Genomic DNA, 55,066 nt, shown 5'->3' with positions numbered 1-55,066 from the left:
CGGCCAAACGGTTCGCCGACCTCGGCAACGCCGTCCTCCCGCAGCTGGTGCTCGCGCATCTGATGGAGTCCGGCGAGATGGAGCGGCAGCTGCGGTTCGTGCGCAAACGGCATCGCCGCCGCCGGGACGCGATGATCGACGCGCTCCGGACGCATCTCCCGGACGCCGTGGTGCACGGCGCCGCCGCGGGGCTGCACCTGACGATCACCTTCGACGCGGAGTTCTCCGACCTCGACTTCGCCGCCGCCGCGCTGGAGCAGGGGGTGAAGGTGCAGCCGCTGTCGTGGCACTGTCAGCGGCCGATGAATCCGGGTCTCGTCCTCGGCTACGGGGCGAGCCCGGCGAGCGACATCGCCGAGGGCATCGCCGTCCTGGGCAAGATCAGGCGCTAGCCGCCGAATTGCCCGAGGAAGGCCAGGAGCACGGCCGGGTCTTCGACGTGGGCGTTGTGGCCGAGCCCGGGAAGTTCGACAGAAGCCTCGCTGAGCGCGCGAAGCTGTTCGGGACGGCTCATGGGGTCGTGCTCACCGGCGGCCAGGGCGACCGGGCAGCGCGCCGCCCCGAGGAGTCCGGGCATGTCGGGAGCGCCGACAGCGAAGGCCCGCGGGTCCAGCGCGAGCCGCCAGCCGCCCTCGGTTTCGACGATGCCGTCGGGGTCCGCTTCGGCCAGACCGGTCAACCCGGCGATCTTGAGGAAGGCTCGTTCGGCGTCCTCGCGGGCCGTGAACACCCTGGGCGGTTTCGCCGCCATGTCGGCGGCCTTCGCGAGTTCGGACTCGCTCCATTCGACCTTGACCCCCACCGCGAGCAACCCGTCGACCCGGAGCCCGAACCACCCGCTGGCCAGCGCGAGCCCGACCACACCGCCCAGGGAATGGCCGATCACCAGCAGCGGACCGCGTTCCGGGAGCACGTCGGCGACCGCCGCGGCCAAGCCGCCGAAGGAGTAATGCGTCGAGTGCGGTGAAGCCCCGTGACCGGGGAGGTCGGGCGCCAGCCAGCGGTAGCCGGGTTGCAGCATCAGGCCGTCCCAGACCGCGCCCGTCGCGCCGAGGCCGTGCAGCAGGAGCACGGCGGGGCCTTCGGTTCCGGCGGTGCGCATCTTCAGCTTGTCCACCGGACGGATCTTTCCGCAGTCCCCCGCTCGCGGGCTAGTCTCGGGCCGTGATCACCGATCCGGACGTATACACCCGAGGCGTGCCGTACGAGCACCTCGCGGCGCTGCGCCGGGAGTCGCCGGTCGTACGCGTGGACGATTTCTGGGCCGTGCTGCGGCATTCGGACGTCAAGCACGTGCTGAAGAACCCGAAGCTGTTCTCGTCGCACCTCGGCGGGACGCAGATCCGTGATCCGGCGACCGAGCGGGACCTCGGTTACGTCCGCCGGATGATGCTCAACATGGATCCGCCCGAGCACAACCGGCTGCGGGGCCTGCTCACCAAGGCGTTCACGCCGCGCGCGGTCGCCAAGCTGACCGAGCGGATCCAGGGCTGGGCGAGGGAGCTGATCGCCGGTGTCCGCGCGGACGGCGAGTGCGATTTCGCCGCGGTCGCCGCCGATCTCCCGCTGCTGACGCTCGCCGAGGTCTTCGGGATCCCCGAGCGGGACCGGCGGCTGATGTACGACTGGAGCAATCGCGTGATCGGCTATCAGGACGCCGACTACGCGGTGAGCGCGACCGTCGACGCGGACGAGGTCACCGATCTCGCGCGGGCGGCGCTGGCGGTCCGGCCGGTTCCGGGGCCGGACGGGTCGATGCCCGATCCGCGCACTCGCGAGGGGATGCCGGATCTCTACGCGTATGCCACCGCGCTCGGCGAGTACAAACGCCGGAACCCCGGTGACGACGTGATGAGCAACCTGATGGGTCACGTCGAAGAGGGCGGCCGGGTGTCCATCGAGGAGTTCGAAAACCTGTTCTGGCTGTTTTCCGTGGCGGGTAACGAAACGCTGCGCAACGGCATCCCCGGCGGGATGCAGGCGCTGCTGGCGCATCCGGATCAGTACCGGCGGCTGCTCGCCGACCGCTCCCTGCTTCCCGGTGCGGTGGAAGAGATGCTGCGCTGGTGGACGCCGGTCATGCATTTCCGCCGGACCGCGACCGAGGACGTCGTCCTGTCCGATGTGGACATCCGCGCCGGTGAGAAGGTGGTCGTCTGGTTCTCCGCCGCGAACCGCGACGAAACCGTGTTCGAGGATCCGGACCGCTTCGACATCGGCCGCGCTCCCAACGATCACCTGACCTTCGGGCACGGCCCGCACTTCTGCCTCGGCGCCCAGCTCGCCAGGGTGCAGCTGCGCGCGATGTTCGAAGCGGTACTGGACCAGCTCGGCGAGGTCGAACCCGCCGGTGCTCCGGTGCGGTTGCGGTCGAACTTCCAGAACGGGCTGAAATCGCTGCCGATCCGCTGGTAGCGACGAGCCCCTTCCCGCCCCCGAGCGCGGGAAGGGGCCCATCACCCCCTGGTCATTCGGCCGCGGCGAACTCCGGTTCGGCGACGGTGGAACGGGCTTCGGCCTTGCGCAGGCCGACGATTCCGGACAGGGCCACCAGGACACTGATCACGGCGATACCGGTGACCACGGTGAGCGCGGGCGCCAGTCCGTTCAGCAGCGCGGCCGAGCCGGTGGCGCCGCCGGAGTTCCCGGTCAGGACCGCGGTCACGATGGCGAGGCCGATCGCGCCGCCGACCTGGATCGACGTGTTCAGCAGCCCGCCGGCGAGCCCCTGCTCGTCGTCGGAGATGCCGTTGGTCGCCTGGATGTTCAGCGAGGAGAACGCCAGCATGAAGCCGATGCCCAGCAGGATCATGCTCGGCAGCACCGAGCCGGCGTAGCTGGAGCTCTCGTCGATCCGCAGGAACAGCGCGTACCCGATGACGTGGGCGACGACACCGGCGAGGATCGTGCGCGGGGTGCCGAGCCGGTCGATCAGCGGCTCGATCCTCGGCGAACCGAAGGCCACGATCAGCGCGGCGGGCAGGAACCCGAGCGCGGTCTGCAACGCGGACCAGCCCAGCACGTTCTGCAGGTACAGCATGACGACGAACTGGAAACCGATGTAGGCGCCGAAGAACGTCGCGCCACCGAGGTTGGCGCGGGCCAGCGGGCCGGAGCGCAGGATGCCGAGCCGGAGCAGCGGGTGCTTGCTGCGCTTCTCGATGAACACGAAGGTGACGAGCAGGGCGAGCGCGAGGGCGAACGAGATCAGCGTCCGCGGCGCGGCCCAGCCGATCTCCGGTGCCTCGACCACGGCGAAGACCAGCAGGAGCGAACCGGCTGCACCGGTGATCGCGCCCGGGAAGTCGTAGCCGCCACCGGTCTGCGGCGAGTAGGACGGGATCAGCTTGATCGCGGCGACCAGCGCGGCGAGCGCGATCGGCACCGGCAGCAGGAACGTCCAGCGCCAGCCCACCTCGGTGAGCAGCCCGGAGAAGACGAGGCCCGCGGAGTAACCACTCGCACCGAAGACGGCGAAGATGCTGATCGCCCGGTTGCGGGCGGGGCCTTCGTGGAAGGTCGTGGTGATGATGGACAACGCGGCCGGCGCGGTGAACGCGGCGGCGAGACCCTTGATGAAGCGGGTGGCGATCAGCAGCGCGCCGTCGTCGACGAGGCCGCCGAGCAGGGAGGCGAGCGCGAAAACCGCGACGGCGACGAGGAAGACCCGGCGCCTGCCGAGCAGGTCGGCGGTGCGCCCGCCGAGGAGCAGCAGGCCGCCGTAGCCGAGCACGTAGGCGCTGATGATCCATTGCAGGGCACCGGTGGACAGGCCGAGTTCGGCCTGGATGGACGGGAGGGCGACGGCGACCATCGACACGTCGAGCGCGTCGAGGCCAACGACGACGGACACAGTGAGCAGGACACCCCAGAGGCGCGCGTCCCACCTTGTCGAGCTGGTGGACAGCTGCACGGAAGAACTCATGATCCGTACAGTACATGCACGCGCATCTAATGCAAGTGCATTTAATGACTTTGCATAAAATTCACGTGCATGCTATCTTGGGCCGCGTGAGCGACGTCGCCGAACAAGACCTGCTGCAGGAGTGGCGCGAACTTTCCGCCCGGCATGCGGCGGTCTTCGGCCGCCTCGAGTGCCGCCTCCAGGAGGGCCACGGCCTCGGTGTCACCGAGTTCGAAGCCCTCGAGCGGCTGGTGAACTGCGACGTCGGCAAATGCCGCGCGGCCGATCTGACCGAGGTCGTCCACCTGAGCCAGAGCGCCACCTCACGGCTCGTAGCCCGCCTCGAGCGCGAAGGGCTCGTCCAGCGCGCGCTCTGCGAGTCGGACCGGCGCGGGATCTTCGTCGTCGTGACCGACGAGGGTCGCCGTCGCTACGAAGAGGCGAAGCCGACGCACCGGGCGACCCTCGAAGAGACCCTCACCGTCGAAGCCTGACCTCCAGGCCACCGCTCCTTTGCTTGCCCCTGAAGTACGTGAAGGCCCCCTTCACTGCGTCTAGCGCAGTGAAGGGGGCCTTCACGTACTTGGGAAGGGGTGAAGGTCGAGTTTCCTCGGCTGAGCCGAGGCAAGGAGGCCTTCACGGACCTCGTCACTCACGAGGCGATCATGGTCAGCCCCGGGCCAGCTCCTCACGGATCGCCGGGACGACCTCGTTCCCCCAGCGGCCGAGCGCGCTGTCGGTAGTGGTCCCGTCTTCGACCGGGAAGTAGATGAAGCCCGCGGCGCCGTGGTCGCGCACCGCCGTGACCAGTTCGTCGACCCACTGCTCCGGCGAACCACCGACCCACCGCCCCTCGTCGTCACGCGGCGACGCCGTGGGCTTTTCCGTTATGCGGCCGGGGAAGTTGTAAATGGTGACGACCTCGCCGGGGTCGCGGCCCGCGTCGATGGCTGCCTGGTCGATCACCGGACGGGATTCGGCGAACCGCGGGCTGAGCCAGTCCGCGGCGTGGCCCGGGATCCAGCCGTCCGCGAGTTTTCCGGTCACCGCGAGGGATTTGGGACCGACGGCACCCGTCCACACGGGGGGCGCGGGCGCGGCCGCCGGCACCAGCCCGTCGACGGAGTAGAACTCCCCCTCGAAGGTCACCGGCGCCCCGCCGCCGGAAAGCGCCTTGATCAGGGTGATCGCCTCACCCATCGCCCGGACCGCCTCGGCGGGCGTCCGGTGCGCGACCCCGAGTTTGGCGATCTCCCGCCACAGCCCGCCCGCGCCGATGCCGAGCGCGACCCGGCCGCCCGAGAGCGCCGAAAGCGACGTGATCGTCCTCGCCAGCATCGGCGCGGGACGGCTCGGCAGGTTGGTCACGTTGACCGCGGCCGTGACCCGCGACGTCCGGCCGAGGATCACGCCCAGCGCCGCGTAGGCGTCGAGCCGGTCGGCGAAGTACGGATGGTCGGACAGGCTGACCAGGTCGAGTCCCGCGCGGTCGGCTTGTTCGGCGTGCCGCAGGAGGTCTTCCACCTCGCCGACGCCGGTTTCGAGCCCGAAGCCGAACAGTGTCATCACCACTCCTCAAGTTCGTAGTACGCACTATTTGTATCACGAACTACTTGCCTGTGTCGAAGTAAAGAATATTTGACATGGTGTCTAGAACTCTTTACCTTGGCGCCGTGGCGATGGAAGAGAAACGCGCGTGGATCATGGTGGTGGTCACGGTCTTCGGCTATGCCGCGTACCTGATCGTCGTCCTCCGCCGGGCAGGCTCCGGCCCGCTCGTCGACATCCCTTATGTGGCACCGTTGTTGTGGACGATCGGCGCGGCCATCGTGGCTTCGATCGTGCTGAACATCGCCGCCGCGATCACCTCGCCGCGTGACGCGGGCCGCAAGGACCAGCGCGACCGCGAGATCGGCCGGTTCGGCGAGTACCTCGGACAGTCGTTCGTCGTGATCGGCAGTGTCGCGGCACTCGTCATGGCGATGGCGGAACTGGACCACTTCTGGATCGCCAACACCGTGTACCTCGCCTTCGTCCTGTCCTCCCTGCTCGGCTCGATCGCGAAGATCGCCGCCTACCGCTGGGGATTCCAGGCATGGTGAAACCGACCAAGGTCACGAACTCCATCCGCGCCCTGCGGTTCGCGAAGGGTGAGATGACCCAGGCCGAACTCGCGGACCGGATCGGCGCCACCCGCCAGACGGTGATCGCCATCGAACAGGGCCGCTACTCGCCGTCCCTGGAGATGGCCTTCCGGATCGCCAGGGTGTTCGGCGTCGCGCTCGACGACGTTTTCCAGTACCCAGACCAGGAATGAGGCCGCCGTGAAGGCGATCGCCCAGAACGAGTACGGCACCACCGACGTCCTGACCCTGACCGACCTGCCCGAACCCGAAGCCGGACCCGGCGGGGTGGTCGTGCGGATCCGGGCTGCCGCGGTCGATCCCGGGGTCTGGCACCTCATGGAGGGCACGCCGTATCTGGTGCGGCTGATGGGTTTCGGCGTGCGGAGACCGAAGGCCCGGGTCCGCGGGCTGGACTTCGCGGGCGTGGTGCACGCCGTCGGCGACGAAGTGACCCGGTTCCAGCCGGGCGACGAGGTTTTCGGTACCTGCCAAGGTTCCTTCGCCGAATACGCACTGACCACAGTGGACAAGATCGCCCGGAAGCCCGAGCGGCTCGGCTTCGACGAAGCGGCGGTTGTGCCCATCTCCGCTTTCACCGCGCTCCAAGCGCTTCGGGACCGAGGGCGGGTCGCGCCCCGGCAGAAGGTCCTGGTCATCGGCGCCGGCGGTGGCGTCGGCACCTTCGCGGTGCAGATCGCCAAGGCGTTCGGCGCCGAGGTGGACGGCGTGTGCGGCACGGGCAAGGTCGACCTCGTCCGCTCACTCGGCGCGAACCGCGTTTTCGACTACACCCGTGAGGATTTCGGCGGCGGCTACGACCTCATCCTCGACACCGCGGGCAACCGGCCGCTGTCCTCCTTGCGGAAGGCCCTTACCCCGCAAGGCACTCTCGTCCTCGTCGGGGGCGAGAGCGAGGGGAAGTGGATCGGTGCGGTCGGGCGCAATGTGCGGGCGCTGCTCCTCGGGCCGTTCGTGAAGCAGAAGCTCCGCGGCCTGTTCTCCACGGAGGACCAGGACGATCTCCAGGCGCTGCGGGCGCTCGTCGAAGCGGGCAAGCTGACGCCGGTCATCGACCGGGCCTACTCGCTGGCCGAGGTGCCCGAAGCCATCCGCTACGTCCGTGAAGGACACGCGCGCGGCAAGGTCGTCATCACCGTCTGATGTTCTCCCCCGCTTCGGACTCCGGCCATCTTGGCAGTGTTCGGTGTCGGAGAGCGATCCGCCGAGTGCCGAGGAGACCACCGATGTCCGTCAACCGCCGCGACCTGTTGCGAGGCGCCGCCACCGCCGGTGCGCTGGGGCTGGCCTGGCCGTTGAGTTCGCGGATGACGGTCGCACAGGCCGAGGAGGCCGCGGCGGCGTTGGGCGCGACCTGGGACGAAGCGCCGTTCACCCTCGGGGTCGCGTCTGGCGACCCGGTCCCGTACGGCGTCGCGCTCTGGACCAGGCTCGCGCCGAAGCCGATGGAGTTCGAGCAGCCGCTGGACGACACCGTCGAGGTCGCGTGGGAGGTCGCCACCGACCGCGGGTTCCGCCGCCGCGTGGCGCACGGGACGACGGCCGCCACCGCCGGGCTCGGGCACAGCGTGCACGTCCCGGTGTCCGGGCTGGAGCCGGGCTCTCAGTACTACTACCGTTTCCACGCGCTCGGCAAGGTCAGCCGGATCGGCCGCACCCGCACCGCGCCGGTCGGGCCGGTGCGGCGGGTGCGGTTCGCCTCGGCGAACTGCCAGGCCTTCCACGACGGGTTCTACGCGGCCCACGCCGGGATCGCGCGGGAAGAGCTGGATTTCGTCGTCCACCTGGGTGACTACGTCTACGAGCACGGTCAGGTCGGCGGGAACCCGCTGCGCGACCACGAAGGCCCCGAGGTGCTGACCCTGCCGGCGTACCGGCGGCGGCACGCGCTGTACAAATCCGACCCCTCGCTGCGGGACGCCCACGCCGCGCATCCCTGGTTCATCACCTGGGACGATCACGAGGTCGTCAACGACTACAGCGGCACCACCCCGTCCTTGCGGGCGCGGCGCTCGGCGGCGTACCAGGCCTGGTACGAGCACATGCCGGTGCGCCCCGACCACCCCTCGACGCCGAGGATCCACCGGCAGCGGCGCTGGGGCGACCTCCTCGATCTGTCCATTCTGGATCTCCGGCAGTACCGGTCGGCGCAGAACCTGCCCGACGGCACGATCCTCGGCGCGGACCAGAAGGCGTGGCTCAAGGACCAGGTGACCGGTGCGGGCGAGGCGTGGCACTGCTGGGTGAACTCGATCATGCTGAGCCAGCTCGCGAAGCCCGGCGGCGGCTACATGTTCACGGACCAGTGGGACGGTTTCCTCGCCGAGCGCAAGGAAGTGCTGACCCACGTGGCCGAGAGCGGCCTCGAAGACCTCGTCGTGATCACCGGCGACTGGCATTCCGCGTTCGTCGACGACATCCGTCCGGACTTCGCGGATCCGTCCACCCCGGTGATCGGCACGGAGTTCACCGCGCATTCGGTCAGTTCCGGGGCCTACTCCCCCGAATGGAACGCCACGAACGGACCGAAGATGGGCGCGGCGAACCCGCATCTCAAGTACTTCGAGGGCAACCGGTACGGGTACGACGTCTACGAGGTCACCCCGCGCCGCTGGAGCACGCATATGCGCGTGATCGGCGACCGGCGCGACCCGCGCTCCCCGGTGAGCACCCTGACCACGTTCCACGTCGACCGCGGCAGGCCCGGATCGTACGAGGACCGGTCGACCATCACGTCTCCGGCGCAGTACCGGCGACGCTAGGCCAAAAGGGGAGACGGGAACTCAGAAGAGGGGCGAGCGACGCTCTTTCGGAGCAGCGCGGTTCACCGCACGCGTTCTCGTTTCACCTGCCCGATGAATTCACGACAATTCTTCCGTGCGGCTAACCTTGGCATTCCATTGGGAACGAGCCGCGGGAGAATTCGATGAAGAAGAAAATCGCCGCTTTAGTCATGGCCGCCTTTTCGGCGGCCGTATTCCTGGCCGCCACGCCGGCCTCCGCGGCGACCGAAGGCAAGTTCCCGCCCTACGGTTGCAACGGTGATCGCTACGGAATCCTCTTCGGCGAGGGTATTTCCCTGACCTGCTTCTCACTGCCTAGACACTCGGAGACCTACCGGGTGGTCGCCCACTGCGCGTCCGGATCCTCCTATTGGTACACCGTCGGGCGTTGGGTCCCGATCGGTTTCGGCCCGTCGGCGGCGGAATGTCACGGCGCCCTGCTTTCGAGCGCGTACGTCGCCGGATATCACGTAGACGAATTCTGATATCCGAATGACTCGATGTCGATCTTGACGGCGCGGTTCAGCGTCCGCTCCCGGCAGGTCCCCACCGGCCCACTTCCGCGGTGAGCCACCGATGCAGGGAAAGGGCCAGTTCGACCGGCGCGTCGTACTGGATCAGATGCCCGGCGTCGGGAATGACGTCCAGGAGGGCACCGGGAATGGCGCCGGCGAGCCGTTCGGCCCGGTCCACCGGGATCCACGTGTCGTCGGCGCCCCAGATCACCTTCACCGGCAGCGCCAGTTCCGGATAACGGTCCTGGATCTCGTCGGTGTACCGGACGTCGGCCTCGGCGATCTGGCGGTAGAAGGCGCGTTGTCCCTCCGCGTCCAGCCAAGGCCCGGTCAGCGTGGCCAGTTGCGCGGCGGTGAGACCACGATGGGAGGCCGTCCCGATGTAGGACTCCAGCGCTCCTCGATGCACCACCGGGGGCTGCGCCTGGAAGACCTCGGCGTTCTCCGCGACCAGCCGGAAGAATTCCGAACCCCACGGCCGCAACGCGACGACGTCCACCAGGGCGAGGGAGGCGAATTCCGCGCCGTGCAGCAGCTTCGCGCGCAGTGAAACGGCCCCGCCGTAGTCATGGGCGATCACGTGCGGGGCGGCCAACCCCCAATACGCGAGCAGATCGGCGAAAAGCTCGCCCTGCGTCCCGAGATCGACGGCGTGGCCGGGATCCTTCGACGAACGGCCGTACCCCGGCATGTCCCAGACGTGGACGGCGAATTCCGCGCTGAGCGCTCGCGCGAAAGGCGCCCACAGTTGCGCCGACCACGGTGTCCCGTGACACAGCACCACCGGGGCGCCTTCGCCGAGGCGTTCCCACGCCACCGAACGGCCACGCCATTCGAACGTTCGCGACAACTCCAGCTCGCCGAAACCCATGACCGCGATCGTAGTGGCGGCCGCCCGCTCAGTCCGGCAGTTGCAGTTCCGTATGCCGTTTGGACAGCATCTCCGCCAGCTCCCGGAGTTTGACGTTCATGTTCTGTGAGGTGTGCCGCAGCACCTCGAACGCCTCCGCGGCGTCGATCCCGCGCCGCGCCATCAGGATGCCCTTGGCCTGCCCGATCGCGTCGCGGCTGTCGAGCGCCTGCTGGAGCTGCTCCTCCTGGAGCTGGCCTCGCGTGACCGCGTGTGTCGTCGCCAAGGCCAGTGACGCGTGCGTCGCCAGAAGCAGCAGCACGTCGCGGTCGGCCTTGGCGATGCCGTGCGGGCTGCGCGAATAGACGTTCAGCGCGCCGGAAAGCTGCGAACTCGACGCCTCCGGCAGGAGCGCGGTCGAGACCAGCGAGTGGAACCCGAGCGCCGCCGCGGCGGGACCGAAACGCGGCCACCGGGCGTCTTCCGCCAGATTGTCGCTGAACGCCGCCGCCGGCCCGGAAACCCGCGCCGCTTCGACGCAAGCACCCTCGCCGTACTGGTACTGCAGCTGATCCAGATCGCCGGCGATCTCGTCGGTCCGCACCGGCGTGTGGAACCCGCCGTCCGGATCGAGGAGGGTGACGCTGACCAGATCGGCGCCCGGCACCAGGTCACGCGTGGCGAAGACCACCCGTTCGAGCACCGCCGCGATCGAACCGGAATCCAGCAATGCCCTGGTCAGGGCCACGAACTGAGAGACAAGTGGCCCGGCGATGAGCCGGGCGCCGCTTTCGGAGGTCACCGGCAGGTCGCCGTCGCCGACATCCTCGACGAATCGGTTCTTGTCCTGCTGCCAGTCGAATTCATCGGCCAAAGCCCGCCTCTCCCACTTCTGCACATCGGCGTGATGCACCACGGGAGTCACCGGCGGGAACCGGCGCCGAGCGCGCACCATCAACCGCCGCAACCAACCCGGTTACCGGCGGATCGGCGCTAACTTCTCAACGCTCAGAACCGCTTTCGGAAGCCGACCTTAGCCGAATGCGATCAACCGGCCTACCGCGACCCACGTTCCGCGCGTGCCGGTTCGTGTCTTCCGGCCAGACCGGCGATACCCCGTTCGGCCACCTGGCGTATTCCGCACCAGGACGGCTCATGTTTCGCCCGGCGGCGCCGTGGTACCCGGGGCAGTGTCGCCGAGAACCCCGGGGGTGATCACTGTGTCCTCGCTCCAGGCCGCGGAGCAGCGACGGGTCATCGCCGAGTGCTTCGCGCGTTCAGGGCTCACCCTGGAGCAACTGTGGCTGAGGTACTTCGCGTTGGGCGGTGACGTCGGCGCGGCTGACTTGTCGGCCTACCTGCGGGGTGTGCTCCCCCTGTCCAGGATCCAGCGGGACATGGTGGCCCACGCGGTCAACGAGCGGCTCGACGAGCTCTCCGGCGCGCGGCGGGCACCGTACAGCCGCGACGCCGGGGACGACAGCCGCCCCCGCGGTCTCCTAGCCGCGCTGGTGGGACTTCTCGACGGCGCCCAGCGGGTCTCTCCCGAGCGGCTGCCCGCGATCGTCGCCGCCGCGGGCCGGGCGCTCGACCTGGAGCTGACGGTCTACCTCGCCGACTACGAGCAGCGGCAGCTCCACCCCCTCCCCACCGAGTTCGCACCCGCCCGGGTGCCGCTGCCCATCGAGGCCGGCACCGCCGGACGGGCCTACCGGCACGCCGGCACCGTACTGACCGAGGAACCGGGCGGGCCGCGGCTGTGGGCCCCGCTCCTGGACGGCGACGAGCGGATGGGCGTGCTCGAGATCGGAGCCGTCCAGGGCGCCGACCTCCACGACCCCGCCCTGCGCACCCAGTGCCAGTGGCTCGCGTCGCTGTCCGGCCATCTCATCGCCGCCGCGATGCGCTACGGCGACGGCCTCGACACGACCCGGCGCCGGAGGTGGCGCGGCCCCACCGCCGAGCTGCTCTGGCAGAACCTGCCGCCGTTGACGGCGGCGACGGGCGACTTCGTGGTCGCGGGCGGCGTCGAGCCCGCCTACGACGTTCGCGGGGTGTCCTTCGACTACGCCCTTTCCGAAACGACGGCGTGGTTGGCGATCTTCGACGCGGGCCGGGACACCGGGTCCGCGGGTCTGGCGGTCTCGACGGCGCTCGCGGCCTATCGATCGGCCCGTCGCGAAGGCCAGGATCTACGCGGCCAGGAAAGCGCTGTCGACAAAGCGCTTTCGGCGCAGTTCCCTGACGGCACCACGGTCCGCGGCACGCTGACCGAAGTGGACCTCACCCGAGGCACACTGCGCCACCTCGAAGCGGGTGGCGAACCACCGCTCGTGTTCGGCACCGGGCATGGGCCGACCACAGTGGACAGTGCGCGGCGACCACCGTTCGGCGACGGCGGCCCCGGGCACATCACGACCGCTCGCCTCCGGCCCGGAGAGCTCCTCGCCCTGCACACCGAAGGCCTCACGGGAGCGCGCGCCGCCGACCGTGAAAGGTTCGCGCTCGCCGACAGCCTGGCCGCCGGTGCCGGGCACGTACCACCGGAAATCGTCCGGCGCGTGCTCGACGCGGCGAAGTCCCACCACGGCAGCGGTTTCACGGGCGACGCCGGACTGCTGATCGCGTGCTGGCCGGGAACTCGGTGAACCGGGTTCAGCCGCGGAAATCGACGTCGTCCGCCTTGACCGTCCCTCCCTTCCGGCCCGGCGCGGCCTGATACCGCCAGTACAGATTCGTGTGCGCGACGACCTGCTCCGGCGTCGGCGCTCCCCACTCCGACTTGTCCACGGTCGTGTGCGCGTCACCGACCAGCGTCGCGTCGTACCCGCGGACCATCGCGCCGTGCAGTGTCGAACGGATGCAGGCGTCGGTCTCCGCCCCGACGACCACCAGCCGCCCGACCCCGCGCTCGGCGAGCACCTCCTCCAGATCGGTGTCCTCGAACGAATCCCCATAGGACTTTTCGACGAGAGGCTCGGAGTCTTCGCGGTCCAGCTCGCCGACGATGCGCCACTCTTCGCTGTCCCGCACGAGTTCATCGTCGGAATGCTGCACCCAGACGACCGGCACGCCTTCCCTGCGCGCCCTGCCGACGAGCCCGCCGATCTTCGCGACCACGGCGTCGCGCTCGTGGGCCTCGTCGACGACGCCGTTCTGGACGTCGACGACGAGGAGCGCGGTGTTCGGCCGGTTGACGAGTGTGGTCATCGCGGATATCCCTCCAGGTCAGGCTGCTGCGGCAGACCTTAACCCCGGGCACCGACAAGATCCGTCGATCAAGCGCCCGGGACGGCCAGCGCCTTCGCGTTGCGCCGGACGTCGGACCATGCCCCGTCACGGCACAATCCGCAGGAAGGGCCGAAGAATTCCGCGCGGGCCCCTTCGTCGCCGGAAAGCCAGAACCGGAACCACGCCGTGATCGCGCCACGGAACCCGCCCCCGTCGCCGACGGGCGTGAAATGGGTCGCTCCGCCGAGTTCGCCGTAGATCGCGGGGACCTGGTCCGCCTGGCGGTACCGCGGGACGACCAGCAGCCCGGGCACGACGATGGTGTCGAACTGCCCGCCCAGGAAGAACGAAGGCCCCTTCAGCGCCGCGGCCGAACCCTGCGGTCCGGGTTCGATCGGGATCGTCGTGGTGACGCGGGCGTCCGCGCCGGCGGCGATCGCCCCGCCGCCGCCCTGGGAGTGGCCGGTGGCGCCGATGTGCGCCGTGTCGATCTTCCCTTGGTACGGGCTGCCGGGACGGGAGTTCTCGGCGATCAGCGTCGTGGCCCCGGCCAGCATCTCCTGACCGGAACCCGCGTTCGGCGTATCGGCCGCCGCGACCACGAAACCATGTGACGCCAGATGCCGCAACAAGCCGTCATAGACCTTCGGGCCGGCACCGGTCCCGTTGCCCCACAGGATCACCGGGTGCTTCTCCAGCCGCGAAGGCCGGTACACGGTATGCGTGCTGTCGAGGGCTTCGACCGTCACCGCGTAGGGCCCTGGTTCACTCCACCGGCTCGCGATGCCGGCCTCGGCCGTCGCGGCGGGCGCGATGCCCACGGTCGCGAGCGCGACCATCCCGGCGATCAGTATCCGTGCGCGAAGTCTCCCCATCGTGGCCACCGTCCCGTTCCGTCCGGGCCCCGTTGCCCGCGACGCACCTCCCAGCGTGTCGGCACGGTCACCGTAGGTCCATGGGGCCGATCACAAGATCGGGCGAACGAGTCTTGTGATCGGCCCCAAACCGGGGTCAGCCGATCAGCTGCCACAGGTAGCTGGGGCTCTTGACCGGCGCGACGGCCTTCTTCTTCCAGAGGTACTTGACCTTGCACGGCGGGACGATCCGGTACTTCTGCACGGTGAACGAGCGCGCTTCCTTGTACTGCTGCAACCGCAACGTCTTCCCGGCGGGCACCGTCGCGGAATAGGACCAGGAATCGGACTTCGAGTAGCTCGCGCCGACACTCACGGCCAGCGAGACACTCGCCTTCGCGAAGATGACGCCCGCCTCGGCACTGGTCGTACCCGTGATGGAGGCGTTGACGGACGACGTCGTGGTCTTGTTGTAGGTGATCGTCCCCGGCCCGCGCAGGTAGTCACTGCGGAGATTCGTCTTCATCCAGGCCTTGGCGCCGTTCGAGATCGTGTAGTCGGGCGGATCGTTGACCTCGGGGCAGGGCTGGATCGCGAGCGACCGCGCCCCGGCCCCGAGTGCCGCGGGCGCCACGCACAGCGCGCAACCGAGAAGGACAGAAGCGGCCACCGACCGGAAACGCATCGCGAACCTCCCGTTGTCGATCATGACCGAACGGTAATACGGCGCACGGCGGTGGCGCGGAAATCCAACCTGTTCGAGTTACGGGTCCCGGGTGAAGCGGCGGAGCCCGTCCGGTATAAGTCGGCGCACTGTCCACTGTGGCCTGTCACCCGAAGGCCGAAAGCCCGTCCAGCAGCCTGTCGACGTCCTCGGCGCTGGTGTACGGTGCCAGCCCGACGCGGAGCGCGGGGTCCTCCAGCTTCAGGGCCGCGAAGATTTCGTAGGCGTAGAAGGATCCCGCCGGTGCGACGACATTCCTCTCGGCGAGGTATTTCTGCGCCTCGCACTCGCGGCCTCCGAGGCCCATCAGGACGGTCGGCGTCCGGTCGGCGGCCTTGCCGTGGACGGTGACGTCGTCGCCCAGCCCTTTCTCCAACCTGGCGCGCAGCGTGTCTTCGTGTTCGTGCAACGAGTTCATCGAGTTGGCCAGCCTCGCACGCCGCGATCCGGCCGATCCCGGGTCGAGCGCGGCGAGGAAGTCCACTGCCGCCGTCGCGCCCGCGAGGATCTCGTAGGGCAGCGTCCCGAATTCGAACCGTTCGGGCACGGCGTCGGGCGACGGGAGAAGCTTGTCCGGCTCGACGGTTTCAAGGAGGGACGGCGACGCGCCGAGCACCCCGCAGTGCGGGCCGAGGAACTTGTACGGCGAGCAGACGAAGAAATCCGCTCCCAGCGCGGGAACGTCCACCAGGTCGTGGGCGGCGTAGTGGACTCCGTCCACGAACACCAGCGCCCCGGCGTCGTGGGCGAGTTCGGCGATCCGGCGGATCGGCGGCTTCGTGCCGAGAACGTTCGAAGCCGCCGTGACCGCGACCAGCCTCGTCCTTTCGGTGAGGACCAACGTATCGAGGTCGAGTTCGGTGGTCTCGGGATCGATGTCGAGCCAGCGGACGGTCATCCCGGCTCGTTCCGCGGCCTGGACCCACGGCCGGACGTTGGCGTCGTGATCGAGACGGCTGACGACGATCTCGTCGCCCGCACGCCAGTTTTTGGCCAGGTGCCGGGAAAAGTCGTACGTCAGCTGGGTGGCGCTGCGGCCGTGGACGACCCCTTCGGCAGGCACGCCGAGGAAGTCCGCGTACGCGGCCCGGAAGGCCATGACGGCGTTCTCGGCGTTGAGTTCGGACGGGCTGACCTTGCCCCGGTTCGACAGCGGCCCGGTGAGCGTCCGGGTGATGGCGTCGGCGACGGGCCGGGGTGTCTGGGTACCCGCGGGTCCGTCGAAGAAGGCGGTTCCGCCGGCGAGGGAAGGGAAGTGGAGCCGGAGGGCGGCGACGTCGATGGCCATGCCCTCGACTCTGACATCCGGCGCAGGACCGAGTAAACGCTTCGTGGCCGGAACTTTCTCCCGGCCACGAAGCGCTCGGACTCAGTACAGCTTCAACCGGTACGCGCCGGACTGCGCGGTGCCGGCGAACAGATACCGGCCGTCCGCGCTGATCGCCAGGGAGAGCACCCTGGGATCGGGCAGCGCGCCGGGCACGGGCGACCAGGTGCGGCCGAAGTCCGTGCTGCGCAGCACGCCTCCCCCGGTCGCGTCGCTCGCGAACCACACCCGGAAGTCGAACGGATGCGGCAGGATCCGGCTGATCTCACGGGGGTCCTCGCCGTCGTGGACCCGGCGGAACGTCCGGCCGCCGTCCTCGCTCAGGTGGATGCCCGCGCCGCCGATGAGCACGCGGCCGCCACCCCACCGGCTGACGGAGATCGAACTGACCGGTTGGCTCGTGACATGGGTCCAGGTCTTGCCGCCGTCGTCCGACCGGGACAGGCCGCCGGAGTCCCCGCCCCAGACGCGGTTCGGGTTCCACGGATCACCGGCGAACGTGGTGAAGCCGTTGTCGACCGAGAGCTTTTCCCAGGTCTTCCCGGCGTCGTCGCTGCGGTGGAGCACGTAACCGCTGGGCGCGAAGGCCGAGACGATGATCCGGTCCGGATCGGCCGGGTGAGCGAAGATCGTCCTGGGCAGTCCTTCCTTCGCCTTCGCCGCGAACTGCCAGCTCCGCCCGCCGTCGCCGCTGCGCAGCACGTCGAGCGAGAACCCGTTCCTGGTGACCTGCCAGACCACGTCCGGGCGGCCCGGCGAGACGGACAGGCTCGCGTCCTCGTGCAGCCGGTCGGTGGGGTGCGACTGCCAGACGCGGTCGGCCGCGGAGACCTTGCCGCGCGGGAGCGGGGTGTTGTAGATCTCCTGCACACCGGCCGCGACGACGCTCTCCCGCAGGAGGTTCCCGGTGGTCACGAGGTCGCGAATGGTCTCACCGGGTACGCCGATCTGCTGGTATCCGCTCTTGCCGCCGTCGGCGTAGACGCCGCGGTACAGCGAGGAGATCAGCGTGGTGGCGGGTTTGCCCGGCGCGGCGGGAAGGTCGATCATGTCGCTGACGCCTTCGCCCGGGGCGGGCACCGGTTTGCGGGCCCAGGTGCGGCCGAAATCCGAGCTGACGTCTATGTCGTTATACGTCGAGACGTACAGGCGTCCGCCGACGAAACGCGGTTCGCGCAGGGTCTGCCCGGCGGGCTCGCGGCGCAGCACCGTCCAGGTCTTGCCGCCGTCGGTGGAGCCGTGCAGTTCGGGGCCGACCGTGACCACGAGCCGCCCGCCGTCCGCCGCGACCTGATTGACCTCGCCGTTGGTCCGGTAGACGAGTTCGGCCTGCGGCTCCTTGCCGCTGACCCTGCGGACCGCCCAGAGCGCGTATTCGGGGTAGACCGTCGTGAAGTAGGCGTCGTCGCCGACCATCGTGAGCTTGAGCGCGCCGACCGGCGAGGCGATCCCCTCGCGCGGCCAGGTCCTCGGCACGTCGTTCCAGTGCTCGCCGCCGTCGATGCTGACACTCAGCGAGTCGAGGTTCTGCACCACCACGACCCGGCCCGTCGGGTCCGTGGCCATGCCGAACGCGCCGTCGGGGTACCACTCGCGCAGGGTTTCCCAGCTCTGACCACGGTCGGTGGTCCGCAGCAGCATCCCGTGCCACTCGCCGGGCATCCCGCCGGGCGAGTTGCCCACCGCGAGCATCCGGTCCGGGTTCACCGGATCGGCGAAGAATCCCTGGATTGCGGTGTCCGCCGGCAGGCCCCTGCGCACGGTCCACGAGGCGCCGCGGTCGCCGGAGAGCCACAGGGCGGGCGGGCCGGGCACCATCATCGCGAGCCCGGCGGGCGAAACCGCCAGCAGCCCGCCGACGCTGTTCGGGCCGACCGGGTCCCAGGCGCCGTGCGGCCGCCCGGTCGCGTCGACCTCGGCAGGCGGCGGGGGTTCGGCGGTGGCCACCGACGTCGCCCCGGTGGTCCCGAGAACCGTCAGCAGCCCGAGAACGAACATGCGTTTGGTGATCGATCTCAGTTTCATGCAGGAGATCTTGGCGCAAGATCCGGCAGAGGGATAGAGGATTGGTCGGATCTTTACCCACGAAGCCGGTGCGGCACATCGCCTGCCACCTCGCATACCTGCTTGTCAAGACCCGGCCACCCGCGACCTCCGCGCTCGACTCATCGGATCACTTGCCTTGACAGCTCGTCTCAGCGCGCCGAATCAAGCATGAGAAATGTTCAGTAAAAGCAGAACCAATGGAGATCACCCCCTTGGGGGATATTCAACAACCACAGCTGCCGGAAAGCTGTTAACTGTCGCCAAGAACAACCAGGGCGGCACACTGGGGTGGGGTCACGAGGGGTTTCAATGAATTCGAATTCTCGATTCGCGTTCAGCTGAGGTTCACTCACTTTCCATGCATGCCAACGCATCTACCGGAGCAGGGCGCCCTGCTCCGGCGGCAGACTCCGCCTTTTTTCGCGGCGAGCAAGAATGCGCCGTTCATCAATCAGCCATTGTCGAAAAAGGGGTAGACATGCGCTTTTTGAAAGCATCCGCGGTAGTCGCTTCGGCGGCGGCGGGACTGATTTTCGCCGGGACGTCGGCGATCGCGGCACCGGCGGAATCGGCGCCTTCGGCCGAACCCGCCGCCATGGAGGTGTGCGGGTTCTACGAGAACCACGTCACCGCCTTCTACGCACACTGCGCGGACAGCTGCATCTGGATCGTCGTCGACTACGAGTCGGGCCCCAACCAGTACAAGCAGATCCTGCAGCGGGGCACCGTCGACATCGGCGGGGCGCGGGACGTCAACAACGCGTGGTACTCCCACGTCTGCTGAGTGAACCGGGGTGGCTCGGCCGTGCGCCGGGCCACCCCGGCCTCCATGCGGCTTTCTCCCGGAGCCGCTAACGGACGACGATCGCGACCAGCGCGATGACGAGCAAGGCGAGGTACGCGATGGCGTGGGCACGATCCGGGATGCGGCCGACCACCCGGCGGGTCACGGCGATGGCGGGCAACGATCCGCACAGCAGCGCGCCCGCGGCCACCAGGTCGATGTAGCCGAGGTGAGCGGCGCCCGGGGCCGGGCCCGTCGCCGCGAAGGCGTAGACGGCCGTGCCGATCACCGCCACCGGCAGGCTCAGCGGGTTCGCCAGCGCGGCCGCGTCGGCCATCGGCAAACCCTTGCGCCGCATGAGCGGGACGGTGAGGACGCTGCCCCCGACCCCGAGGAAGCTCGCCACGGCACCGATCCCGGTGCCGCCCGCGCTGGTGGTGAACCCGCCGAGCGCACGCGGCCTGCCGTCGTCCCGCATGCTCACGAACCCCTTCCTGGCCACGCTGTCGGCGATGGTCAGCGCGAGATAGGCGACGAAGAGCCAGCGCAGTACGCCCTCGTCGGCCATGGTGGCCGCGAGGGACCCGAGCACGGCACCCAGGCCGATGAACGCGATGAGCGGCCACAGGTAGTCACGGCGAAGCCGTCCTGTCCGCAGTTGCGCGACGGTCGCGCTCCCGGCGTTGACCACCATCACCGCGGTCGACGTGGCCACCGCCACATGCATCGCGGACGGCGCGTTCTCCGGGTCGGCGAGCGCGAAGGCGTAGACGACGGGCACGGTGACGAATCCGCCGCCGAATCCGAAAAGGACGGTGGTGACCCCGCTCAGGCAACCGAATGCGAGGAGCACCGAGATCTCGATCAGCACTCCTGCGACGGTAGGCGCTTACCGCGCGGCGGGCATTCGAAAGAACGTCACTTTCTTTCGCCTATCGGACATCCGGCGTACGCTGGGTGAGGTGCGCGACATCCCCATCGACGAGGTCGACCACCTCGACCGCGCGGTGGTGGCGATCCGCACCGATTACCCGCCGGGGCACCGGATCCTCCCGCATCGGCACCGGCGGGCGCAGTTCCTCTACAGCGCGACGGGATCGATGCGGGTCGAAACGGGCGACGGCACATGGACCATCCCGACGCGGCGGGCGGTGCTCGTGCCGCCGGAAACGGTCCATCAGGTCTTCACCACGACCGTGAGCACCCGGAGCCTGTACATCGAGCCGAAGGCGGTGCCGTGGTTCCCGCGCCGCTGCCAGGTCGTCGAAGTCTCCGCGCTGCTCCGCGAACTCCTGAACGAGGCCGTCGGCGTACCCGAGCTGTACACCCCGCGGGGCCGGGACGCCGCGGTCATCGGCCTGACCCTGCACGAGATCCGCCGTGCCGCCCCGGTCCACCTCGATCTCCCGCTGCCCAAGCACGACCGGCTGCGCGCGCTATGCGAGTCCTTTTTGGACGCTCCGGACATCCACGATCCGGCCGGCGCCTGGGCCGCCCGGCTACACGTGAGCGAGCGGACACTGAACCGGCTCTTCACCACCGAAACCGGGATGGGTTTCGCCCGCTGGCGGCAGCGTGCCTGCGTCCTGCATTCCCTCTCGCTGCTGTCGGACGGTCTTCCCATCGCCGGGATCGCCGCCTCGCTCGGCTACGAGAGCCCCGCCGCGTTCTCCACGATGTTCACCCGGCTTCTCGGCACCTCGCCGAGGGACTACCGCGCCGCGTCGTCGCTCTGATCGCCGTGTCTCAAAGTGAGACACGAGGCCACTCCCAAGCCGCCGTCGCCGCCCCTACCTTCCGTTCAAGCCCAGGCGAACAAGGGAGTCATCGCATGAGCAAGAACGTACTCGTCACCGGTGCGGCACGAGGAATCGGAAAGGGGATCGCGCTCCGGCTCGCCGCCGACGGGCACGACGTCGCGGTCAACGACGTCGCCGCCAACGAAGCGGAACTCGAGGCGGTCGCGAAGGAGATCCGCGAAACGGGACGGCGCTCCGCGGCGATCACGGCGGACGTCTCGGACCCGGCGTCGGTCACCGCCATGGTCGCCGAAACCGCCGACGCGCTGGGTTCGCTGGACGTCATGGTGGCGAACGCGGGAATCGCGCAGGTCCTGCCGCTGCTCGAAGTGACCCCGGAGGACTGGGACCGGATGATGGCCGTCAACGCGCGCGGCATCTTCCTCTGCTACCAGGCCGCGGCGAAGCAGATGATCCGGCAGGGCAACGGCGGCAAGATCATCGGCGCGGCCTCCATCGTCGCCCATCGCCCGTTCGCGTTGCTCGGCCACTATTCCGCGTCCAAATGGGCGGTCCGCGGGCTGACCCAGGCCGCCGCGATGGAATGGGCGCGCCACGGCATCACCGTCAACGCGTACTGCCCCGGGATCGTCGGGACGGCCATGTGGGACCTCATCGACGAGAAACTGGCGGAATCGGAAGGAATCCGGAAGGGGCAGGCGATCGAGAAGTACTCGAACCTGATCCATCTCGGGCGCGTCTCCGTTCCCGAGGACGTGGCGGCGTACGTCTCCTATCTCGCCTCGCCGGATTCCGATTACATGACCGGCCAATCGGTGATGATCGACGGGGGAATCCAGTTCTCATGATCTTCATCACGGCGAAGTTCCGGGTCCGCCCCGAACACGCGGACCGGTGGCCGGAGATCGCGCGCGAGTTCACCGAGGCGACCCGGGCCGAGCCCGGTTGTCTCTGGTACGACTGGGCTCGCAGCCTCGACGACCCGGACGAATACGTGCTCGTCGAAGCGTTCCGCGACGACGAGGCGGGTGCCGCCCACGTCGGTTCGGAACATTTCCGCACGGCTCGGCGTGAGCTTCCGCGATACCTGGCCGAGACGCCGCGCATCGTCAACGCGAAGGTCGATCAGGACGATTGGTCGGAGCTTGGCGAACTGGCCGTCGGCTAGTTCCCTTGTCCCGCCTCGATTCCGGGGCGGGACAAGGCCGCGCCGTCAGCCACGCTGCGCCCGTGCCGCCCCGACGCAGTACACGCCGAAGGCCGCGACCCCGGCGGCCACCACGATGAGCAGTACCGTGCCGAACGGCTGAGCGGCCAGGGTCCGCAGGGCGGCGTCGAGCCCGCCGGATCGGGCCGCGTCGTGCGTCAGCGCCGCGTAGCCGACGAGTACCGCGACCACGCCGAACACGACACCCCTTGCCACGTAACCGATCCTGCCGAGGCGCTCGACCCACCGCCGCGTCCCGGACGGGAGCCGCGAAAGGTCGAGATCCTGCAGGAAGGTCCGGCGCACGCCCTTCACCACCGACCCCACCGCGACCCCGAACACGACGACGGCCACCAAGGTCACCAGGAACGGCCCGGCGGGCAACCCGAGCAGCCGCGCGGTGAACTCCTGCTGTTTCTGGTCACCGCTGCCCTGCTCCCCCGAGCCCATGGCGACCTTGGCCGCGTAGACGCCCAAGGAGATCCCCACCACGCAGCGCACGCCGGACGTCACCCGTTTCACGGTGCGCTTCCTCTGCTTGTCGATCCAGGTGTAGCCCACCGCGGCGAGCAGCCCCTGCCACAGGCCGTACGCCACCAGCCCCGCCGCCAGCACCCACAACAGCACGCCGCCCATCGGCGTCGAGCCGACCTCGGTGATCGCGCCACGGCCGTCGGCCTCCTGGCCGCCACCGCCGACGGCGACGCGGACCGCCAGGTACCCGATGAGCAGGTACACCAGGCCGTAGCAGCCCATCCCGATCCTTCCGAGCACCTGGACGGCCGTGTTGTGGCGCACCTGTCTCGCCTTGGTCGCGGACATCAGGTCCACCTCCTCGTGAGTCTCCATCGAGTGTCGCCGCCGACGGCCATGACCGCCGCGTGACTGGGCCGTCCGGCCCAGCGGCAGAGGAGGAAGTGGATCGCTAAGAGGGGAGCCAGCCGCCGGTGTGGCGGTGCCTGCCGAGCCCGACGGCGTCGAACTCGTCGAAGTGGTCGCCCTTGGCCACGCCGAGCCGCCGAAGCGCCTGGGAAATCGGACTGCCGGCGGCCGGGGCCTGCTCGTCCTCGGCAAGGTGCAGCGGGCCGAGGACCGTCTCGCCGCGGTCCCACACCTGCGCGGATTGCGTCCCGACACCACCGAAGTACTCGGCCTCGACGTACGCCACGGCGCCGTGCTCGGAGCACGCGACGAGCACGGTCCGGAATTCCCCGTCGTCGGACAGCGCCTCGGTCAACGGCATCAAGGACAGGTGATGCCCGAGCGGGACGAGCCGCGCGCCCTCGACCGAAGCGAGCAATTCTCCACGTGCGGGCTCGGTGACGAGGACGGCTTGCAGGCAATACACGCCCGCATCCTGCCACCTCGCGGCCGGCCGCCGGAACTTTTTCCGGGCCGATGTCGATCGGGGCCGGCCGCGTTCGTAGCCAGGGTGAGAGACCAGCTCACCGAAGGAGCATCATGACCGCGACCTACACCTTTGACGTCTTTTCCAGCCTCGACGGCTACGGCTCCCACACCGGCGATTGGGGCGGCTACTGGGGCAAACAGGGCCCCGAACTCCTCCGGCACCGCCTCGCCCAGTACTCCGAGGAGCAGCGGATGGTCTTCGGCGCCACCACGTTCCGCGCGAACATGGCGATGCTGAACGCCGAGATCGTGGAGCGCGAGGCGCTGGACCCGTGGGTCTCCCGGCTGAAGCACCTGCCGGCGACGGTGGTGTCGGCCACGCTGCGGGAGCCGCTCGACTGGCCGGACGCGACCGTCGTGAGCGGGGACGCGGCCGACGTCGTCGCCCGGCTCAAGGCGGAGTCCGACGTTCCGCTGCGCTCGCACGGCAGCCTGGCGCTGAACCGGGCACTGCTGGCCGCCGGCCTCGTCGACCGCGTCCAGGTGACGATTTTTCCCGTGATCACCGGGAAAACCGGCACAGACTCGATCTTCCGGGGCGCGGCCGACTTCGACCTCGAACTGCTCGAGAGCCGCACCTTCGACGGGCGCGTCCAGGAGCTCGTCTACCGGCCCACCCGGCACGAATCGAGCTGACCATCCACAAAGGACGGTCGGGCTAGCGGCGGGAACCGAGCCAGGGCGCCAGCAGGGCTTCGAGGTCGGCGTCGGACAGCGCGTACGGCCCGCCGTGGAACTCGTGCCACCGCGAAGCGTCCCGCGCCGCCGTGTACTCCACCTCGAACGCCCGCATCAGGACGTACATGAAGGTCACCGAGCTGAACCGCTCACCGAGCAACGTCCTGGCCTCACGCGCGACACCGGTCGCGCCGTGGCCGATCACGTCCGTGAGCTTCAGCTCCTCCGCAGCCGGATCCAGCAGGCTGGGGGCATACATCACGACAAAATCTCCATCACTGAAAGGAAGGACTCAGTTCTCGGCGGCGAGCTGACCGCACGCCGCCGCGATCTCCTGACCACGCGTGTCACGGACCGTGCACGCCACTCCGCCCGCGTTCACCAGCCGGACGAACTCCCGCTCCACCGGCTTCGGCGAGGCGTCCCACTTGCTGCCCGGCGTCGGGTTCAGCGGGATCACGTTCACGTGCACCAGCTGACCGAGGTGCTGGCGAAGCCGCTTCGCCAGCAACTCGGCACGCCAGGGCTGATCGTTGACGTCGCGGATCAGCGCGTACTCGATCGACACCCGGCGGCCGGAAGTGTCCGCGTAGTACCGGGCCGCGGACAGGACCTCGTCCACCGACCAGCGCTCGTTCACCGGCACCAGCGTGTCCCGCAGCTCGTCGTCGGGCGTGTGCAGCGAAACCGCCAGCCGCACCTGCATCTTCTCGTCCGCGAGCTTGCGGATCGCCGGCGCGAGCCCCACCGTCGACACCGTCACCGAACGCTGCCCGATACCGAGCCCGTCCGGCGAGGGGTCCGTGATCCGCCGGACCGCCGCCACCACCCGCTTGTAGTTCGCCAGCGGCTCGCCCATGCCCATGAAGACGATGTTCGACAGGCGGCCGGGCCCGCCGGGCATCGCTCCGTCACGCATCACCGCGGCGGCGGCACGGACCTGGTCGACGATCTCAGCGGTCGACAGGTTCCGGTCGAGGCCGCCCTGGCCGGTCGCGCAGAACGGGCACGCCATGCCGCAGCCGGCCTGGCTCGAGATACATAGGGTCGCCCGATCCGGGTAGCGCATCAGCACGCTCTCCAGGAGCGTCCCGTCGTGCGCGCGCCACAGCGTCTTGCGCGTGGTGCCGTCGTCGCACGCGAGCGCCTTGATCTCGGTGAGCAGCGTCGGCATCAGATCGCCGACCAGCTTCTCCCGCGACGCCGCCGGGATGTCGGTCATCTCCGCCGGGTCCACCGTGAGCCGCGAGAAGTAATGGTTCGAAAGCTGCTTCGCGCGGAACGGCTTCTCCCCCAGCTCGGCGACGGCAGCGGCCCGCTCGGCGGCGGAAAGGTCGGCGAGGTGGCGCGGCGGAAGGCCGCGCTTGGGCGCGTCGAAGACGAGAGGGAGGGCAGTCATAGCTCACTCAGTGTCCCATGTCCACCTTCGACGCGCCTTGGCCGCCCCGGATCGCTGTTCCCCAGGTCACGTGAACCGTGCCCGGGGCGGGCGTGCGGATCGCACATCAGGAGACGTCGGGAGGTCACGTCCGGCCCGAGACTTGGTCATGTCGCGCCACGGAGCGTGACGACCCCGAGCGAAAATCAGGAGGACCCATGATCTCGACCTTCGTGCGCCCCGCCGCCGTCGTCGTCCACAACCGCGCCGTGGTCCACAACCGCGCGGTCGTCCACAACCGGGCCGTCGTGCACAACCGCGCGGTCGTCCACAACCGTTCCGCCGCCAAGTAAACCGGCCGACAAAGCCGCCCGCGCCGCCGCGGTCCCGTGTCTTGGACCGCGGCGGCGAGGCGGGAGTCCTGGAAACGATGGGGTTGCCATGGGGTCCGAAGAGGTCAGACCGCGGCTCGACGGGATCGAGATCACCGATCTCGAACCGGAGCTCTGCTTTCTCGTCACGCCCAACGGGGGCCAGTTCTACATCGCCGCGCCGACCCGGGAGTTCCGCGCCTGGGCGAGCCGATGCGACGGCACCCGGACCCGCGCCGAACTGCTGGCCGGTATGGATCCGGACTACGAGGAGATGATGGAGATCCTCGAAGCGGACGGCTGTCTCAGCTCCGGCCGCCACACCGGGGACGACGATGCCGCCGCCACCTCGATCCTGCTCACCGGCTCGCCCGCGCTCACCGAGCCGTTGGCGGAAATCCTCCGCGGCGGCGGGTACGCGAGCGTCGAGACGGTCCCCTATTTCCATGATCTGTCCGAAGTGGACACCGAGAACACGGTCGTGGTCGCGGCCTTCGATCACCCCGCCTACACCGAACTGATCGCGCTGGACGCGTTGTGCGCCGGCAGCGGGGTGCGCTGGCTGCCGTTGCGCCGCGAACGCGGCCGGGTGATCGCCGGGCCCGCGATCGCGCCCGGCGGCATCGACTTCGCCGACGTCGTCGCGCGGCGCCGCTCCGCCGCGCAGGACCCGCGAGTCGTCGAAGCGTTCCTCTCGGCCCCCTCGGGCTCTACCCCGCTTCGGCCGGGCGACGCCCGCTGGGCGCTGACCACCCTCGCCGTCCATCTCGAGCACTGGCTCTCCGGCGGACGATCCGGCCTGACCACCGGCGAGATCGAACTGAACCCGGCGGACCTCACCGAGATCCGCCGTCCGATCCTCCCCGTGCCCGACCGGGCCCGGTCCGTTCCCGCCACGACCGACCCCGGGCTACTGGTGGACGACCAGACCGGGATCGTGACCGGTGTCGGCGAGATCCCTCCCGCGCCGGGGATGCCCGCCCGGCTGCGGGTCTGCGCGGTCGATGTCGCGGACATGCGCCGCGTGACGAACTGGCCCAACGACCGTCAGGCCTTCGGCACGTCCTGGCACGACTTCGACCTCGCGCGTCAGTCTGCCATCGGCGAAGCGGTGGAGCGCTACTGCGGAAGCTGGCTCGCTCCGGAGCGCGAAGTGTGCTTCGGCAGCTACAAGCAGTTCTTCCGCTACGGCGTCCCCGCGCTCGACCCGCAACGGCTCAACCTCTATTCGGTCACGCAGTACCGATCGCCGGGTTTCCCGTTCGCGCCACTGACCCAGGACACGGAATGTTCGTGGGTGGAAGGCTTCTCCCACACCACCGGCGAACCCGTCTGGGTTCCGGCGTTCCTGTTCTCGAACGAACGACGGCCGGAGGAAGCGTATTTCGCCGATCCGCTGATCGCCGGCCTCGCGAGCGGGACCACCGAGGAGCACGCCGTCACCTCCGGCCTCGAAGAGGTCCTCGAACGCGACACCACCATGCTCTGGTGGGCCAACACGCCGCGACTCGGCAGGCTCTCGATCCCGGACGAGATCCGATCGCTCATCGCCGACGCCACCGACGACTACGAGGTCACGCTCATCCACCTGGACAACGAGTTCGACGTCCCGGTGGTCGCCGCGGTGGTCCTCGACCGCGTGAAACGCTGGCTGTCGATCGGTTTCGCGACCCGGCCGGACGCGCTGGAGGCCGCCAAGAAGGCGCTCGCCGAAGGGTTCACGCTCCAGCACACCTGCCGCGCCCTCGACGACGAACGCGAACTGGCGGGCATGCGCCGGGAACTGCCGCATCTGGGCAACCTCAAACCGTACCGGGCCGACCGGCGATACCTGGATTCGTACCGCGAAGACTTCGCCGACGTCGCGGATCTCCTTTGCCAGCAACAGATCTATCTCGACCCACGGGCAGTGAAGCGAGTGGCGCCCTGGCTCATGGACCTGCCGAGCCGCGGCTGGGACGACCTTCCCGCCCTCGGGGAACGGCGGCTCAAGGCCTACCAAGCCCGCGTCGAAGCCCGGGGATTCGAGGTGCTCAGCGTCGACCTGACGACCTCCGACGTCGCGGCCGCCGGATTCCACGCCGCGCATACGCTCGTCCCGGGGCTTGTGTCGAACTTCCCCGCCGGATCCCCGTTGTGGGGCAATGGAAGGATCGCCGAAGCGGCGGTGGCGCTCGGCTGGCGCGACGAACCGCTCGCCGAGCACGAACTCAACGTCTTCCCGCTCCCACACGCGTGATGGCCGCCGCCGACCTGCTCGGGCTCCCGAGCACTCGCGGCCGGTTCCCGCTCATCGCGGCGCAAAGCGTCGACGCGCTGGGGACCGGTTTGTTCCTGCCGTTCGCCGTCGTCTACTTCCACGCGGCGAAGGGCCTGTCGCTGACGGCCGTCGGAGCGGCGCTGTCGATCGCGGCGATGATCGCGCTGCCGTCGGGTCCGCTCGCGGGGCGGCTGATCGACCGGTTCGGGCCGGGACGGATGGTGATCACCGCCAACCTGATCCGCGCGGTGACCTTCACCGGCTACGTCTTCGCCGGCGAGGCCTGGCATCTGGTCGTCCTTGCCGCGATCACGTTCTGGGGCGAGGGCATGTTCTGGCCGTCGACCGGCGCGCTGGTGGCGCAGGTGGCCGACGACGGCCAGCGCGCCCGCTGGTACGCGATGGAACGCGCGCTGCGCAATGTCGGCATCGGGCTCGGCGGGCTCCTCGGCGCCGCGATGGTCGCTTGGGGCGGCCCGGGTGGCTACACGGCGATCGTGCTGGTCAACGCGGCGAGTTTCGTCGTCGCCGCGGTTCTGGTCGCCTCGTGGCGAGCCCCGGCTGGCACCCCTCGCGAGAGCGGATCCGAGGCCGTTCCCCCTGGCGGCTACCGGAAGGTGCTCGCCGACCGGCTCTTCCGGGGCGTCCTCGTGACCGTCTTCGTCTTCGCGTTGTGCGATCTGGCGTTGACCGTCTTGCTGAGCGCGTACGTCCTCGACGGCCTGAAGCTGCCGGCTTGGCAGCCCGGTGTCCTGTTCGCGATCAACACGGTGCTGGTCGTGCTCGCGCAGACCGTGGTGTCACGCCGGGTCGAGCGGCGTCGCATGCCGCGCACGCTCCAGGTATCGGCCGCGGTGTGGGCGGTCTCGTTCGTCCTGTTCGCGCTGGTGCCCACCGGGCAATCCACGACGGCGTTCCTCGTGCTCACCCTCGCGATGGTCGTCTTCACCGCCGCCGAACTGCTCCAGGCGCCGACCAGCAGCGCGCTGACCGTCGCGATCGCTCCGGCGCGGCTGCGCGGCCGCTATCTCGGCCTCGAAGAACTCGTGTGGAGCGTGGCGCGGGTGATCGCCCCGGCGACGTTCACCTGGTTGCTGTCGCACGGTGCGGCTCTGCCGTGGCTGGTGCTGATCGGCTGTTGTGGCGTGGCGATCGTGGTGCTGGGCAGACTGAACCGTGCGCTCTGAACTGGACGACGTCTACCGCCGCGTCTACCGCGAACCGCCGTACCTCGAAGGCGAGGACGACGTCGCCCGCTTCGGTGTGCTGTTCGCCGAACACGCCGCGCTCCCCGGGTTCGCCATGACGACGGTGCGCGAAGCCGGGGCACTCGGCGGCTTCGCCTACGGGGTCCGGCAGGAAATCGGCTGGTGGCCCGACCGCGCGACGGCTCCGGCGCCCTCGTGGTTCGACGGCGAAGAGCTGTTCTACGTGTACGAGCTGGCGCTCCTCCCCGAGCTCCGCGGCCGCGGGCTCGGCCGCGCTCTGCTCGATGACCTGCTGAAAGAGCGACCCGAGCGGTTCGCCGTACTCGCGTCCCGTGTCGAGGCGCCCGCCCGGAAGCTGTACCAGCGCTGGGGCTGGCGAAAGGTCGGCGAGTTCGGCTCCGGCGGCATCGATCTGCTCGCGCTCGACCTCTCCTGAGAGCCAGATCACCGAGAACGGGTTGCCATGCGACTGTTTCCGATATATCGTGAACGTGTCGAGACAGTACGTAGAAAGGATTCATCTCATGCGACGACGACCCTTCCCCCCAGAACACGGCCGGCCTGCCTTCGGACCTTGGTCCCGCGGCGGCTTCGGCGACTTCCCGCCCGGTCCGGGCGGACCGGGCCACCGGCACCGGCACGGCCGCCGCGGCGGTCCCGGGCGGCGCGGCAAACGCGGTGACGTCCGCGCCGCGATCCTGGCGCTGTTGTCCGAGCAGCCGAGGCACGGCTACGAGATCATCCGCGAGATCGGCGAACGCAGCGGCGGCTTCTGGAAGCCGAGCCCCGGCTCGGTCTACCCGACCCTGCAGTTGCTCGCCGACGAAGGCCTGGTGATCAGCAAGGACGAGAACGGCAAGAAGCTGTTCGAGCTCACCGAATCCGGCCGCGCCGCGGCCGAGCAGCAGGACGCCGTCCCGCCGTGGGAGCAGATCGCCCACGACGTCGACCCGGCCGAGGTCAACCTCCGCAAGGCGGGCGCGACCCTGGCCGCGGCGGTCGCGCAGGTGATGCACGCCGGCACCGAAAGCCAGCAGGCCCGCACCGTCGACGTGCTCAACGAGGCACGACGGACGATCTACGGAATCCTCGGTGAAGCCGAGGACGCCACTCCGGACGAGGACACGGAGTGACCAGGCACGACGAGGCCGGTGGGCTTGACGCGCGTATGCACGCGATAGCCCACCGGCAGCGTCATCCGCTTCTCCCCGGAACCTGACGAAACCTCGTTCAGGCGCCGGACGTCCGCGATCGCCTTCGCCGCGACCGGAGCGCTGAACTCGATCTTCAGCACCGCCTCCATCGCGGCGGCGTCCTCGAACAGCCACCGCGTCATCACCTTGCGGCAGGCGAATCCCTGACGGGCGAAGAACTTCTCCACGCCGGGCGGGTCGTAGTGCGGAAGATCCAGCCGCATCCAGCGTCCGTAAGGCTCACTCGTCACATCGAGATCCACGATCACCAACAGCCCGCCCGGACGCAGCACCCGCTCCGCTTCGCGAAGACCGGGCTCGCAGCCGGGGCCGAAGAAGTACGCGGTGCGCGCGTGGACGACGTCGAAAGCCGCGTCCGGTAAGGGAAGCCGCTGTGCACGCCCCTGCCGCACCTCGACGTTCTCCAGTCGCTCCACCCGTTTCCGTGCGTCGAGGACGAGCGGCTCATGGGGTTCGACCCCGACCACCGACCGCGCCGTCGCGGCGAACCGCGGCAGATGGAAACCGTCACCGCAGCCGATGTCGAGGACGTCCGCGCCGGACCAGTCGCGGTACCCGGCGAGCACGCGCCAGATTTCGCCGTCGACGTCCTGCGCGCGGTTCTCGACCTCGTAGGCCTTTTGGTAGTACCAGATGTTCGGGCTCGGCAACACCTCCTCACCGCCGCGGCGGAAGGAGGAGAGGGCTCGGGGAAACCAGCGCACGGAAGCTCCAACGAAGGGACACCGGGCCGGGTTCCGGGGTCGTCCGGTCGAAATCTTTGACGGAAACAATGCGGTCAGCGACTAGACTTTACTCCCACCGGTAAGGGAGAACCGCATGTCGCTCGGCTCGGCCGCCCACACTTCCGTCATACCTTCGGGAATCCCGTGCTGGATCGAGCTCGCGTGCAGAGACGAAACGGCCGCGCAAACCTTCTACAGCGGGCTTTTCGACTGGGAGTACGTCGTCCAGCGCGATCCGGCGACACCGACCGGCCGCTACTCGATCGCCACGCTGAACGGCGTCCCGGCCGGTGGTCTGTACCGCGCGGGCACCGGCGGCCCGGCAGGCTGGAGCGTCCACATCTCGGTGCCACAGGCGGCCGCGGCCGCCGAATGGGTCGACAGTCTCGGTGGCCGGGTCACGCTCGGGCCGGTGGCGATCCCCCATCGCGGCAACATCGTCCACGCCGTAGACGCGTGCGGCGCGCACGTCGTCTTCTGGGAGCCGCCCGCCACCTGGGAGTTCGCGACCGGGGTGCCGAACACCTTCAGCGGCGCGGATCTCAACACCCACGACGGGGCGGCGGCGGATCACTTCTACTGCCGCCTCTTCAACTACACCAGCCACCAGATCGGCGACGGTGCCTCGCTCGACTACGCCGAATGGCTCATCGAACACGAACCCGTGCTGTACCGGTACGTGATGGGTTCGGAGTACCGGCCGGACACGCCCCCGCATTGGATGGTCTACTTCGAGCTCGACCCGGCCCGCGGCGCGGACGCCGCTGCGGGACAGGCCCTGATGCTCGGCGGTGCCGTCGTGGTCCAGCCCTACGACACCCCGTACGGCCGGATGGCGATCCTCGCCGACCCCGACGGTTCGGTGTTCGCCGTGATCGACCACTCGCGGGCCGTCGAGGGCTGGGGTACCGCCGAAGTCGACGATCCCTACGACGACTGAGCCGGTCACCGACCGGGGGCGCGAACGGAATACCTTGGAAACTCCGGTATTCGCCGGTGCTCACGCCGCGGACGGGACCGGAATCCGTGCCGGCGACCGGGCCTGAGCCCGCCTCCGCCGCGGTCGTCGTCAGCGCTCCGAGCAGGGACTTGGCCTAAAGAGGCACGAATGCGGAGAGCAGCAGCCAGGAGACGACGGCCGAAGGGAGCAACGAATCGAGCCGGTCCATCAGCCCGCCGTGCCCCGGCAGCATGTTCCCCATGTCCTTGACGCCGAGGTCACGCTTGATCAGCGACTCCACGAGATCGCCCAGCGTCGCCGTGCAGACGATCGCCGCGCCGAACAACACGCCCTGCCAAGCGTGACCGTCCAGGAGAAGGCTCAGGGTCAGCGCGCCGGCGACCACCCCGGCCACGAGCGAACCGGCGAACCCTTCCCAGGTCTTCTTCGGACTGATGCTGGGCGCCATCGGATGTTTGCCGCCCAGTACACCGGCGATGTAGCCGCCGGTGTCCGAAGCGACGACACCGATCATGAACGCCAGCACCCGGCCGACGCCGTCCGCCGGCGGGACGAGCATGGCGGCGAAGGCGCCGAAAAGCGGGATGTACGCGGCGGCGAAGACGGACGCGCTGATGTCGCGCAGGTAGCCGTCCGCGCCGCCGGGCAACCGCCACAGCAGGCAGACGAGCACCGTCAGCACGAACGCCGTCAGCGCGCCCTCGCGGCCGTACGGCCACGCCAGCCAGATCATCGCCTGACCGCCGACGAGCACCGGGACCAGCGCGATCCGGATGCCCGCCGCGCGCTTCAGTGCGCCGGCCAGCTCGATCGTGCCGACCGCGATGGCGATCGCGATGATGCCGATGAACAGATAGCGCACGGTGAGCAGGGACGTGACGATCGCCGCCCCCAGCAGCAGCCCGACCCCGATCGCGGCGGGCAGGTTGCGGCCGGCGCGGGAAACCTTCTTCGCCGGTTCCGGCTTCTCGGCCGGAACCGGTTCCGGGTTGTCCACCCGGTCCTCGCGTTCCTCGCTCACCTGGCTCATCAGACCTCGAGTAGCTCGGCTTCCTTGTGTTTCACCAGCTCGTCGACCTTGTGGCTGTAGGTGTCGGTGAGGTTCTGGAGTTCCTTCTCGGCGTGGACGACCTCGTCCTCGCCCGCCTCGCCGTCCTTCTTGATCCGGTCGAGCTCTTCCTTGGCCTTGCGGCGGACGCTGCGGATCGAGACGCGGGCGTCCTCACCCTTGGCCTTGGCGACCTTCACCATCTCCTTGCGGCGCTCTTCGGTGAGCTGCGGGATGACGATGCGGATCACGTTGCCGTCGTTGCTCGGGTTGACGCCGAGGTCCGACTCGCGGATCGCCTTCTCGATGGCGTTGAGCGAGGTCTGGTCGTAAGGCTTGATCAACGCCATCCGGGCTTCGGGGATGTTGACGCTCGCCATCTGGTTCAGCGGGGTCGGCGCGCCGTAGTACTCGACAACAATGCGCGAGAACATCCCCGGGTGGGCCCGGCCGGTGCGTACCGACGACAGGTCCTCCTTGGCGACGGACACCGCTTTTTCCATCTTCTCCTCGGCGTCGAGGAGGGTCTCGTCGATCACGGCAACTCCCGTAGTTGTGTATGCGTACCGATTGCGAAGATCAGAGCAGGCCTACGCGGGCACCCCGTCGGCGGGGGTGTCGACCAGGGTGCCGATCCTCTCACCACTGACCGCGCGGGCGATGTTCCCCTCGGTGAGCAGATTGAACACGATGATCGGCATGTTGTTGTCCATGCACAGGCTGAACGCGGTGGCGTCGGCGACCTTGAGGTCCCGCTCCAGCACCTCGCGGTGACTGATCTCGTGGAACATCTCGGCGGTCGGGTCGCTCTTCGGGTCCGCGGTGTAGACGCCGTCGACGGCCTTCGCCATCAAGACGGCTTCGCAGCCGAGCTCGAGCGCGCGCTGCGCGGCGGCGGTGTCGGTCGAGAAGTACGGCATGCCGACCCCGGCGCCGAAGATGACGACGCGGCCCTTCTCCAGGTGACGCTCGGCGCGGCGCGGGATGTACGGCTCGGCGACCTGTCCCATGGTGATGGCGGTCTGCACGCGGGTCGGCAGGCCCTCCTTCTCCAGGAAGTCCTGCAACGCCAGGCAGTTCATCACGGTGCCGAGCATCGCCATGTAGTCCGCGCGGTCGCGGTCCATGCCGCGCTGCGACAGCTCCGCGCCGCGGAAGTAGTTGCCGCCGCCGATCACGACGGCGATCTGCACGCCCGTGCGCGCGACGTCGGCGATCTGCTGAGCGACCGAGTGCACCACATCCGGATCAACCCCGATGGAACCGCCGCCGAACATCTCGCCGCCCAGCTTCAGCAGCACCCGCCGGTATCCGCCTTCGACCCGGACACCCATGTCGCCCTCCCTAATGCTCCGAACCCGACTGTGCCCCGTCCCCGATGGACGGAGACGGGGCACAGTGGTGATTCTTGTGTTCCGCGCCTGGATCAGGCCTGGCCGACCTCGAACCGGGCGAACCGGCTCACGGACACGCCAGCCTCGTCGAGCAGGGCCTTGACGGTCTTCTTGTTGTCCTTGACCGACGGCTGCTCGAGCAGGACGTTGTCCTTGTAGTACGCGTTGACCTTGCCCTCGATGATCTTGGGCATGGCCTGCTCCGGCTTGCCCTCTTCGCGGGCGGTGGCCTCGGCGACGCGACGCTCGTTCTCGACGATCTCGGCCGGGACCTCTTCACGGGTCAGGTACTTGGCCTTGAGCGCGGCGACCTGCATGGCGGCGCCACGGGCGGCCTCCGCGGCCTCCTCGCCCTCACCGGTGTACTCGATCAGCACACCGACGGCGGGCGGGAGGTCCGCACCGCGACGGTGCAGGTACGTGGTGGTGGTGCCCTCGTAAGCGGCGACACGGCGAAGCTCGAGCTTCTCACCGATGCGGGCGGCCAGCTCCTGGACCTGCTCTTCGACGGTCTTGCCGTCGAGCGAGGCGGCTTTCAGCTTCTCGACGTCGCTGGTCTTCTCGGCCTTCGCGACCTCGACGATCTTCGCGGCGAGAGCCTGGAAGTCCTCGTTCTTCGCGACGAAGTCGGTCTCGGAGTCGAGCTCGATCAGCACGCCGCCGTCACCGGCGACGAGGCCCTCGGCGGTGGCGCGCTCGGCGCGCTTGCCGACGTCCTTGGCGCCCTTGATGCGCAGGAACTCGACGGCCTTGTCGAAGTCGCCGTCGTTCTCCTCCAGCGCCTTCTTGCAGTTCATCATGCCGGAGCCGGTGAGCTCCCGGAGACGCTTCACGTCTGCGGCGGTGTAGTTCGCCATCGTGGGTGTGTCCGTCCTTTTTCAGGTACGAGAAAGTCTTTTGGGGAAGTCACCCGTGGGGCCGCCTCCAGGCGGCCCCACGGGCAGGTGGATCAGGAGGAGGCGGTGGCCTGCTCGGCCGGAGCCTCGGTGGCGGCCTCGGTCGCGGCGGCGGCTTCCTTGGCGTCCGCGGCGGCGGTCTCGGAGCCGGCGAGCAGCTCCTTCTCCCACTCGGCCAGCGGCTCGTCCGTGGCGACGCCCGCCTCGGGCTTGGCGTCGGCGGAGGAACCGTTGCGGCTGGAGCGGGCCATCAGACCGGCGGCGGCGGCCTCGGCCACGACCTTGGTCAGCAGCGCGGCCGAACGGATGGCGTCGTCGTTACCCGGGATCGGGTAGTCGACCTCGTCCGGGTCGCAGTTGGTGTCCAGGATCGCGACGACCGGGATATTCAGCTTGCGAGCCTCGCCAACGGCGATGTGCTCCTTCTTCGTGTCGACGATCCACACGATGCTCGGCACCTTGGCCATGTCGCGGATACCGCCGAGGGTCTTCTCGAGCTTGTCCTTCTCACGGGTGAGCGTGAGGATTTCGCGCTTGGTCAGGCCGGCGAAGCCGCCGGTCTGCTCCTGCGACTCGAGCTCCTTCAGGCGGAGAAGACGCTTGTGCACCGTCTGGAAGTTGGTCAGCATGCCGCCGAGCCAGCGCTGGTTCACGTAGGGCATGCCCACGCGCGAGGCTTCGGCCGCGATGGCTTCCTGGGCCTGCTTCTTCGTGCCGACGAACATGATGGTGCCGCCGTGCGCGACGGTTTCCTTGATGAACTCGTACGCACGGTCGATGTAGGTCAGCGTCTGCTGCAGGTCGATGATGTAGATGCCGTTGCGCTCGGTGAAGATGTAGCGCTTCATCTTCGGGTTCCACCGACGGGTCTGGTGCCCGAAGTGCACGCCGCTGTCGAGCAGCTGCTTCATGGTGACGACGGCCATTGCCGGAATCAACCTCTTCTGTGTCGTGCGCGCCCGGCTCCGCCGGAACGCGCTTGCTCGGTTCGTCGCTCTCGGCCGGGTGGCCGATCGCCCTGGTGCCGATGCTCGGGCCCGGACCCCGGAGCGAAGTACTCCAGGGACCGCCGGACCGTGTGCCCCCACCTGTCCTGACCCTCCGTGAGGAGATCGGCCATCGGGAGCGCGCATGTGCACGCGAAGTCAGTCCGCTGCCGCGGACCGCGCAAAAGAGTCTACTCCCTGTCGCCACCGGGTACCGCACCGGCAGCCCCTGATGAGAGGGGTTGTCCACAACCACCTCGGTTATCCACAGATTCCACCGGCGCGCCCCGCCCGCCACGCCGTACCCCCAACCTGGAACACATGACACCGACGACCTCATCCCGCCCTGTCACCAGGCATTCCTTCGCGATCGACCGCACCGGCGGCAGGCACCGCCGCCCAGGGCCCGCCCGGCGCCTTCCCCGCCTGGCGATCCTCGCGACCGTGCTCGCGATTCTCACCTCCGCGGCGATGCCCGGGACGGCGCGAGGGGCGCCCACCCCGCAGGGGCGCCTCTCCTGGCCGCTTTCCCCGGTACCGAGCGTCACCAGGTACTTCGAGCCGCCCTCGACGCCGTACGGCCCCGGCCACCGGGGCGTCGACCTCGCCGCGCCCCCGGGCGCGAACGTGCTCGCGGCCGCCGAGGGAGTGGTGATGTTCGCCGGGCAGGTGGCGGGCCGCGGTGTGGTGTCGATCGATCACGACGGAGGGCTGCGCACCACCTACCAACCGCTCGCCCCGACGGTCACCGCGGGTGATCAGGTCCACCGGGGTCAGGTGCTCGGCACGCTCGCGGCGGGCCACCCGGGCTGCCCGGAGCCGGCGTGCCTGCACTTCGGCGTCCGGCGCGGCGAGGAGTACGTCGACCCGCTCACGTTGATCGGTGAACCGTCCGAGATCCGCCTCAAACCTTGGGAAGGAGACTGAGCAGGGGTTGCTGGAGTGGGCGCGGTACCCGCCGGTCCGTGGTCTGCTCGCGCCATGGCGCATGTGTTGCTTTTCGTGCCCCGGAGTCCTTCCGCGTACCTCGCTACTGCGGCACTTGGCGCGATTCCCGTGTCCAGGCACGGCACACGCGTGATTGGAGAACGAACACATCGAGCAGGCTCCGGACCGTGTGATCCGCCGGCGACACGCGTCACCCGATCGACAAGCGCTACATCCGGAGGAAACCCAGGTCGCCCGGCTCGACACACGTGCCGTCCGCCTGATCACACGTGCCGTCCGGCTGATCACACGTGCCGTCCGCCCAAACACACGAGTCGTCCAGGTGCCGACTGGCACTTGCGACTCACTCACGTGAGAAGGGGCCCGCGGGCCACGGCAAGGCCGCGACGCGGTGCCTTGCGTTCACAGAACGGGGACGGCGGCTAGGCCTGCTCGACCAGTTTGGCGCGCAACCGCATGACGGCACGGGTGTGCAGCTGGCTGACCCGCGACTCGGTGACGCCGAGGACCTTGCCGATCTCGGCGAGCGTCAGGCTTTCGAAGTAGTAGAGACCGACCACAATCCGGTCACGTTCGGTGAGCTGGGCGATCGCCTGCGCGAGCTGGCGGCGGTTGTCCTGGTCGACCAGGACGGCCACCGGGTCGACGGCGCCGTCGTCGGGCAGGGTGTCGACCAGTGAGCCGCTGTCCTTGCCCGCGGCGACCAGGTCTTCCAGGGCGATGACGCTGGTCAGCTGCATCTGGCCGTAGAACTCGCGCAGGTCGTCGACGCTGATTTCCAGCTCGGCCGCGAGTTCGGCGTCGGTCGGGGTGCGGTTGAGCCGGGCGCCGAGGCGTTCCAGGGCGCGCTCGGCTTCGCGGGCCTTGCTGCGCACCGCTCTGGGGACCCAGTCCTGTGAGCGCAGGTCGTCGAGGATCGCGCCCCGGATGCGCTGCATGGCGTAGGTCTCGAACCGCAGGCCCCTGGCGGGTTCGAACTTCTCGATCGCGTCGACCAGGCCGAAGATCCCGGACTGGATCAGGTCCCCGACGTCGACGTGGGTCGGCAGGCCGGTGCCGACCCGGCCGGCCACGTACTTGACGAGCGGGGCGTAGTGCAGCACGAGCCGGTCGCGCACGATCTGGTCCGGGGACTCGGTGAACTGCCGCCATAGCGCCTGGATCCCGGCGTCGACTTCGTAGCCGGTCCGCGCTTCGGGCGCGACGGCAGGACCGTCCCCGCCGGGGCGGTGTTTCCCGGCGGCTTCGGTGACATGTGGGTCGGCGGTCATCGGGCCGCCGTTCTCAGCATGCGACTCAGCGTGTTCTCCGTGCTCGTGCGGATGCGCGTGCGCCGCCGGTCCGGGCCGCCGGGTCACCTGCCGAGTCCTCCCCGGCATCATCGGGCCCGGGGGTGCGCGCGGTCGTGGATCGCCTTCAGCCGATCGACGGTCACATGAGTGTAGAGCTGCGTTGTGGCCAGCGTAGCGTGACCAAGCAGTTCCTGAACGCTCCGAAGATCAGCGCCGCCTTCGAGCAGATGGGTGGCCGCGGAATGCCTCAGGCCGTGCGGGCCCATGTCGTTCGCGCCCGGCACCGAACCGACGGCGTCGTGGACGACGCGGCGGGCCGCCCGCGGGTCGAGCCTGCCTCCCCGTGCCCCGAGGAAAAGTGCCGCTTCCCCCGATCCCTTGGTTTCGACGGCGAGCTTTCCCCTGCCCTCGTCCAGCCACGCCCGCAAGGCCGCTTCGGCGGGCACGCCGAACGGCACGACGCGTTCCTTGCCGCCTTTGCCCAGCACGAGCACGACCCGGCGGGAGAAATCGACGTCGCCCACATCCAGCCCGCACAGTTCCGAGACCCGCACGCCGGTCGCGTAGAGCAGTTCCACGATGGCACTGTCCCGCAATGCCACCGGGTCGCGCTGTTCGGCACCGGCGGCTGAGAAGCGCATGACGTCGCTGGCCTGTTCCGCGCGGAGGACCCCGGGAAGCTTGCGGTGCGCGCGCGGCGCCACCAGCCGCCCGCCCGGATCCGACGCGAGCGCCCCGCCTCGATGGGCCCACGCGGTGAAGGTGCGAGCCGCCGCGGCCCGCCTCGCCAGCGTGGTCCGGCTGGCCCCTTCCTCGCGTTGCCGGGCGAGCCAACCACGCAGCGTCCCGATGTCGAGGTCGGAGAACCGCCCGCCGTTCGCGTCCACGAAACCCATCAGCGACACCACGTCGCCGAGGTAGGCACGCACCGTATGCGCGGACAGCCCGCGTTCGAGGGAAAGGTGCCGCTCGTAGTCGTCGATCAGCTTCCGGACAGGCTCCGGCAGCGCGGCACGGGCGGCGCGCAGATCGGGTCTGCGGGCGCGTTTCCCCGTGCCGTGGGGACCTTCGGTCGACGGCATGCCGATCACGCTGCGCGATGTACGGCGGATGGTCAAGTATCGCCGCACCCTGTTGCGGTGTCCGTGGTCGGATCGTGCCGGGATGGCGTCTCAGGTGTAGGCCAGTCAGGTCTTGGCGGCGCGTCTTCGCCACCCTGTGTCACCTCTTTCCGCGAAGCCGTCGAGTTCGAGTGCCGGAAGCAACGAACGGACACGTTCGACCGGGATGCCCGACTCGGCGGCGATCCGTTCCACGGGCCTCGCCGACCGATCGGACAGGGCATCGTGTACTCGCAGCGCTTCCGGACCGAGCTGATCGGTGCGGCGGCGCGGTTTCGACGGATCCGCTCCCGGTGCCCCGAACCGTCCCGCCGTCTCCAGGATCTCGTCGACCGAGGTCACCAGCGTCGCCTCGCCTTCGCGGATCAGCGCGTGACAGCCGGCGGACATCCCCGAGGACACCGGCCCCGGCATGGCCATCACGACCTTGCCGAGCGCTCCGGCCGTCGCCGCGGTGTTCCGCGCGCCGCTGCGCCTGCCCGCCTCGACCACGACGGTCCCTTCCGTGAGCGCCGCGATGAGCCTGTTCCGGACGAGGAAGCGATGCCTCGCGGGGGTGGTGCCCGGCGGGTACTCGCTGACCACCGCGCCCGTCTCCGCGATGGAGCGCAACAGGGTCGCGTGCTGGGCCGGATAGCCGACGTCGACACCGCAACCGAGCAGGGCGACCGTCGTACCGTCCGCACTCAGCGCGCCGCGATGGGCCGCGCCGTCGATGCCGTACGCCGCCCCCGAGAACACCGGGATCCCCCGGCTCGCCAGGTGGTAGCCCACCTCGGCCGCGTTGTGCTCGCCGTACCCGGTCGCCGCGCGGGCACCGACGATCGCTATCGCCTGGTCCACGGCCTCGTCGAGCCTCGCGGGGCCGCGTACCCACAGCGCCAGCGGAGGTGCCACGCCGGACACGCCCCTGCTCTGGGCCACGGCCAGCGAAAGCAACGGCCAGGCCGGCCATTCGTCGTCTTCCGGGATGACGAGGCGGGCCTCGCCTGCCTCGGCCCGCTCCAGATCTCGCTCGGCATAGTCGTGCGCTCGCCGCGCGGCGGTCTCGTCGCGCACCTTCGGCGGGCACTCGGCGCTTCGCACTCGTTCCGCGGCGGCGACGGGGCCGATTTCACCGACGAAATCGGCCAAGGCGGGTGCCGGTGGCTCGGCCACGCGCAGGAGATACGACCGGGCGATGCGCTCGGTGTCGAGTTCACTCATCCGGATGACCGCTCTCGGAAGTTCAGGGCGGCCGCGACCTCGTCCGCCTCCGGCTTGTCGGCGCCCTGCAAATCGGCGAGCGTCCAGGCGATGCGAAGGCACCGGTCGGCGCCGCGCGCGGTGATCGCGCCTCGCTCCAACGCGCGGTCCAGCAACGCCGTGACCTGCGGCGGCAGTGCGAATTCACGGCGCAGTGCCGGGCCGGGCACCTCGGCGTTCGTGAGCCAGCCTTGCTCGGCCCAGCGTTTACCGGCTCGCTCGCGTGCCTCCAGCACCCGCTCCCGGACGGCAGCCGAGGCTTCGGGCGGCTCGCTCAGGTGCGCGCTGAGCGCGGAAAGCGGGCGCAGCCGAACCCGCAGATCCACCCGATCGAGTAATGGTCCGGAGAGTCGGCTCAAGTAGCGCCTCCGCACGGTCGCGGAGCACGTGCAGTCGGCGTCCTTCGCCGGAGCGCAGGGACAGGGATTGGTCGCCAGCACCAGTTGGAACCGTGCCGGATACCGCACGGCGCCCTTGACCCTGGCGATCCGCACTTCGCCTTCTTCGAGCACCGTGCGCAGCGACTCCAACCGTTCCGGGCCGAATTCGCACACCTCGTCGAGGAACAGGATCCCCCGGTGCGCCCGGCTGATCGCGCCGGGCACGGCGAGGCCGCTTCCTCCGCCGATCAGGGCGGGCACGCTGATCGAGTGATGCGGCGCGACGAACGGCGGCACGGTGACGAGCGGCGCGGACCGCGAAAGCGAACCATCGATCGAATGGATCGCTGTGACCTGCAACGACTCTTCGGCGGTCAGCCGCGGGAGGAGGCCGGGAAGGCGTTTGGCGAGCATCGTCTTGCCCACCCCGGGAGGCCCGGTCATGAGCAGGTGATGCCCGCCCGCCGCGGCCACCTCCAGTGCCCACCGCGCTTCCGGCTGTCCCACGACGTCGGCGAGGTCGGGCACCTGCGGCGGCTCTTGGACGACGGAAGGCTCGGGGCGGGTGAGCTCCCCTTCGCCCTTGAGCCAGTCCACGAATTCGCTCAGCCGGGCTACCCCGCCGACTTCCAAGCCGTCCACGAGAGCGGCTTCGAATAGCGACTCGGCGGGGACGACGGCTCTCCGATATCCGGCGTTACGCGCCGCCAGGAGCCCTGGCAGTACCCCGCGGACCGCCCGTACGCGGCCGTCCAGAGCCAGTTCGCCGAGCAGCACGGTGTTCAGCAGCTTCGTGGCGGGAACAGATCCGGTCGCGGCCATGATCGCCGCCGCGATCCCCAGGTCGTAACCGGATCCCACCTTCGGGAGGTTCGCCGGTGAGAGGCCGAGGATCACCCGCTCGTCCGGCCAGGTCCGCCCCGAATTGCGGACGGCGGACCGGACCCTGTCTTTCGCCTCTTTCAGCCCGGTGTCGGGCAGTCCGACCATCGTCACCTTCGGCGAGCCGCCGCCGATGTCGGCCTCGATCTCGATCATCCGGCCTTCGACGCCGAGCAACGCGACGGACCAGGCCCTCGCCAGCGCCATTCAGAACGCCGCCTTGATATGCCGCACCTTGGGCTTGGCGTCGGGCCTGGCGACGATCGCGATGATGTCGTAGCGGACGGGGCACCAGCGGAGCATGAACTGCCGCTGCCACTGGTACGCGAGGCGGCGGATGCGGTCCGCCTTGTCCGGGGTCACCGCCTCGGCGGGCGTGCCGAAACCCACCCCGGTCCTCGTCTTCACCTCGCAGAAGACGAGGCGTTTGGTGTCGGTCGCGATCAGATCCAGTTCGCCGTCACGGCAACGCCAATTACGGCTCAAGACGACATAGCCCGTCTTTTCCAGATGCCGGACCGCGAGCTCCTCGCCCCATCGGCCCAGTTCGATATGTGGTGTCCCGGCGGACGGCTGTTCGGCCGTGCTCGTCATCTCGATCCCCCTCAGCGATCGTCACGGTGCGTGTGGGATCGACGCTGCCAGGGTGAGGGGGCGGCGGACAGGGCTGATTCCGCCGCCTGTGGACAAGTGGGGTGTTGTGGATGGTTGGGCCGTCGCGGGAGCTCACCGGCCGGAATCGTCGGTGGGCTGTGCTATGCGGCCCGGAGATACGTGAAGGCCCCCTTCACGCACTGAAGGGGGCCTTCACATACTTTCCGAAGATCAGCCGGAGAACGGCCCGTCTTCCGGCAGCCGGAGATCCGGTTTGTCGAGTTCTTCGACGTTGACGTCCTTGAACGTGATGACCCGGACGTGCTTGACGAACCGCGCGGGCCGGTACATGTCCCAGACCCACGCGTCGGACATGCGGACCTCGAAGTACACCTCACCGCCGCCGTCGCGCACCTGCACGTCGACGGCGTTGGCCAGATAGAACCGCCGCTCGGTCTCCACCACGTACGAGAACTGGCCGACTATGTCGCGATACTCGCGGTAAAGCGAGAGCTCCATCTCGGTCTCGTACTTCTCGAGATCCTCTGCGCTCATGAAATCCGCGCCCCTCCTCGCGATTTTGCTGCTGTTCCAGCGGCGGAGCGTTCATTGTTACCCACGTACGGGCCGAGGGCACGTATCGGCACGCTCGGGTTTTCCAGTGCCGCGACGGTCAGGACCACCGGATGAGGTGGTGGGACGCGGTGCGCGGCCGCCGCGGTGGCCACGTTCGTGTACGACCAGCGATGGACCGGGCTCGGACCGTGGGTGTTCAGTGCCGCGCTGTGGTCGGTGGTGCTGTAGCCCTTGTGCACGTCGAAACCGTAGTGCGGGTGGACGTCGTGCAGGTCGCCCATGATCCGGTCCCGGGTGACCTTCGCCAGCACGGACGCCGCCGCCACGCACGCGACGGCCTTGTCCCCCTTGAGCACCGGGATGCTCGGGGCGGGCAGTCCGGACACGCGGAATCCGTCGGTCAGGACGTAGCCGGGCGTGGTCCGCAGCGCCGAGACGGCGCGCCGCATGCCTTCGAGGTTCATGACGTGGATACCGAACAGGTCGATCTCGGCCGCGGGAATGACGATGACCGAGTAGTCGACGGCACGCTGGACGACCCGGTCGTACACCCGGTCGCGAGCCTTGGCCGTGAGCACCTTCGAATCGGTGAGCTCGGGCAGGCGTGCGGCGTCACCCGGACGCAGGACGCAGGCGGCCACGACGAGCGGGCCGGCGCAAGCACCGCGCCCTGCCTCGTCGACTCCGGCGACGGGCCCGAGCCCTCGCCGGTCCAGCGCACCCTGCAACCCCCAGAAGAGGTCGCCACGCACCACTGCCCGCGGCGGCCGAAGCGGCTCGGCCGGTGTGAGCGGTACAGGAACTCTCAAGGCCTTACCGCCTCCGGTCGACCGCCTTGCGCACTCCAACCGACATCCGCCTGCCAAGGAAGAGCACGGGCCACGCCGCGGCGACACCGACGCCGAGGGGAAGCCCCTGCTGCCAGGCAGGCGCACCGAGCGCCACCGGCTGGGCGTTCGCCTGCGGGTTGTGGTCCGAAACGCCACCCCAGCGGCCGGGCGGGAGCACGATGACCCGCGCCTTGCCGATGATGTTCTCGACCGGGATCGCGCCGTTGACCCCGCCGCCGCCCTGGCGCCGTGAGTCGCTCGAGTTGTTGCGGTTGTCGCCCATCACCCAGACGTAACCGGCAGGCACCTTGACCGGTGCGAACGTGTCCTGGACGGGCTTGCCGCTCTCGTCCACCTGCGAACCCGGTTCCCAGTGGATGTACGGCTCGTCGAGCGCCTTGCCGTCCACGATCACGCGGTTCTGCGGATCACAGCACTGCACCGTCTGCCCGGAGGTCGCGATGATCCGCTTGACGAAGTCACGCTCGTCCGGCGGCGCGAACCCGATCAGGGAACCCAGCGTGCGGAATCCGGTGACGAAGATGTTGCTGGACTCCGGCGTGTCGATCTCGCCGACCCAGGCGGGCGGTCCCTTGAAGACCACCACGTCGCCCGGGCCGGGATCGGTGAAGTCGTACGTGATCCGGTCGACCAGGATCCGGTCGCCCGTGCATCCCGCGCAGCCGTGCAACGTGGTCTCCATCGACCCCGAGGGGATCATGTAGACCTTGGCGAGGAACTGCTGGATCAAGATCGTCAGCACGAGTGCCACGACGATCAGGATCGGCAGTTCCTTCCAGAACGACCGCTTCTTGTTGACCTTGCCGAATTTCTTGGAGCCGGACCGGCCCCGCCGGGAGGCCCTGGTAGGGCGCTCCTCTTCGGGGCGATCGGGCTCGTCTTCGGAGGTGTTCTGGGACACGGGTTCGACCACGACGCCAGGTTACCGGTAACCGTGCGGCTACCTACTTGGCGGAGGTCGTCTCGCGGTTTTCGCGGCGTTCCTTGATCTTGGCGGCCTTGCCGCGCAGCTCGCGGAGGTAGTACAGCTTCGCCCGGCGGACGTCACCGCGCTTGAAGACCTCGACCTCGGCGATGTTCGGCGAGTGCACCGGGAAGGTGCGCTCCACGCCGATGCCGAACGACACCTTGCGGACCGTGAAGGTCTCGCGGATGCCGCCGCCCTGGCGACGCAGCACGACGCCCTGGAAGATCTGGTTGCGCTCGCGGTTGCCCTCGATGACGCGGACGTGAACCTTGAGCGTGTCGCCCGGTCGGAAGTCCGGGATGTCGGAACGCAGTGACTGCGCGTCCAGCGCGTCCAGGGTGTTCATCGGTGGTCCGTCCTCGTCTTCGTATGGCTTACGTGCAGCTTGGGCGCGCAGTGTCGGGCACTGCGACCTACCCGGGGGCTGATGGCGTTCCGGCGGACCTCGCGGCCTTGATTCGTGCTGACAGCACCAATCAAGTTTCGCGCGTCCACTCACGCCAACCTGTCAAGTATTGCAGACCAGGTCTCAGGCGTTCGACCCGGCCTGGCCGGTGTCCTCGTGCAACCGCTCGAGGACACCGAGATCGTGCTTGTCGAGACTACCTTCCGGCAGCTGCCCGATCAGTTCGGGCCTGCGCCGCACGGTGCGTTCCAGCGCCTGGTCGCGGCGCCAGCGGTCGATCAGCGCGTGGTTTCCCGAGCGCAGGACGTCCGGGACGGCCAGGTCGCGCCAGACCTCCGGCCGGGTGTAGCTGGGGCCTTCGAGGAGCCCGTCGGAGAACGAGTCCTCTTCGGCGGAGCGTGCGTTGCCGAGGACGCCGGGCAGCAGCCGGACGACGGCCTCGACCATCACCAGCACCGCGGCCTCGCCGCCGACCAGCACGTAGTCGCCGATGGAGACCTCGTCGACGGGCATCCGCCGCGCGGCGTCGTCGATCACCCGCTGGTCGATGCCCTCGTAGCGGCCGCACGCGAACACCAGGTGCTCCTCGGCGGCGTACTGGTGGGCCATGGCCTGGGTGAACGGCCTTCCGGCGGGGGTCGGGACCACGAGGCGGGTGTTCTCGCCGCAGACGTCGTCCAGGGCGGGACCCCAGATCTGCGGTTTCATCACCATGCCTGGCCCGCCGCCGTACGGCGCGTCGTCGACGGCGCGGTGGACGTCGTGCGTCCAGTCCCGCAGGTCGTGCACGCCGACCTCGATGAGGCCGCGGTCGATCGCGCGCCCGAGCAGCGCGGCGCGGAGCGGGTCGAGGTATTCGGGGAAGATCGTGACGACGTCGAGGCGCATCAGGCGTCCAGCAGGCCTTCCGGCGGGTCGAGGACCACGCGGCCGCCCGGGACGTCGACCGCCGGGACGATCGCCTTCACGAACGGCACCAGCACCTCGCGTCCGTCGTGTTCGATCGACAGCAGCTCGCCGGCGGGCGAGTGCACGATTTCGAGCACCTTGCCGACGACCGTGCCGTCGGCGAGTTCGGCCCGCAGGCCTTCGAGTTCGTGGTCGTAGAACTCGTCGGGGTCTTCGGTCGGCGGCAGCGTCGAGGTGTCGGCGATGAGCAGCGCGCCGCGGAGGGTCTCCGCGACGTCCCTGGTCAGCACCTCTTCGAAACGCACCAGCAGCCGCCCGCTGTGTTCGCGGGCGGCTGCGATGGTGAGGTCTCTGCTGCTGCCGTCACGCAGCTTCGTCGTGACGGCCGAACCGACCGCGAACCGCTGTTCCGGCGAGTCCGTGCGCACGTCCACCGCGAGTTCCCCGCGGATTCCGTGCGCCTTGGCGATCCGGCCGACTACGACGTCCATCCCGTTCTGTCCTTGGTCAGCGATCGGTGTCGACGACGTCCACGCGGACGCCGCGGCCACCGATGCCGCCCATGACGGTGCGCAGGGCGGTCGCCGTGCGGCCACCCCGGCCGATCACCTTGCCGAGATCGTCGGGGTGCACGTGCACCTCGAGCGTGCGGCCACGACGCGTGGTCAGCAGCTCGACCCGGACCTCGTCCGGGTTGTCGACGATCCCGCGCACCAGGTGCTCGAGGGAGTCAGCGAGGAAGCTCACGCCTCGGCCTTGTCACCCTCGGCGGCCTCGGCCTTGTCGGCTTCGGCCTTCTTCGGAGCGGACTTCTTCTTCGGCGTGGTGGCCTCGGCGGAGGCCGAGTCACCGGCGGCGGCGAGCGCGGCGTTGAACAGGTCCTGCTTCGACGGCTTCGGCTCGGCGACCTTCAGGGTGCCCTCGGCGCCGGGCAGGCCCTTGAACTTCTGCCAGTCACCGGTGATCTCGAGGATGCGCTGGACCGGCTCGGTCGGCTGGGCGCCGACGGACAGCCAGTGCTGGGCCCGCTCGGTGTCGACCTCGATGAAGCTCGGCTCTTCCTTGGGGTGGTACTTGCCGATCGTCTCGATGGCCTTGCCATCACGGCGGGTGCGCGCGTCGGCGACGATGATGCGGTAGTACGGCGCACGGATCTTGCCGAGACGCTGCAGCTTGATCTTGACGGCCACGGGTGTGGGTACTCCTCAGTTCTCTCTGATGCATGTGGAAGGCGCACGCCAGCCGAGTGGGGACACGGCTGCGCACACCCGAAGGGTGAGCTCGGGCGCGGTGAGAGGGTCCGGCCAAAGCAGGCAAGCGTACATTCTGCCAGACGCCGATCGGCCGTCAGAACGCGGCTATCCCGAGCGAGGCCAGCAGGATCGTCACGGCCGGGAGGAAATTGTTCACCTGATGGGCGACCACGCTGCCGAGCAGCCGTCCGGTGAACACCCTGGCCAGCCCGATCGGGATCGCGATCACCAGCAGCAACGTGGTGCGCAGCGGTTCGAGGTGGCTCGCCGCGAAAACGGCCGTGGAGACCAGGAACGCCGCGATCCTCCCCCAGCGTTCGGTGCGCCACGTCAGTCGTTCCACCGCGCCCCACAGGAGCCCGCGGTAGATGATCTCCTCGCAGATCGGCCCGACCAGCCACAGGTAGATGAACATGACGATGGCCGCCGAGACCGACATCCGCCGGTCCTCGACGAGCGCGCTGATCGCCGACGTCGCGTTCTCGTTGCCAACGACCTGTGTCCAGGCCCACGCGGCGAGCGAGGTGAACCCGAGTCCGAGCACGCCGAGTTTGAGGCCGACCTTGACGTCGGCCCAGCTCCAGCCGATCCGCAGGTCGATGACCGGGCCGTTGCCGCGCAGGCGGGTGATCAGCAGCGCGACCCCGGCGGCGATCATCGTCGGCACCATGGTGCCCAGCAGCACCATGCGCATCGGCAGGGGCTGGCCGGGCTGGACGTCGCCGAGCAGGACGCTGATGAACGCCGCCGACGCCAGCAGGACGGCTTCCACCAGGAGGAAGGCCCCGAATCCCCAGCGATGCGGCGGTGGCGTGCCGGGCGCGGCCACCTCACCTCCGGCGATGACTTCTTCGGTCAGCTCATCCGGCGGCGCGGCCTCGGGGATCGGCTCCCTGGGCTGAGATACGGTCACGCCGATCCCTCCGGTGATCGTTCGGTTACTCAAAGACTCTAGCCGCCTGGACCGGCGATCACCTCGCCGCGAAGAGCAATACAGCCGGTGGGAGGTTGTTGGCCGCGTGCGCGATCACGGACGCGCTCACCCGGCCGGAGAGATAACGGGCGAGACCGATGGCGATGCCCTGGCCGAACAACGCGATCGTGCGCGCGGCCTCGCCGTGCAACTGGGCGAACACGAGCGCGGTGACCAGCAGGATCACCCACGAGGGCAGGCGATGGAAGCCCATGGCGTTCCACAGCGTGCCGCGGAAGAGCAGTTCTTCGGTGACCGGGGCGGCGAGGACGACGATGACCGCGGCCAGCACCAGCCAGATCGTGTCGCCCTCGGTGGTGCCCGAAAGCTCGGTGATCGGGCCGGGTGAGACGTCGGAGAAGGTCCGGTCGTCGCTGTCGGTCCCGTAGACGGCGAGCAGGAGCAGGTTGAGGAGGTAGCCGGCGGCGAGCGCGGCGGCCCCGCAGGCGAGCCCGATCCGGACGTCGCGCCAGGTGGGTTTGAGGCCGAAGTCCGTGCGAAGCCCTTGGCCCCAGACGCGAGAGCCGACCGCCGGACCGAGTCCGAGCACGAGGGTGGGCAGGAACGCGAGGATCAGCAGCGGGCCGACGTCACGGAGTTCGAGCGGGTCGTAGCCGCCGAAGCGGCCTGACATCAGGAAGCTCATGACGAGCGTGACGAGGTGGTATCCGGCGATGCCCGCGAAGAACGCTACGAAGCCCCAGTGCGCTCCGAGCACCAAACGCTCGCGAGCCTGCCCGTCGTCCACCACGCCTCCACGCTAAGTGCCGCTCCGGTCACTGATGGAGTCGGGTCAGGCGTAGATCTTGCCACGCAGGACGATGTGGCTCGGATGCCGCAGCACCGCGAGATCCTCACGCGGGTCGGACGGGTAAACGAGCAGGTCAGCCGAAGCGCCGTCGACGATTCCCGGCACGCCCAGCCATTCGCGCGCCGCCCATGAAGCCGACGCCAGCGCCTGCTCCGCGGACATGCCCGCCTTGTGCAGCGCCTCGATCTCGTCGACGAGCCTGCCGTGCTCGACCATGCCGCCCGCGTCGCTTCCCGCGTACACCCGCACACCCGCCTCGATCGCAGTCGAGACCATCTCCCCCACGCCGGCGTGCAACGCCCGCATGTGGTCGGCGTACACCGGGTACTTGCCCGCCTTGTCCGCGATACCGGGGAAGTTCTCGATGTTGATCAGCGTCGGCACGAGCGCGATCCCGCGTTCGGCGAGGACGCCGAGCTGGTCCGCCGAAAGCTCGGTGCCGTGTTCGAGGCAGTCGATCCCCGCGTCGATCAGGCCGGGCAACGCGGCCTGGCCGAACACGTGCGCCGTCACCTTGGCGCCCTCGGAGTGCGCGACGGCGATGGCCTCTGCGAGCACGTCGTCGGGCCAGAGCGGCGCGAGATCGCCGACGCCCCGGTCGATCCAGTCGCCGACGAGTTTGACCCAGCCGTCGCCGTCACGCGCTTGCTCGGCGACCGCCTTCGGCAGCTCGGCGGGGTCTTCGAGTTCGATGCCGAGGCCGGGGATGTAGCGCTTGTGCAGGGCGATATGCCGTCCGGCGCGGATGATCCGCGGCAGATCGGCCCGCTCCTGCAGCGGCCGGACGTCGATCGGCAGACCGCAGTCACGGATCAGCAGCGTCCCGGCGTCGCGATCGGTGATCGCCTGCTCGGTCGCCTCTTCCAGGGTGGTCGCGCCGCCGACGCCGATGCCGGGGTGGCAGTGCGCGTCGACCAGCCCCGGGACCAGAAAGCCTTCCCGGACCACGGTTTCCGCTCCGGCGACCGGTTCGGTGGTGATCCGGCCGCCGGTCACCCACAGCTCGCGGTGCTCGCCGTCCGGCAGGACGACGCCGGCCAGGTGCAGCGCCTCCACGGGCTACTTGTCCTTCGGCAGCTTGAACTTCTTCGGGTCGAACCCGGGTACGTCGTTCATGCCGCCGAGCTGCGAAAGGTCGGGCATGCCACCGGGCATCCCGCCGCCGGGGGGAAGCATCGGCATGCCGCCGGGGAAGCCGCCGCGGACCTTGGGCTGCGTCGGGCCGCGTCCCTTGCCCTTCTTCCCCTTCTTGCCCTTACGGTTCTTGCTGCCGCCGCCTCCGCCACCGAAGCCGAAGCGGCCCGCCATCTGCGCCATCATCTTGCGCGCCTCGAAGAACCGGTTGACCAGGTCGTTGACGTCGCGGACGGCGACACCGGAACCCTTCGAGATCCGGACCCGGCGCGACGCGTTGATGATCTTCGGGTCGGCCCGCTCGGCGGGGGTCATCCCGCGGATGATCGCCTGCAGCTTGTCGAGCTGCTTGTCGTCGACCTGCGAGAGCTGGTCCTTCATCTGCCCGGCGCCGGGCAGCATGCCGAGCAGATTGCCGATCGGGCCCATCTTGCGGACCGCGAGCATCTGCTCGAGGAAGTCTTCGAGGGTGAGCTGGCCGCTGCCGAGCTTGGCGGCGGTCTGCTCGGCCTTCTCCTGGTCGAAATGCTGCTCGGCCTGCTCGATGAGGCTGAGCACGTCGCCCATGCCGAGGATCCGGCTGGCCATCCGGTCCGGGTGGAAGAGGTCGAAGTCCTCGAGCTTCTCACCGTTGGAGGCGAACAGGATCGGCTGGCCGGTGACCTGGCGGACCGACAGCGCGGCACCACCGCGGGCGTCACCGTCGAGCTTGGTGAGCACGACACCGGTGAAGCCGACGCCGTCGCGGAACGCCTCGGCCGTGGTGACCGCGTCCTGACCGATCATCGCGTCAACGACGAACAGCGTCTCGTCCGGCGAGACGGCGTCGCGGATGTCCGCGGCCTGCTTCATCAGCTCTTCGTCGACGCCGAGACGGCCGGCGGTGTCGACCAGGACGATGTCGTGCTGGGCGCGCTTGGCCTCGTCGATGGCGCGGCGGGCGACGTCGACCGGGTCGCCGACGCCGTTGCCGGGCTCGGGCGCGAAGACCGCGACACCGGCCCGCTCGCCGACGACCTGCAGCTGGGTGACGGCGTTGGGGCGCTGGAGGTCACAGGCGACCAGCATCGGCGCGTGGCCCTGCTTCTTCAGCCACATCGCGAGCTTGCCCGCGAGCGTCGTCTTACCGGCACCCTGCAGACCCGCGAGCATGATCACCGTCGGCGGGTTCTTCGCGAACGTGAGCCGCCTGGTCTCGCCGCCGAGGATGGTGACGAGTTCCTCGTTGACGATCTTGATGACCTGCTGCGCCGGGTTCAGCGCGCCGTGCACCTCGGCGCCCTTGGCGCGCTCCTTGATCCGGGCGATGAAGTCCTTGACCACCGACAGCGCGACATCCGCCTCGAGCAGCGCGATCCGGATCTCGCGCGCGGTGGCGTCGATGTCGGCGTCGGAGAGCCTGCCCTTGCGAGACAGGGTCTGCAGGGCGGACGTGAGCCGATCGGAGAGGGTGTCGAACACGGGTGTGCACGCTCCAGCTGGGTCGTTGTGGCTTGCCGGTACGGACCGGCGGCTTTCCAGGGTAGTCGGTGTTCGAAGTCGGCGTCTGACGCGGTTGCGGACGGCTCAGGGCTTGCGGAGGTCGGCCGTTGTGAGGGCACGGATCACGTCGGTGGTGCCGGCCTCGCGGACGGTACGGCTCATCTCCACATGCAGGAAGGCGGTTCCGTCCTCGGCCGCGGCCTTGCCCTGGACGTTCTTCGTCCCCTCCAGCGCGCCACATGACGACGTCCACGCCCGGCAGACGGCGAATCCGCCCGCTTCGAGCCGGTCGGCGGCGCGCCGCGCGGAATCCCCCGCCGCCGAAGCGCCGGAAGACAACACGATGTCGTCGTCCGGCATGTTCTGGTCGTCGAAGCCGTGCAGCTGGACCTGCGTCATCCCCCGCCCGGCGAGGGTGGCGGCCACGGCGTGGAACACCGAATCCACCTCGTGCGCGACGTCGGCCCGACCGTCGTCGGCCTTCCGGTGCGCGCCCGCGATCAGCAGGACCGCGCCCGGCACCTGACGGAAGTAGTCGAGACCGAACAGTTCCGTCCGAAGGTCGGACGCGGGATGCGGGACCTCGATCGCCAGCGAAGGCGGGGCGGAGCGGTCGATCAGATACATCCCCCACGCCCGCTCGGTCCCGGGCTCGTTCATGGCGATCGTGTACGGCCTCCCGGTCTGCGTGTCCACCCCGTCTCGCACCGAGAACCCGAGCTTCTCGAGATCGGACGGCTCCGCGCGGTCCATCAGCGCGCCGAAACCGGCGGCGGCCCTGCGACGTTCGTCGGCTTTCGGCGAGCGGTAGTCCTGCTCGGCGGAAAGCCCGGACGTGAGGTTGGCGACAGCGGCACCCAGATCGTTCTCCGGGACAGGAGGGGGCTTCGGTGACTCGTCGTCGCCGAGGATCAGCACGACTGTCAGCACCAAGGCCAGCGCGACGCCCACGCTGATCACGCTGAGCCACATCCGGTTTCGGCTGATCACCACTCGGAGCCTACCGACTCACTCGAATAGGTATCCTATGCCGCGCTTTCACCCCTTTGAGGTGAGTTGTACCGTCACCGACGGCAGTTTCGATATCTGCCCGTGACCCGATTGGGTGCAGGTTCCGCTACCGCCCGACCGGGCAGCGATCTCCCCGATCGTAAAACTGAAAGGCCTGGGGTCAGGTGACTCGGCAGAAGGACCGGCTCGATCCGGTGGCGCGGCTTCGCGACCAGATCCCGGAGGCGGGATTCCCGCGCGGCGTGAAGGTCGCGTCCGCGACCGGCTTCGTCCTGCTGCTGATGATCACCGCCTTCACCGCTCTCTACCTGTCCACGGCCGGGCCGTTTTCGGCACTCGGCGCGAAAGCGGCCGACGTCGTCCCGGACGAGGTCGTCGAAAGCCGGCGACGCGCGACCGCCGCCCTCGCGCAGGCTCTGGCCACCTCGGCCACCACCGCCGCCGGGGACCTGCAGGTCGCGACCGGCTCCGGAGTGTTCGACAACGCCGACGACGACGCCGTCCTCGACCGCCTCGGCGAGACCTACCCGGACTGGCGCGGCATCGTCGTCTTCGATCCCGCCGCGCGGAAGGTACTGGCGACGCACGGCGAGCCGGTGGCCGTCGAGAACCTCCAGGGCGCCACCGTCCAGAAGCTCACGGTCCGCCCGATCGCCCGTCCCGGTGGCACTCCGCTCGTCATCACCGCGCTCCCGCTCTCCGGTGCCCGCGCCGGACGGCTCCTCGTCGTCTCCACCGTGCTGCGCGGGGCCGCGCCGGAGCTGGACAAGGACATCAAGGAACAGCTCAGGCTGGTCACCCCGGACGGCACGCTGCTCCACTCTCACGGCACCGAGGCGCCCAAGGACGACCGGACCGCCCAGGATCTCCTCGCTCGCGCCGGTGCCGCCGCGGCCGCCGGGGAGTCGGGGGTGTTCACCGGTGACTCCGGGACCGACCCGGTCAAGCCGGACCGGCGGGTGGCGCCGGTCGTGGCCTTCGCGCCGGTCGCCTCGGACGGCGTCGAGGGCAGCCTCGGGCTGGCCGCCGTCACGCTCAGCCGCTTCCCGGTCGAGCCGGTACCCGCGCGCTGGCCGGGGCTGATCCCGGCGGCCGCACTGCTGGTGATCGCCATCGCCGGCTTCGTGCTGCTGCGCCGCGCGCTCGTCGACCCGATCCTGCGCCTTCGCGCCGACGCGCTCGCCGTCGCGGCGGGCGTCCTCGACCGGCCGGTCCGTCAGTCCCGCATCCGCGAAGTGAACCGGCTGACCCGGGCTGTCGAGCGCTATCGGGCGAAGCTCGGCCGGCGCAGGCCCCGCGCCAAACTCAAGCCGTTCCTCTCCGCCCAGCTCGTCATCGCGCTCGTCTCGCTGATGCTGCTCGGCTGGTCGGTCGCCGTCGCCGCGACGCTCGGACGCCAGCACGCCGCCGTCTCTCCCAGCATGCTCAGCGAGTACGGCGACCGGGTCGCGCATACGGCCGACACCTTGCGCCGCAGCCTCTCCCAGGGGCTCGGCGACCTGCGGGCCGTCGCCCGGCTCAGCGCGGACAAGAAGCCGGACCAGCTGCACGGCATGCTCGACCGGCTCGCCAC

The 55,066-nt window shown here is 69.3% G+C and carries 61 protein-coding genes (2 of these 61 running past the window's edge); 22 read left to right on the top strand and 39 right to left on the bottom strand.

Features of this window, described 5'->3' with window-relative positions; translation table 11 throughout:
* Positions 1-392, top strand: the 3' end of a protein-coding gene (gene pdxR, locus H4W30_RS00580) for a MocR-like pyridoxine biosynthesis transcription factor PdxR (RefSeq protein ID WP_192740990.1). It extends 1,045 nt beyond the left edge of the window; the window shows 392 of its 1,437 coding nt (coding positions 1,046-1,437); its start codon lies off the left edge, out of view; its stop codon occupies positions 390-392.
* Here the strand turns inward: pdxR and H4W30_RS00575 are convergent.
* Positions 389-1,117 (bottom strand): alpha/beta fold hydrolase, encoded by a 729-nt coding sequence (locus H4W30_RS00575; RefSeq protein WP_192740989.1) that lies wholly within the window; start codon positions 1,115-1,117, stop codon positions 389-391. The genes pdxR and H4W30_RS00575 overlap by 4 nt on opposite strands.
* A 47-nt stretch (positions 1,118-1,164) precedes the next feature.
* Here H4W30_RS00575 and H4W30_RS00570 point away from each other — a divergent pair, with 47 nt between their 5' ends.
* A complete protein-coding gene (locus tag H4W30_RS00570) occupies positions 1,165-2,415 on the top strand; it encodes a cytochrome P450 (protein WP_192740988.1) in 1,251 nt (416 codons plus the stop codon).
* Between the two features lie 52 nt (positions 2,416-2,467).
* On the opposite strand, the gene H4W30_RS00565 is transcribed toward H4W30_RS00570, so the two are convergent.
* Positions 2,468-3,925, bottom strand: coding sequence for an MFS transporter (locus tag H4W30_RS00565; RefSeq protein ID WP_192740987.1), 1,458 nt, complete (start codon positions 3,923-3,925; stop codon positions 2,468-2,470).
* Positions 3,926-4,011: 86 nt separating this feature from the next.
* Between H4W30_RS00565 and H4W30_RS00560 the strand changes: the two genes are divergently transcribed.
* A complete protein-coding gene (locus H4W30_RS00560) occupies positions 4,012-4,398 on the top strand; it encodes a MarR family winged helix-turn-helix transcriptional regulator (protein ID WP_192740986.1) in 387 nt (128 codons plus the stop codon).
* Positions 4,399-4,573: 175 nt separating this feature from the next.
* Here the strand turns inward: H4W30_RS00560 and H4W30_RS00555 are convergent, their stop codons facing one another.
* Positions 4,574-5,470: an LLM class flavin-dependent oxidoreductase gene (locus H4W30_RS00555; RefSeq protein ID WP_192740985.1), complete on the bottom strand. Its 897-nt coding sequence runs from the start codon at positions 5,468-5,470 to the stop codon at positions 4,574-4,576.
* 107 nt (positions 5,471-5,577) lie between these two features.
* On the opposite strand from H4W30_RS00555, the gene H4W30_RS00550 reads away from it, so the two are divergent.
* The 5 genes from H4W30_RS00550 (at position 5,578) to H4W30_RS00530 (ending at position 9,316) form a co-directional block, all read left to right on the top strand.
* Positions 5,578-6,006, top strand: a complete 429-nt coding sequence (locus H4W30_RS00550) for a hypothetical protein (RefSeq protein ID WP_318780497.1) — start codon at positions 5,578-5,580, stop codon at positions 6,004-6,006.
* Positions 6,000-6,221, top strand: a complete 222-nt coding sequence (locus tag H4W30_RS00545; RefSeq protein WP_126736070.1) for a helix-turn-helix transcriptional regulator — start codon at positions 6,000-6,002, stop codon at positions 6,219-6,221. The genes H4W30_RS00550 and H4W30_RS00545 overlap by 7 nt, the downstream gene beginning before the upstream one ends.
* Positions 6,222-6,228: 7 nt before the next feature.
* The gene (locus H4W30_RS00540; RefSeq protein ID WP_192740983.1) at positions 6,229-7,191 is read left to right on the top strand and encodes an NAD(P)-dependent alcohol dehydrogenase; all 963 of its coding nucleotides are present in this window, start codon (positions 6,229-6,231) and stop codon (positions 7,189-7,191) included.
* 83 nt (positions 7,192-7,274) lie between these two features.
* Positions 7,275-8,810 carry an alkaline phosphatase D family protein gene (locus H4W30_RS00535; protein ID WP_192740982.1) on the top strand — a complete coding sequence of 512 codons (1,536 nt, stop codon included), beginning with the start codon at positions 7,275-7,277 and terminating at the stop codon, positions 8,808-8,810.
* Positions 8,811-8,974: 164 nt separating this feature from the next.
* Positions 8,975-9,316 (top strand): hypothetical protein, encoded by a 342-nt coding sequence (locus H4W30_RS00530; RefSeq protein WP_192740981.1) that lies wholly within the window; start codon positions 8,975-8,977, stop codon positions 9,314-9,316.
* Between the two features lie 37 nt (positions 9,317-9,353).
* Here the strand turns inward: H4W30_RS00530 and H4W30_RS00525 are convergent, their stop codons facing one another.
* Positions 9,354-10,217, bottom strand: a complete 864-nt coding sequence (locus H4W30_RS00525) for an alpha/beta fold hydrolase (protein WP_192740980.1) — start codon at positions 10,215-10,217, stop codon at positions 9,354-9,356.
* Between the two features lie 28 nt (positions 10,218-10,245).
* Positions 10,246-11,070, bottom strand: coding sequence for a GAF and ANTAR domain-containing protein (locus H4W30_RS00520; RefSeq protein ID WP_378234782.1), 825 nt, complete (start codon positions 11,068-11,070; stop codon positions 10,246-10,248).
* 346 nt (positions 11,071-11,416) lie between these two features.
* On the opposite strand from H4W30_RS00520, the gene H4W30_RS44430 reads away from it, so the two are divergent.
* Positions 11,417-12,844, top strand: a complete 1,428-nt coding sequence (locus tag H4W30_RS44430; protein WP_318780496.1) for a PP2C family protein-serine/threonine phosphatase — start codon at positions 11,417-11,419, stop codon at positions 12,842-12,844.
* Positions 12,845-12,851: 7 nt separating this feature from the next.
* Here H4W30_RS44430 and H4W30_RS00510 read toward each other — a convergent pair whose 3' ends face one another.
* The 5 genes from H4W30_RS00510 to H4W30_RS00490 all read right to left on the bottom strand — a co-directional run bounded on the left by H4W30_RS00510 (position 12,852) and on the right by H4W30_RS00490 (position 18,357).
* Positions 12,852-13,406 (bottom strand): isochorismatase family protein, encoded by a 555-nt coding sequence (locus tag H4W30_RS00510; RefSeq protein WP_192740977.1) that lies wholly within the window; start codon positions 13,404-13,406, stop codon positions 12,852-12,854.
* Between the two features lie 68 nt (positions 13,407-13,474).
* Entirely contained in the window at positions 13,475-14,302 is an 828-nt protein-coding gene (locus tag H4W30_RS00505; protein ID WP_192740976.1) for a poly(ethylene terephthalate) hydrolase family protein, read from the bottom strand.
* Between the two features lie 136 nt (positions 14,303-14,438).
* The gene (locus H4W30_RS00500; protein WP_192740975.1) at positions 14,439-14,990 is read right to left on the bottom strand and encodes a hypothetical protein; all 552 of its coding nucleotides are present in this window, start codon (positions 14,988-14,990) and stop codon (positions 14,439-14,441) included.
* Between the two features lie 121 nt (positions 14,991-15,111).
* A complete protein-coding gene (locus H4W30_RS00495; RefSeq protein ID WP_192740974.1) occupies positions 15,112-16,293 on the bottom strand; it encodes a cysteine desulfurase-like protein in 1,182 nt (393 codons plus the stop codon).
* An 81-nt stretch (positions 16,294-16,374) separates the two neighbouring features.
* Positions 16,375-18,357, bottom strand: coding sequence for a peptidase S8/S53 subtilisin kexin sedolisin (locus H4W30_RS00490; RefSeq protein ID WP_192740973.1), 1,983 nt, complete (start codon positions 18,355-18,357; stop codon positions 16,375-16,377).
* A gap of 499 nt (positions 18,358-18,856) precedes the next feature.
* Between H4W30_RS00490 and H4W30_RS00485 the strand changes: the two genes are divergently transcribed.
* On the top strand, positions 18,857-19,162 hold the full coding sequence (locus H4W30_RS00485) for a DUF6355 family natural product biosynthesis protein (RefSeq protein ID WP_192740972.1): 306 nt from the start codon (positions 18,857-18,859) through the stop codon (positions 19,160-19,162).
* Between the two features lie 67 nt (positions 19,163-19,229).
* On the opposite strand, the gene H4W30_RS00480 is transcribed toward H4W30_RS00485, so the two are convergent.
* The gene (locus H4W30_RS00480; RefSeq protein ID WP_192740971.1) at positions 19,230-20,033 is read right to left on the bottom strand and encodes a sulfite exporter TauE/SafE family protein; all 804 of its coding nucleotides are present in this window, start codon (positions 20,031-20,033) and stop codon (positions 19,230-19,232) included.
* Positions 20,034-20,124: 91 nt separating this feature from the next.
* Here H4W30_RS00480 and H4W30_RS00475 point away from each other — a divergent pair, with 91 nt between their 5' ends.
* The 3 genes from H4W30_RS00475 (at position 20,125) to H4W30_RS00465 (ending at position 22,090) form a co-directional block, all read left to right on the top strand.
* Positions 20,125-20,898 (top strand): AraC family transcriptional regulator, encoded by a 774-nt coding sequence (locus H4W30_RS00475; protein WP_192740970.1) that lies wholly within the window; start codon positions 20,125-20,127, stop codon positions 20,896-20,898.
* A gap of 95 nt (positions 20,899-20,993) precedes the next feature.
* Complete coding sequence (locus H4W30_RS00470; RefSeq protein WP_192740969.1) at positions 20,994-21,770, top strand: acetoin reductase; 777 nt, start codon at positions 20,994-20,996, stop codon at positions 21,768-21,770.
* The gene (locus H4W30_RS00465; protein ID WP_192740968.1) at positions 21,767-22,090 is read left to right on the top strand and encodes a putative quinol monooxygenase; all 324 of its coding nucleotides are present in this window, start codon (positions 21,767-21,769) and stop codon (positions 22,088-22,090) included. Before H4W30_RS00470 ends, H4W30_RS00465 begins: the two co-directional genes overlap by 4 nt.
* 45 nt (positions 22,091-22,135) lie before the next feature.
* Here H4W30_RS00465 and H4W30_RS00460 read toward each other — a convergent pair whose 3' ends face one another.
* Both H4W30_RS00460 and H4W30_RS00455 read right to left on the bottom strand, forming a co-directional pair.
* Positions 22,136-22,951: a DUF1206 domain-containing protein gene (locus H4W30_RS00460; protein WP_192740967.1), complete on the bottom strand. Its 816-nt coding sequence runs from the start codon at positions 22,949-22,951 to the stop codon at positions 22,136-22,138.
* A 103-nt stretch (positions 22,952-23,054) separates the two neighbouring features.
* Positions 23,055-23,477: a hypothetical protein gene (locus H4W30_RS00455; RefSeq protein WP_192740966.1), complete on the bottom strand. Its 423-nt coding sequence runs from the start codon at positions 23,475-23,477 to the stop codon at positions 23,055-23,057.
* A gap of 113 nt (positions 23,478-23,590) precedes the next feature.
* Between H4W30_RS00455 and H4W30_RS00450 the strand changes: the two genes are divergently transcribed.
* Complete coding sequence (locus tag H4W30_RS00450; RefSeq protein WP_192740965.1) at positions 23,591-24,175, top strand: dihydrofolate reductase family protein; 585 nt, start codon at positions 23,591-23,593, stop codon at positions 24,173-24,175.
* Positions 24,176-24,197: 22 nt separating this feature from the next.
* Here H4W30_RS00450 and H4W30_RS00445 read toward each other — a convergent pair whose 3' ends face one another.
* Together H4W30_RS00445 and rlmN are read right to left on the bottom strand one after the other, a co-directional pair.
* A complete protein-coding gene (locus H4W30_RS00445) occupies positions 24,198-24,476 on the bottom strand; it encodes a hypothetical protein (protein ID WP_192740964.1) in 279 nt (92 codons plus the stop codon).
* Positions 24,477-24,509: 33 nt separating this feature from the next.
* Positions 24,510-25,616, bottom strand: coding sequence for a 23S rRNA (adenine(2503)-C(2))-methyltransferase RlmN (rlmN, locus tag H4W30_RS00440; RefSeq protein WP_126733398.1), 1,107 nt, complete (start codon positions 25,614-25,616; stop codon positions 24,510-24,512).
* Between the two features lie 197 nt (positions 25,617-25,813).
* Here rlmN and H4W30_RS44075 point away from each other — a divergent pair, with 197 nt between their 5' ends.
* The 5 genes from H4W30_RS44075 (at position 25,814) to H4W30_RS00420 (ending at position 30,567) form a co-directional block, all read left to right on the top strand.
* The gene (locus H4W30_RS44075; protein WP_264082801.1) at positions 25,814-25,948 is read left to right on the top strand and encodes a hypothetical protein; all 135 of its coding nucleotides are present in this window, start codon (positions 25,814-25,816) and stop codon (positions 25,946-25,948) included.
* Between the two features lie 88 nt (positions 25,949-26,036).
* A complete protein-coding gene (locus H4W30_RS00435) occupies positions 26,037-28,205 on the top strand; it encodes a YcaO-like family protein (RefSeq protein WP_192740963.1) in 2,169 nt (722 codons plus the stop codon).
* Positions 28,205-29,413, top strand: a complete 1,209-nt coding sequence (locus H4W30_RS00430) for an MDR family MFS transporter (protein WP_192740962.1) — start codon at positions 28,205-28,207, stop codon at positions 29,411-29,413. The genes H4W30_RS00435 and H4W30_RS00430 overlap by 1 nt, the downstream gene beginning before the upstream one ends.
* Positions 29,403-29,870, top strand: coding sequence for a GNAT family N-acetyltransferase (locus H4W30_RS00425; protein ID WP_192740961.1), 468 nt, complete (start codon positions 29,403-29,405; stop codon positions 29,868-29,870). The genes H4W30_RS00430 and H4W30_RS00425 overlap by 11 nt, the downstream gene beginning before the upstream one ends.
* Positions 29,871-29,958: 88 nt before the next feature.
* On the top strand, positions 29,959-30,567 hold the full coding sequence (locus tag H4W30_RS00420) for a PadR family transcriptional regulator (protein WP_192740960.1): 609 nt from the start codon (positions 29,959-29,961) through the stop codon (positions 30,565-30,567).
* Here the strand turns inward: H4W30_RS00420 and H4W30_RS00415 are convergent.
* Positions 30,513-31,352, bottom strand: coding sequence for a class I SAM-dependent methyltransferase (locus H4W30_RS00415; RefSeq protein ID WP_192740959.1), 840 nt, complete (start codon positions 31,350-31,352; stop codon positions 30,513-30,515). The two genes, H4W30_RS00420 and H4W30_RS00415, sit on opposite strands and share 55 nt — an antisense overlap.
* Positions 31,353-31,467: 115 nt before the next feature.
* Between H4W30_RS00415 and H4W30_RS00410 the strand changes: the two genes are divergently transcribed.
* Complete coding sequence (locus H4W30_RS00410) at positions 31,468-32,313, top strand: VOC family protein (RefSeq protein WP_192740958.1); 846 nt, start codon at positions 31,468-31,470, stop codon at positions 32,311-32,313.
* Between the two features lie 154 nt (positions 32,314-32,467).
* Here the strand turns inward: H4W30_RS00410 and H4W30_RS00405 are convergent, their stop codons facing one another.
* From H4W30_RS00405 to rpsB, 5 genes are all read right to left on the bottom strand, one after another.
* Positions 32,468-33,364 carry a phosphatidate cytidylyltransferase gene (locus tag H4W30_RS00405; RefSeq protein ID WP_192740957.1) on the bottom strand — a complete coding sequence of 299 codons (897 nt, stop codon included), beginning with the start codon at positions 33,362-33,364 and terminating at the stop codon, positions 32,468-32,470.
* Positions 33,364-33,921: a ribosome recycling factor gene (gene frr, locus H4W30_RS00400; protein ID WP_034310934.1), complete on the bottom strand. Its 558-nt coding sequence runs from the start codon at positions 33,919-33,921 to the stop codon at positions 33,364-33,366. The genes H4W30_RS00405 and frr overlap by 1 nt, the downstream gene beginning before the upstream one ends.
* 51 nt (positions 33,922-33,972) lie before the next feature.
* Positions 33,973-34,716, bottom strand: a complete 744-nt coding sequence (pyrH, locus tag H4W30_RS00395; RefSeq protein WP_005154669.1) for a UMP kinase — start codon at positions 34,714-34,716, stop codon at positions 33,973-33,975.
* A gap of 92 nt (positions 34,717-34,808) precedes the next feature.
* A complete protein-coding gene (gene tsf / locus H4W30_RS00390) occupies positions 34,809-35,633 on the bottom strand; it encodes a translation elongation factor Ts (RefSeq protein WP_192740956.1) in 825 nt (274 codons plus the stop codon).
* 92 nt (positions 35,634-35,725) lie between these two features.
* Positions 35,726-36,598: a 30S ribosomal protein S2 gene (gene rpsB / locus H4W30_RS00385; protein ID WP_034310929.1), complete on the bottom strand. Its 873-nt coding sequence runs from the start codon at positions 36,596-36,598 to the stop codon at positions 35,726-35,728.
* A 381-nt stretch (positions 36,599-36,979) separates the two neighbouring features.
* Here rpsB and H4W30_RS00380 point away from each other — a divergent pair, with 381 nt between their 5' ends.
* On the top strand, positions 36,980-37,585 hold the full coding sequence (locus tag H4W30_RS00380; RefSeq protein ID WP_192740955.1) for a murein hydrolase activator EnvC family protein: 606 nt from the start codon (positions 36,980-36,982) through the stop codon (positions 37,583-37,585).
* A 443-nt stretch (positions 37,586-38,028) separates the two neighbouring features.
* On the opposite strand, the gene H4W30_RS00375 is transcribed toward H4W30_RS00380, so the two are convergent.
* The 18 genes from H4W30_RS00375 to H4W30_RS00290 all read right to left on the bottom strand — a co-directional run bounded on the left by H4W30_RS00375 (position 38,029) and on the right by H4W30_RS00290 (position 53,472).
* A complete protein-coding gene (locus H4W30_RS00375; RefSeq protein WP_225948702.1) occupies positions 38,029-38,877 on the bottom strand; it encodes a FliA/WhiG family RNA polymerase sigma factor in 849 nt (282 codons plus the stop codon).
* A 107-nt stretch (positions 38,878-38,984) separates the two neighbouring features.
* Positions 38,985-39,980: a tyrosine recombinase XerC gene (locus tag H4W30_RS00370; protein WP_192740953.1), complete on the bottom strand. Its 996-nt coding sequence runs from the start codon at positions 39,978-39,980 to the stop codon at positions 38,985-38,987.
* A 105-nt stretch (positions 39,981-40,085) separates the two neighbouring features.
* Positions 40,086-41,225 (bottom strand): DNA-processing protein DprA, encoded by a 1,140-nt coding sequence (gene dprA / locus H4W30_RS00365; RefSeq protein WP_192740952.1) that lies wholly within the window; start codon positions 41,223-41,225, stop codon positions 40,086-40,088.
* Positions 41,222-42,733: a YifB family Mg chelatase-like AAA ATPase gene (locus H4W30_RS00360; RefSeq protein ID WP_192740951.1), complete on the bottom strand. Its 1,512-nt coding sequence runs from the start codon at positions 42,731-42,733 to the stop codon at positions 41,222-41,224. The genes dprA and H4W30_RS00360 overlap by 4 nt, the downstream gene beginning before the upstream one ends.
* The gene (locus tag H4W30_RS00355) at positions 42,734-43,120 is read right to left on the bottom strand and encodes a YraN family protein (RefSeq protein WP_126733412.1); all 387 of its coding nucleotides are present in this window, start codon (positions 43,118-43,120) and stop codon (positions 42,734-42,736) included.
* 231 nt (positions 43,121-43,351) lie between these two features.
* Complete coding sequence (locus H4W30_RS00350) at positions 43,352-43,675, bottom strand: DUF2469 domain-containing protein (protein ID WP_003096226.1); 324 nt, start codon at positions 43,673-43,675, stop codon at positions 43,352-43,354.
* Positions 43,672-44,451: a ribonuclease HII gene (locus tag H4W30_RS00345; protein ID WP_192742363.1), complete on the bottom strand. Its 780-nt coding sequence runs from the start codon at positions 44,449-44,451 to the stop codon at positions 43,672-43,674. Before H4W30_RS00345 ends, H4W30_RS00350 begins: the two co-directional genes overlap by 4 nt.
* 58 nt (positions 44,452-44,509) lie before the next feature.
* Positions 44,510-45,460, bottom strand: coding sequence for a signal peptidase I (lepB, locus tag H4W30_RS00340; protein WP_192740950.1), 951 nt, complete (start codon positions 45,458-45,460; stop codon positions 44,510-44,512).
* Between the two features lie 31 nt (positions 45,461-45,491).
* Entirely contained in the window at positions 45,492-45,860 is a 369-nt protein-coding gene (rplS, locus tag H4W30_RS00335; RefSeq protein ID WP_005154717.1) for a 50S ribosomal protein L19, read from the bottom strand.
* 183 nt (positions 45,861-46,043) lie between these two features.
* The gene (gene trmD / locus H4W30_RS00330; protein WP_192740949.1) at positions 46,044-46,808 is read right to left on the bottom strand and encodes a tRNA (guanosine(37)-N1)-methyltransferase TrmD; all 765 of its coding nucleotides are present in this window, start codon (positions 46,806-46,808) and stop codon (positions 46,044-46,046) included.
* Entirely contained in the window at positions 46,808-47,320 is a 513-nt protein-coding gene (gene rimM / locus H4W30_RS00325) for a ribosome maturation factor RimM (protein ID WP_126733415.1), read from the bottom strand. The genes trmD and rimM overlap by 1 nt, the downstream gene beginning before the upstream one ends.
* Before the next feature lie 16 nt (positions 47,321-47,336).
* Positions 47,337-47,576, bottom strand: coding sequence for an RNA-binding protein (locus H4W30_RS00320; RefSeq protein ID WP_003103110.1), 240 nt, complete (start codon positions 47,574-47,576; stop codon positions 47,337-47,339).
* On the bottom strand, positions 47,573-48,019 hold the full coding sequence (gene rpsP / locus H4W30_RS00315) for a 30S ribosomal protein S16 (protein WP_005154724.1): 447 nt from the start codon (positions 48,017-48,019) through the stop codon (positions 47,573-47,575). Before rpsP ends, H4W30_RS00320 begins: the two co-directional genes overlap by 4 nt.
* A gap of 157 nt (positions 48,020-48,176) precedes the next feature.
* A complete protein-coding gene (locus H4W30_RS00310; protein WP_192740948.1) occupies positions 48,177-48,995 on the bottom strand; it encodes a CPBP family intramembrane glutamic endopeptidase in 819 nt (272 codons plus the stop codon).
* 58 nt (positions 48,996-49,053) lie between these two features.
* The gene (locus tag H4W30_RS00305) at positions 49,054-49,803 is read right to left on the bottom strand and encodes a CPBP family intramembrane glutamic endopeptidase (protein WP_083715735.1); all 750 of its coding nucleotides are present in this window, start codon (positions 49,801-49,803) and stop codon (positions 49,054-49,056) included.
* A gap of 45 nt (positions 49,804-49,848) precedes the next feature.
* Entirely contained in the window at positions 49,849-50,922 is a 1,074-nt protein-coding gene (locus H4W30_RS00300; RefSeq protein WP_192740947.1) for an amidohydrolase family protein, read from the bottom strand.
* Positions 50,923-50,925: 3 nt separating this feature from the next.
* Complete coding sequence (gene ffh, locus H4W30_RS00295) at positions 50,926-52,461, bottom strand: signal recognition particle protein (RefSeq protein WP_192740946.1); 1,536 nt, start codon at positions 52,459-52,461, stop codon at positions 50,926-50,928.
* 105 nt (positions 52,462-52,566) lie between these two features.
* Complete coding sequence (locus H4W30_RS00290) at positions 52,567-53,472, bottom strand: hypothetical protein (RefSeq protein ID WP_318780495.1); 906 nt, start codon at positions 53,470-53,472, stop codon at positions 52,567-52,569.
* A 185-nt stretch (positions 53,473-53,657) separates the two neighbouring features.
* Between H4W30_RS00290 and H4W30_RS00285 the strand changes: the two genes are divergently transcribed.
* Positions 53,658-55,066 carry the 5' portion of a hypothetical protein gene (locus H4W30_RS00285; RefSeq protein ID WP_192740945.1) on the top strand. The gene runs 949 nt beyond the window's last position, so only the first 1,409 of its 2,358 coding nucleotides appear in the window; the start codon lies at positions 53,658-53,660; the stop codon falls past the right edge of the window.

The sequence above is a fragment of the Amycolatopsis roodepoortensis genome (assembly GCF_014873915.1).
Classification (GTDB): Bacteria; Actinomycetota; Actinomycetes; order Mycobacteriales; family Pseudonocardiaceae; genus Amycolatopsis; species Amycolatopsis roodepoortensis.
Note: the sequence above shows the minus strand (reverse complement) of the source record. Positions and strands in the feature narration are given on the sequence as shown.

Excerpts from the sequence above, each read along its gene's own strand:
- H4W30_RS00565 (WP_192740987.1), bottom strand. The coding sequence starts at position 3,925 with ATGAGTTCTTCCGTGCAGCTGTCCACCAGCTCGACAAGGTGGGACGCG.
- H4W30_RS00555 (WP_192740985.1), bottom strand. The coding sequence starts at position 5,470 with ATGACACTGTTCGGCTTCGGGCTCGAAACCGGCGTCGGCGAGGTGGAA.
- H4W30_RS00545 (WP_126736070.1), top strand. The coding sequence starts at position 6,000 with ATGGTGAAACCGACCAAGGTCACGAACTCCATCCGCGCCCTGCGGTTC.
- H4W30_RS00535 (WP_192740982.1), top strand. The coding sequence starts at position 7,275 with ATGTCCGTCAACCGCCGCGACCTGTTGCGAGGCGCCGCCACCGCCGGT.
- H4W30_RS00530 (WP_192740981.1), top strand. The coding sequence starts at position 8,975 with ATGAAGAAGAAAATCGCCGCTTTAGTCATGGCCGCCTTTTCGGCGGCC.
- H4W30_RS00525 (WP_192740980.1), bottom strand. The coding sequence starts at position 10,217 with ATGGGTTTCGGCGAGCTGGAGTTGTCGCGAACGTTCGAATGGCGTGGC.
- H4W30_RS00510 (WP_192740977.1), bottom strand. The coding sequence starts at position 13,406 with ATGACCACACTCGTCAACCGGCCGAACACCGCGCTCCTCGTCGTCGAC.
- H4W30_RS00505 (WP_192740976.1), bottom strand. The coding sequence starts at position 14,302 with ATGGGGAGACTTCGCGCACGGATACTGATCGCCGGGATGGTCGCGCTC.
- H4W30_RS00500 (WP_192740975.1), bottom strand. The coding sequence starts at position 14,990 with ATGATCGACAACGGGAGGTTCGCGATGCGTTTCCGGTCGGTGGCCGCT.
- H4W30_RS00495 (WP_192740974.1), bottom strand. The coding sequence starts at position 16,293 with ATGGCCATCGACGTCGCCGCCCTCCGGCTCCACTTCCCTTCCCTCGCC.
- H4W30_RS00490 (WP_192740973.1), bottom strand. The coding sequence starts at position 18,357 with ATGAAACTGAGATCGATCACCAAACGCATGTTCGTTCTCGGGCTGCTG.
- H4W30_RS00485 (WP_192740972.1), top strand. The coding sequence starts at position 18,857 with ATGCGCTTTTTGAAAGCATCCGCGGTAGTCGCTTCGGCGGCGGCGGGA.
- H4W30_RS00470 (WP_192740969.1), top strand. The coding sequence starts at position 20,994 with ATGAGCAAGAACGTACTCGTCACCGGTGCGGCACGAGGAATCGGAAAG.
- H4W30_RS00465 (WP_192740968.1), top strand. The coding sequence starts at position 21,767 with ATGATCTTCATCACGGCGAAGTTCCGGGTCCGCCCCGAACACGCGGAC.
- H4W30_RS00460 (WP_192740967.1), bottom strand. The coding sequence starts at position 22,951 with ATGTCCGCGACCAAGGCGAGACAGGTGCGCCACAACACGGCCGTCCAG.
- H4W30_RS00450 (WP_192740965.1), top strand. The coding sequence starts at position 23,591 with ATGACCGCGACCTACACCTTTGACGTCTTTTCCAGCCTCGACGGCTAC.
- H4W30_RS00445 (WP_192740964.1), bottom strand. The coding sequence starts at position 24,476 with ATGTATGCCCCCAGCCTGCTGGATCCGGCTGCGGAGGAGCTGAAGCTC.
- rlmN (WP_126733398.1), bottom strand. The coding sequence starts at position 25,616 with ATGACTGCCCTCCCTCTCGTCTTCGACGCGCCCAAGCGCGGCCTTCCG.
- H4W30_RS44075 (WP_264082801.1), top strand. The coding sequence starts at position 25,814 with ATGATCTCGACCTTCGTGCGCCCCGCCGCCGTCGTCGTCCACAACCGC.
- H4W30_RS00435 (WP_192740963.1), top strand. The coding sequence starts at position 26,037 with ATGGGGTCCGAAGAGGTCAGACCGCGGCTCGACGGGATCGAGATCACC.
- H4W30_RS00430 (WP_192740962.1), top strand. The coding sequence starts at position 28,205 with ATGGCCGCCGCCGACCTGCTCGGGCTCCCGAGCACTCGCGGCCGGTTC.
- H4W30_RS00420 (WP_192740960.1), top strand. The coding sequence starts at position 29,959 with ATGCGACGACGACCCTTCCCCCCAGAACACGGCCGGCCTGCCTTCGGA.
- H4W30_RS00410 (WP_192740958.1), top strand. The coding sequence starts at position 31,468 with ATGTCGCTCGGCTCGGCCGCCCACACTTCCGTCATACCTTCGGGAATC.
- H4W30_RS00405 (WP_192740957.1), bottom strand. The coding sequence starts at position 33,364 with ATGAGCCAGGTGAGCGAGGAACGCGAGGACCGGGTGGACAACCCGGAA.
- pyrH (WP_005154669.1), bottom strand. The coding sequence starts at position 34,716 with ATGGGTGTCCGGGTCGAAGGCGGATACCGGCGGGTGCTGCTGAAGCTG.
- tsf (WP_192740956.1), bottom strand. The coding sequence starts at position 35,633 with ATGGCGAACTACACCGCCGCAGACGTGAAGCGTCTCCGGGAGCTCACC.
- rpsB (WP_034310929.1), bottom strand. The coding sequence starts at position 36,598 with ATGGCCGTCGTCACCATGAAGCAGCTGCTCGACAGCGGCGTGCACTTC.
- H4W30_RS00380 (WP_192740955.1), top strand. The coding sequence starts at position 36,980 with ATGACACCGACGACCTCATCCCGCCCTGTCACCAGGCATTCCTTCGCG.
- H4W30_RS00375 (WP_225948702.1), bottom strand. The coding sequence starts at position 38,877 with ATGACCGCCGACCCACATGTCACCGAAGCCGCCGGGAAACACCGCCCC.
- H4W30_RS00370 (WP_192740953.1), bottom strand. The coding sequence starts at position 39,980 with ATGCCGTCGACCGAAGGTCCCCACGGCACGGGGAAACGCGCCCGCAGA.
- dprA (WP_192740952.1), bottom strand. The coding sequence starts at position 41,225 with ATGAGTGAACTCGACACCGAGCGCATCGCCCGGTCGTATCTCCTGCGC.
- H4W30_RS00360 (WP_192740951.1), bottom strand. The coding sequence starts at position 42,733 with ATGGCGCTGGCGAGGGCCTGGTCCGTCGCGTTGCTCGGCGTCGAAGGC.
- H4W30_RS00355 (WP_126733412.1), bottom strand. The coding sequence starts at position 43,120 with ATGACGAGCACGGCCGAACAGCCGTCCGCCGGGACACCACATATCGAA.
- H4W30_RS00350 (WP_003096226.1), bottom strand. The coding sequence starts at position 43,675 with ATGAGCGCAGAGGATCTCGAGAAGTACGAGACCGAGATGGAGCTCTCG.
- rplS (WP_005154717.1), bottom strand. The coding sequence starts at position 45,860 with ATGAACACCCTGGACGCGCTGGACGCGCAGTCACTGCGTTCCGACATC.
- trmD (WP_192740949.1), bottom strand. The coding sequence starts at position 46,808 with ATGCGCCTCGACGTCGTCACGATCTTCCCCGAATACCTCGACCCGCTC.
- rimM (WP_126733415.1), bottom strand. The coding sequence starts at position 47,320 with ATGGACGTCGTAGTCGGCCGGATCGCCAAGGCGCACGGAATCCGCGGG.